This is a genomic window from Psychroserpens sp. (assembly GCF_045105015.1).
Taxonomy (GTDB): Bacteria; Bacteroidota; Bacteroidia; order Flavobacteriales; family Flavobacteriaceae; genus Psychroserpens.
Genome location: NZ_JBGCCX010000053.1, coordinates 1 through 57,671 on the forward strand (window position 1 = coordinate 1; position 57,671 = coordinate 57,671).

The window sequence follows — 57,671 nt, forward strand, 5'->3', positions numbered from 1 at the left end:
AAACTTGAAAATGTAATTCTAACAAGGTTGATTTTTTTTCAAAAGTCAACTCTGTTTTTACATCAACATCATTAAAATCATCATACTCAAAATGCTCAAAGAACGTTTTATCAATCTGATAATCAAAATGGTGCTTTCCAATTTTCAGACCAACATAAGGTATGGTATAGTCTTTTAGAGGCTTCATCATCGCATTCATTTTGAGCCTGCAAATATATACATTTTTATTAAATTCAGACGTGTTATAAACAAAAAATGTTTATATCTTTTTTGGTCTCGATTTTAAAGGGTTTTCAGATATCTTTTGAAATTCGTTTCTATTCTTAAAAATTTGAATTGCAGTAAACACCGCTTCTTTAAATGAACCGTTGTCTGCCTCGCCTTTTCCTGCTATTTCGAAAGCCGTTCCGTGATCAGGAGACGTTCGGACTCTATTGAGTCCAGCGGTATAATTAACCCCGTTTCCAAAAGCAATCGTTTTAAAAGGAATTAGGCCTTGATCATGGTATGCTGCAATAATAGCATCAAAATTTTTGTAATTTCCTGAACCAAAAAAACTGTCGGCAGAATATGGACCGTAGACAAGTTTCTTATTGTTTCTAATTTTTTCGAGGGTAGGCTTTAATACATTCTCGTCTTCATTGCCAATTACACCATTGTCTCCAGCGTGAGGATTAATCCCTAATACAGCAATTTTAGGTTTATTAATTCTAAAATCTTTAACTAAAGACATGTACACGGTTTCTACTTTTTCTTGAATACGTTCAGCAGTAATATGGTCAGGAACATCTTTTACTGGAACATGATCAGTTAACAGTCCTACTTTAAGATTTTCAGTAACCATAAACATCAAGCTTTTACCTCCTAATTTTTCAGCAAGATAATTAGTGTGACCAGGGAATTTAAAACTATCTGATTGGATATTATGTTTATGAATTGGTGCCGTAACCAACACATCAATGGCTTCGCTTTTTAGAGCTGCTGTTGCTTTTTCAAGAGACTTAACTGAATACTCACCTATAGCAACACTCTCTTCTCCAAAATTAATTGTTACATTTTCTTTCCAAACATTAAGAACATTAACTTTTCCATCAACGATTTGGTCTGTATGATTAATTCCGTGAAAATTAATGCCGCTTTTAAAATGTTTTTTGAAAAAAGACATCGTTTTTATTGAAGCAAAAATAACTGGAGTACAAAACTCTAGAATTCTATTGTCTTCAAAGGTTTTTATAATGATTTCTGAACCTATACCGTTCAGGTCTCCTATTGAAATTCCTACTTTTATTTTACTTTCTTTTTTCATATATATGTTCACTTAATTTAGCAAATTATCTTAACTAAATTTTATATGACGTTTTAATTAAATACTATCTTTTGTGCGTATTTTTGTAAATACAAATTTAACCATTTAATTGAGATTATGTTTACAGGTATTATTGAAGATTTAGGGACAGTTATTAAATTAGAGCACGAGCAAGAAAACCTTCATTTAACCATGCGTTCTGAAATTACTAATGAATTAAAAATCGATCAAAGTGTTTCTCATAATGGTATCTGCTTAACTGTTGTTGATCTTAAAGACAACACCTATACTGTAACTGCAATTAAAGAAACTTTAGATAAAACAAACCTTGGTAATTTAAAAATTGGAGAGCGTGTAAATATTGAACGTGCAATGAAATTAGGAGATCGACTTGATGGACATATTGTTCAGGGGCATGTTGATCAAACAGCTATTTGTAAATCTGTTGAAGATATTAATGGTAGTTGGGTATTTACATTTGAATACGATACATCATTAAACAATATTACAATTGAAAAAGGATCGATTACTGTAAATGGTGTGAGTTTGACCGTTGTGAATTCTAGAACAAATGAATTTAGTGTTGCAATAATACCTTACACTTACGAACACACAAATTTTAATAGATTTTCAAAAGGAACTATCGTAAACTTGGAGTTTGATGTTGTTGGAAAGTATATAAAAAGACTATACAATATTAGTAATGCTTCTTAGCGTCTTGAAAATTTAAATCGCTTTACTACACCATAAATAATTGCAATCACGAATAAGACAGGTAAAAAATCATCAATAGGTAAACCTGGTGGTGGTGGTGGTACAGGTGGTGGTGGAGTCCCATCAGTCTGGCCATTAGACACAAAACTTATTAATACAAATAAGATTGAGGCAATATATTTCCTGTTTTGTATTTTCATTAGGCGGTAAAAGTATAAAAAAAACTGTGTTGACAAAATAAAATTTGCAAACTCCTCTCTAAAAAACAGAAAACACCGATAAAATGTAATTTTGTTTCTTAAAACCGTTAAAATTTTCTTAATGTCAAATATATGGTTTTTTGACAAAATTAAAAGTAATTCAACATGTTTTTAGTATTAATAGCTTGTTTTATTAGGTTTTACAGTCGATAAATATAAGATATTATTCGTTATTTGGTTTTTTAAAATTTGATTTAGTCATTTATTAAAGTAAGAAAATCCTTTCTATTTATGCATTTGGTCTAGCACTTCAATAACTTCTGATTTTTTTCTCACTGATACCGGAACGCTTTTCCCGTTTTTAAGCATTAAATAACCTCCATCAGTTTTAATAAATGCGCTTATGTATTGCAAATTAACCAAGTGACTTTGGTGAACTCTAAGAAATCCGTAGGGTTTTAATAAATCTGCAAAATATTTTAAAGTTTTAGTCACAAATACTTTTTTATCATTTTTAAGATGAAACATGGTGTTATTGCTATCTGATTCACAACGAATAATATCATCTAAATTGACAATAATAATTTTATCAAGTGTGTGAAGCGATATTTTATCTGGTTTTTTTTCAGGGGAATTTAAAGTCTGTTTTAGTATGTCTAGTCGTTCTTTACTAGGTTGTATGTGTTGTTTGGCTCTTTCAATTGCTTTAGATAGTTCTTCGGCCGTATAGGGTTTTAAAACGTAATCTATTGCTGCAAACTTAAATGCTTTAATTGCATACTCATCACTGGCTGTAACAAATATAATTTTCGATTTTAGGTTTGGAAAAATCTCAAGGATATCAAATCCAGTACCATCTCCCAGCATAATATCCAAAAACAAAATATCTGGTTCATTGTTGCGAAGCGTTTTCGCTGCATCAACAACGCTTTTTGCTGTATCTAAAATTTTTATTTCGGGATGTTGTCTTTCAATGTCGCTTTTTAAAAGCTCCATTGCATCTTTTAAATCTTCTACTATAATTGCTGTTAACATACTTAATAATCTGTTTCAAGAGGAATAATAAAAATAATTGTTGTGCCTTCAATGGTTCCGTCTTTTTGTTTAATTTCTCTAACTTCTAAAGCGCCTTTTCCTGATATGGACTCTAAACGTTCTCGCGTCACTTTTAACGCCATAGATTGATGATCTGTTTTGGGTTTTTGTTGTTGAGATTTGTAAATCCCAATTCCATTATCTTCAATGGTCACTTTCAATGTGTCTTCAGTTGTATCAAACTGAATTTTAAGCTTTCCTTTTCTTGGGCCTTTTAGAATACCATGTCTAATTGCATTTTCAATAAATGGTTGAATTAGCATTGGCGGAATAAGTATTTCTTCGGTGTCTAAATCTGTATTTAACGTTATGACATATTCAAAAGGTTCTTCAGCCATTAAACGTTCAACTTCTATATAATGTTTTATGGTTTTAATTTCTTGGTCTAAACTTATTTTATCTTTTCTGGAGTTTACTAATGTTTCTCTCAAAAGTATTGCGAAACTATTTACAGTATCATTCATTTTCTCTGGCTTTTTTGGAGCCATTGCTTTGATTCCATTAAGGACATTAAAAATAAAATGTGGATTCATTTGCAAACGCAAAGCTTTTTGTTCTAGAGTAAGCAAATGGTTTTCTAGCTGTAAGCGTTCTTTTTCTATGATGCTTTTATGTTTCAATCGTTTTATATATTGAACAATTATTAATAAAACGATTAAAGTAACAATTCCTATTAATAACCATTGAAACCAAACTTTTTTTAATAACGGTTTTTCAATATAAAATGAAAATTTCAAAGGCTCACTATTTACCCATCTGTAGTTTCTAGATTGCGCAACAAATTGGTGAGAACCATAATTGAGTTCTGAAAAATCTTGAGAACTGTTAGTTGTCCATGGGCTCCAATCACTTTCGTTTAACTTATAGCGATATTCAATTCCGTTTGGGTGATCTACATCAACGCTTTTAAAAGCGAAGCTAACTTGTCTTTGAGTTGGATTTAACTTCAACACTTTGTTGGAATTACTCCAAACCGATAAATTAATTGTGTCTATACTTTTGTATGCTACTTTTACGTCTTCAAAAAAGAGTTTTGGTTTTTTTAAGTTAGTGTTTAAATCTGTTGGTTGATACTCTGTTAAACCATTTATAGCACCAAACCACAAATGTCCATTAGGATCTTTATCAACTGCATTTAAGCATGTTTCAATGCCTAAAAAACCATCGTTTCTTCCAAAGAAAAAGACATCGTTCATATCTATATCTTTGGTTAATTCTACTTTATCGACCCCTTTTTCAGAACCAACCCAAAGATAGCCTTGGTTGTCAAAAATAAGCTGATAGACATTCTCAGAAGTCAAAGCTTTTGTGCCTTTTAGTTTTTTAAACACAGAGTGATTTTTATCTTTAGACCACCAAACACCATTACCAGCAGTTCCTAAAAAAATAGTGTTGTTTTGAATTAATACTGAATTTATAGAGATGTGTTGGTCTAATACCAATCCTAAATGTGTGATTTGATCTCCTTTCAAATACCCTAAATGGCCATTTTTAGTGACATACCAGATACGGTTTTGGTTATCCTTTACCATATCTTTTATAAAGATATCTTCTATACCATTAAGTCTAGAATATGTTTTATAAATAATCAATTTATCTTCAATTAGGTTGTAGTTAAATTTTACAATTCCACTAGAATAAGTTGCTGCCCATACAGTATCATTTTCAGCGTGTAACGATCTAATCCAATCAAAGGGAAAACCGTTGTTAGTACTAAATGTTTTAGTAATTATTCGCTCTACAGGAATCTTACGTTTTAGGTTTTTTAAAGTATCAATAACTATAGAATCAGATATGACTTTGCCTTTAAATAGCAGACCTTTTCCATCAGATCCTGCCCAAATATTTCCGTTTTCATCACTTGTAATCGTTTTTATTTTAACGTTTGAAAACGTTTCTGGCAATTCTACATCTTGAATTCCTAACGGATCAATTCGCATTAAACCAGCTTCAGCATTTGAAAACCATAATTCATTTTTGGTATGATGAACAGCATAAATACGGTTTCCATTCAAACCTGTTTCGGTATTATAATGCTTAAAGTTATTCTGAAAATATTTATAGAGTCCACCACCTGAAGTTCCTATCCAAATATTGCCTTGCTGATCTGAGAGAACATCCCTCACATCTGAAGTTGAAAGTCCGTTAGTGCTTTTAATTTTAAACAATAATTCGTGGTTATCTGTATCAATAACAGAAACGCCTTCATTATCTGTTGCCACCCAAAGTTGATTGCTGTTTTGAATAGAAATATTATTTATTCTTAAAGGTTCTCTAATTAAATCAGCGTCTTCGAAATTTTGATTTTTAATTACTAAAACACCATTGTTGAAGGTTGCAGCGAAAATCTTAGATCCTAAAATTGTTAAGCCAATGTATTCGCTATAATCAAGCTGTTGTGGTGTTTCTGCTTTTGCGTCAAGTGAACTTAATTTCCAAAGTCCGTTATTTGTGGCCAACCAAAAATGTGTTCCATCATAAACCAAATCATTGATCTTGCTACTATCTATTTTTGTTTGGAATTGTATTTTTTCGACAGAAACTTCGTCCTTCAGCTTATAAAGTCCAGCATTCGTTAATAAATAAATCGTTTGATTAAATTTTAATATCTCATTGACTTGGGGAATATCTATGTTATAAAAATCATCTTTTATTTTAATTGAAACCCCTTTTTTAGTCCCTAAATATAGTTTTTCGTTAGAAGCTTTTATGGCTTGTATGTAATTAGATGCTAATCCATTTGTTTTATTGAATACCTTAAAATCATTTCCATCAAAACGTGCCAAACCACCACCTTGAGTCCCTAACCATAAATAGCCTTTAGTATCTAATGTCATTGCATATACTTGAGATTGTGGTAAGCCGTCTTCTAAGGTATATGCTCTGAGCTGTTTGTTTTGAGACAACAAATTACTACTAAACAGTAAACAACAAATTATGAGATGATATGATAAAAAGTCTTTCAATATAGTATTAGTATCTATGTGCAACTTACAATTTTGAACGCATTTTAACGTCTTGAAGTATATACATTTTTAATATGAATAAAAAAGCGCTACGCTCAATAAAGATACGTAGCGCTAAAAACATCAACTACAACATTAATTAATTATCTTCTTCGTTGCATAAAACATAGGATAGGCCTGAGTATATTGGTTTCGAACTTGTATCAGCAACCAAAGTGTTTGTTTTTTGAAGTTCATTATTTTTAAAAACTATGTAAGATGAGTTATCAATGGCATCACCTAGTGTAATCACATCTCTATTAAATTTGCTCTCTTTTTGGTTCATTAACGAAATCTCTTCATGATTTAATCGTTCAGACTTAAATACAAGTTTATCAATTTGTTTTCCATTTTTAATTGCTCTGACTTGAAATTGCTTGTTGCCTTTAAAATCAAATCCTGCTTCACCAAATACAAATTTTATTTCTGGATTTGTTTGGCTTATCATGGTCTTTTGAGAAATCATTCCGCCGAAAATCCATCCAACTTGTGGACCCATTTTTATTTTATACCATCTACTTGTTACACCGTTAATTGTTTGTGGTGTACTGCTTTTTGCTAACAATCTTACATTGGTTCCAATATTGATTGTGGTTAGCTGTTCGCAATGCACAGAAGCACAATCTCTTAACGCAACATCATCTCCTAGTAAATATTTTGAGGCTTTAGTTGCTGAATTTGTATAGACTTCAAATTCTACTTCTTTAGTTTGTGAAAATACATCTGATGCAATTAATAATACTGCAGCAATTAACAGGCTTTGTACTATTCTTTTTGATGTAGATAATGTTTTTTGTTCTTGGTTGTTCTTTAAAGTTTTCATAATGATTTGTTTTATGGGTTTATACTTGTTTGATTCAAATATATACTGACTTTAAAGTGAATTTGTGGTGCCTCTAGAATTCGTAGAAGATGGTTTAGAATTCGTAGAGATTTAAGTTTAGAAATAAAAAAGCCTCACATCTCTGTAAGGCTTCTATCTTATTAAGTGGTCCCACTTGGGCTCGAACCAAGGACCACCTGATTATGAGTCAGGTGCTCTAACCAACTGAGCTATGGGACCAATAAGGCTGCAATATTACTACATATTTTCAAAGACTGCAAGAAATTTATTCCTTAATATCTTGACACAATTCAATGAGGACGCCATTTGTAGCTTTAGGATGTAAAAAAGCAATCAACTTATTGTCTGCGCCTTTCTTGGGTTTTTCATGAATCATTTTAAAACCCTCTCCTTTTAAACGTTCTATTTCTGCAAGAATATCTTTAACCGCAAAGGCGATATGATGAATTCCCTCTCCTTTTTTTTCTATAAACTTTGCAATTGGACTATTATCATCTGTGGCTTGTAACAATTCGATTTTATTTGGACCTACTTTAAAAAAAGACGTCAAAACACCTTCGCTTTCAACACGTTCTGTCTTATAGTGTTTTTTATCAAATAGCTTTCCAAATAAATCATTAGAATTTTCAATGTCTTTTACTGCAATTCCTATATGCTCAATTTTTTTCATTTTAAGTATTTAAGTTTTCTTTTGTACCGAATTCTAATTCTAAGGTATGAATTTTGCTATCAAAAATAAGATAATACTTAAATATCCTCTACTTTTGCAGAGGACTACGTATAATAGTAACTATGGAGGAATTAACTCAAAGACAAAAAAAAATTGGAGGGCTTTTACAAAAAGACCTTGCTGATATATTACAAAAAGCAGCTACAGATGGAGGATTACGAGGTGTAATCATATCTGTAAGCAAAGTAAATGTTACTACAGATTTATCTGTAGCTAAAGTATACCTTAGTGTTTTTCCTAATAATAAAGGTAAAGAGCTTATTGAAGGTATTCGTTCAAACACACCTTTAATTCGTCATGAAATGGCACAGCGTACCAAAAACCAATTACGACGCATGCCTAATCTTGAGTTTTTTATTGATGACTCTCTTGAATACATTGATGGAATAGAAAAATCTCTCAAAGGCGAAAATGATCCAATAAAAGATGAAGACCTTTTAGGAAGACGAAAAAAATCTTAATTATGAATTTTCTCGTATAGAAATGAATGTCTCATTATACATCGCTAAACGTTACTTGTTTTCAAAAAGCAGTAATAATGCTATAAATATAATGACCATTATTGCCGCTTCAGGAACCATAATTGCATCTGCAGCTTTATTTATTGTACTTTCTGGCTTTGCCGGATTGAAAGATTTTAGTCTTAAATTTTCTTCTTTCGTTGATCCAGACCTAAAAGTGCTTCCTGTTCAAGGGAAAACATTTCTATTAAGTAAAGAACAATTAGAGGCATTTAATACCATAGATGGCATAGCGTCTTACTCAAAAGTTATAGAAGAACGCGCTATTGTTCAATTTGATCAAAAACAACAAATTATTACTCTAAAAGGTGTTGATGCTAATTACAAAAAAGTAACATCTATCGATTCATTGATTATTTATGGTCGTTGGCTTGAGGATGGAACTTCCCAAATTGTTTCAGGTGGAGGTGTATCAAACGCATTGTCTTTTGGTGTTTTAGACATTACAAAAAGTCTAACCATCTCTGTTCCTAAACCTGGTAAAGGACAAATAACCTCTGTTAAAAGTGCATTCAATACCATAAAAGTATCTAATATTGGTGTGTTTAATATCAACGAAACATTAAACTACGAATACATTTATGCAGATATAGAGATTGTAAAACAACTCTTAAATTACAACAATAACCAATTATCTGCTTTAGAATTTAAGCTAAAACCAAATGCAGACGAAAATGACGTAAAGCAGAGTCTTCAAAATATCTTAGGAAATAGCATACAAATTAAAAACAAAACACAACTTAATGATGCGCTTTATAAGATGCTAAATACCGAAAACGTGGCTGTGTATCTCATATTCACTTTAGTTATCATTATCGCTTTATTTAATGTAATTGGCGCCTTAATTATGATGATATTAGACAAGAAAGAATCGTTACATACCTTGTTTAACTTAGGCGCTACTACAAAAGAAATCAGACAGATTTTCTTTCTTCAGGGAAGTTTAATGACCATTCTTGGTGGAATTATCGGGCTCACTTTAGGATTTATTATTGTGTTTTTACAACAGCAATTTTCGTTAGTAATGATTATCCCTTCAGAGCCATATCCTGTGGTAATTCAAGCCATAAACTTTATAATAGTACTTGTCACAATCACTGTTCTCGGACTTATAGCCGCTAAATTAGCGTCTCAACGCATCACTAAAAACTTGGTGAAATCAAATTAGAATTACTTGGGCAAGTTGCTCGCGCAAACAGGCTTTCGCAACTCGCTTCCCGAATTTCTTCGGGAGAGCTCAAACACATTGCTCTATCCTTCTTGCAATGTGATTAAAGTGTAAATTGATGTCCAGAAAACCTATCTAACACCTCATCAAAAGCGGCAAAGACATCTTTTGAATCATCACTCGTTACCATTTTCATTCGATATTCTTTGAAATTTGGGATACCTTTAAAGTAGTTAGTATAATGTCGCCTAGTTTCAAAAACACCTAGCTTTTCGCCTTTCCAATCTATTGACATTTGTAAATGACGTCTAGCAGCTTCAACGCGTTCTTCTAATGAAATAGGCGCTAAATGTTCACCTGTATTAAAAAAGTGTTTTACTTGCTTAAAAAACCATGGATTACCAATAGAAGCACGACCAATCATACAGCCATCTAATCCATATTTGTCTCGCATTTCTGCTGCACGTTCAGGCGTGTTTACATCACCATTTCCAAAGACAGGTATATGCATTCTCCGATTATTTTTCACTGCAGCGATTGGTTTCCACTCAGCATCTCCTTTATACATTTGAGCACGTGTTCTTCCGTGTATTGCAATTGATTTTATACCTACATCTTGAAGTCTCTCAGCAACCTCAACAATTTTAATAGAGTCATGATCCCAACCCAAACGGGTTTTAACAGTTACTGGTAAGTTCGTGCGTTTCACCATTTCAGCCGTTAGCTTTTCCATCAAACAAACATCTTTCAGGATTCCAGCTCCTGCGCCTTTACTCACCACTTTTTTTACTGGGCAACCAAAATTAATATCAATAATATCTGGCTTAGATCGCTCAACAATATCTATGGTTTGTAACATGCTGTCCATATTAGCACCAAAAATTTGAATGCCAACAGGACGTTCTTTTTCATAAATATCAAGCTTCATAACACTTTTAGCCGCGTTACGAATCAAACCTTCACTAGAAACAAATTCTGTATACACAACATCTGCTCCTTGCTCTTTGCACAAAGCGCGAAACGGCGGATCACTTACGTCTTCCATTGGAGCTAAAAGCAGTGGAAAATCTGATAATTCTATGTCTCCTATTTTAACCAAACCTGTTTTATTTGGCACAAAATTACAGTTTTTTGGGTAATTGTGTATCTTCAACATCGTTTAACTAAATGTAATCTATAATTGAACATTCCTTTTGAACCAGAACTTTTTGGTATTACTCTTAATATTCATTTAATATTAGAGTATGCTGCATTCTTTATTGCATTTAGATATTATATAATCTTAAGGCGCAAAACAAAAGATCATATCTCCTCAAATAACCGACTATCGATTATTTTAGGCGCTACTCTTGGAGCTTTAATTGGTTCAAGATTAATTGGGATTCTTGAAAACCCAATGGTAGATTTTTCTAATGAAAATATCATTCAGTTATTGAACATTAAAACCATTATGGGCGGATTGTTTGGCGGACTTTTAGGTGTCGAATTAGCGAAAAAAATGATTGGTGAAACGTCGTCTTCTGGAGATTTATTTGTGTTTCCAATCATACTCGGCATTTTTATTGGTCGCATTGGTTGTTTTCTTTCCGGTGTTAAAGAATTCACTTATGGAAAAGAAACGTCTTCTTTTTTAGGAATAGATTTAGGAGATGGATTGCTTCGACATCCTACATCATTTTACGAGTTGCTTTTTTTAATAATTCTATTCTTTCTGTTAAAATACATTCAGAATAATAAGATTTTTAAAAATGGGGAACTCTTCAAATTATTCATGATAAGTTACTTCGGGTTTCGCTTCTTTATAGAGTTCCTAAAACCAAACATCTTTTATGTTTTTGGGTTAAGTACAATCCAACTATTATGTGTAATTTGTTGGTTGTATTATTCCAAATTCATCATTCAGAAATTAAAATATGCCAGTTAGAAAATATACGTATTACGATTTCACCTTAAGCCTTTGTCCAGAATGTTTAAGACGTGTAGATGCAAAAATTGTTTTTGAAAATGATAATGTATATATGCTAAAACGCTGTAAAGATCATGGTAGTAGTAAAGTCTTAATTGCTGATGACATTGAATATTATAAAAACATTAGAAACTATAATAAACCAAGTGAAACACCTTATACATTTAACACCAAAACACATTATGGTTGTCCGTATGATTGTGGTTTGTGTCCTGATCATGAGCAACATTCTTGTTTAACTGTTGTTGAGGTTACAGATCGCTGTAACTTAACATGTCCGACATGTTATGCTGGCTCTTCTCCTACCTACGGAAGGCATCGCAGTCTCGAAGAGGTTAAAGCCATGTTAGATACGATTGTCAAGAATGAAAAAGAACCAGATGTGGTTCAAATTTCAGGTGGAGAACCAACCATTCATCCTGAGTTTTGGGACATCTTAGACTATGCTAAATCTTTACCGATTCGGCATTTAATGTTAAACACTAATGGAATCAAGATTGCTAAGGACTTTGCTTTCGCAGAGCGTTTAAAAACTTACGCTCCAGATTTTGAAATTTATCTTCAGTTCGATTCCTTTGAAAATACAGTTTTACAAGAATTACGTGGTGCTGATTTGAATGACATTCGTAAACAAGCTTTAGATCATTTGAACACATTAAACTTATCTACAACCTTGGTAGTGACGCTTCAAAAAGGATTGAATGATGGTGAAATAGGAAAAATTATAGACTATGCTTTGCAACAAAAATGTGTTAGAGGTGTGACGTTTCAGCCAACGCAAATTGCTGGTCGACTTGAAAATTTTAATCCAGAAACAGATCGTATGACCATTACAGAAGTCCGCAGAAAAATCATGGAACAAACCGATATTTTTAATTCAGACGACTTGTTACCTGTGCCTTGTAATCCTGATGCTTTGGTTATGGGTTATGCTTTAAAATTAGATGGAGAAATATTTCCGTTGACACGATATATCAATCCGAATGATTTACTAGATAATAGTAAGAACACCATTATTTATGAGCAAGATGAGCAGTTGCACGGAAAGATGATTGAACTGTTTAGTACAGGAAATTCCGTCGAAAAGGCTGAAGAAAATTTAAAGTCAATCATGTGTTGCTTGCCAAATATTGATGCTCCAGAATTGGGATATGATAATTTATTCCGTATTATTATAATGCAATTCATTGATGCTTATAACTTTGATGTAAGAGCAATAAAAAAATCGTGTGTTCATATTGTTGATAAGGACAATAAAATTATTCCTTTTGAAACCATGAACTTATTTTATCGCGATGATAAAAAAGAACGATTAGAAGAACTTAGAAACGAAATATTATGATGCTACTAAGTCCAAACATGAATTTTGATGGATTAATACTCTTAATTTTACTAGTAATGTTTGGTCCAGCGATTCTACTTGCCATCATTGGCGCATTTGCTTTTAAGAAACACAAAAAAGCTGCAAAAGTATTATTTATAATCGCTGTGGTTTATGTCATTATTAGCTTAGGAATCTGTGGAGCACTTATGGCTGGTTTTTAAATCTACTGTACACCCAAACTCCATAACATCCTAGAAATAGTTCAGCAAACATTCCGAAGATATAACCAGATGTCGGCGCTCCATCTAATAAGAAACTTAAGATTCTTCCAAAACCTAAGCCCAACATGAAAATGATATTAGTAATAATTGCTACTTTTAAGTAATTCGATTTAAAAACACCTAAAACCCAAAGTGTAGAAAAACCCAAATACAGCCCCATTATGGCTTTGTAAAAATTATGTTCATCATTTGTTTTTGGAAATAAATCAAATTGGAAATCTGGATAAAACGCGTAAACAAAAGCAACAGGAACAACAATAATCACTGAAATAATCAGATGAATTTTTTGAATGAAATCTGTCTTTGTTTTCAATGAAAATTGAGTCTAAAATTCTATCTCTGCTTCTACTTCGTCTTCGCCTCGTTTTACAGTAACCTTTGTCTTGTCACCATTGTCAAAAGTAGACAGAGCTCTCATGTAACTCATCATATCTGACACTAAACTGTCGCCCAATTTAATAACAATGTCACCTTTTTCAAGTCCTGCTTTTTGGGCTGGCTTATCTTCACTAATACCATCAATTCGCATGCCTTTACCATCGTATAAATAATCAGGAATTACACCTAAACCAACTTTAAATCGTGGAACATCTTCACTTTCGTTTTTCGTTTTTCTGAATGGTAATTTTCCATTATCATCCAGATCGGAAATGATATCAAAAATATAAGTTGAAATGGTTTCCATGCCTTCATAATTCAACTTCTCGGTGTCATCTCCAGGTTTATGGTAATCTTCATGTTGTCCTGTAAAAAAATGTAGCACAGGAATATCACTATTATAAAAGGATGTATGATCACTTGGGCCAACACCAGATTCATTTTCAATGATTTTAAACTTTGAATTATTTGCTTTTACGACTTGCTTTAAAATTGGAGAAGTTCCGACGCCATAAACCGCTAAGGTACTGTCTTGTTTTAAACGACCAACCATATCCATGTTCAACATGTAATTGGCTTTCGTTAAATCTATTGTCGCATTTTTTGTGAAATAATTAGACCCAAGTAATCCCATTTCTTCTCCAGAAAATGCCATAAACAAATAATTGTTTCCCGTGTTTTTTTCTTTCAATTTCATGGCTAAGCTCAATAATACTGCAACGCCACTGGCATTATCATCTGCGCCATTATGAATTTCTTGAGATTCGCCTCTAAATAAAGAACCTTCTGCGCCATAACCTAAATGATCATAATGAGCCCCAATGATGATTGTGTTTTCTGCTTTATTATCTAAAAAACCAATCACGTTTGTTCCTGTGATAGTACTGTCTCCATTTTTAACTGTGTAATTGACTTCTTGGTGTGGATCTGTTTTAGGTTTGAAAGAAAATGTTTGAAAAAACCCTTGTGCACCTTTAGCTTCAAGTCCAAGGTTTTCAAAACGTGATGCAATATAATCAGCGGCAGCTTTTTCACCTTCAGTACCTGTTTGCCTACCTTCAAGTTTATCATCTGCCAAGAAAACGACATCATCTTTAATTGTTACTAATTCAACTTTCGTTTCAGTCTTACATCCAACTAATACAATCAAAAAAAGGATAAATAATATGTTTTTCATCTTATGAAGTCTTAATTTTGTGCAAATTTAGTTAATAAACAAATGAAATGAACTTAAAATAATTTCATTATTAATATTCTTATTAGAAAATGATGAAATTTTTAAAGTGAATTCCTGAATGTGAAGGAATTTTCAGTTTATTCATTTTCAGAAAACTATAAAATTTTAAACAGATGAAATACGCATACTTTGTCATTTTGATATTCGCTTTTTTAGGTTGCAAAAACGACACTAAAACAAATTCTAAAACAGAAGACGCTGAAATCGAAATCGTCGAAACTTCAAAAGACACTTTAATTTATCCAGGTGAAAAACATTTTAAATCTATTCGCCAAGTCACTTTTGGTGGTGACAATGCTGAAGCTTATTGGAGCTTTGATGATAAGCAATTAGTGTTTCAGTCTAACAATAAAGGGTGGAATGTAGGTTGCGATCAAATGTTTTTAATGAATGCAAATGAAACATTTACGGATAGTATTGCGCCTCCAATGTTAAGTACTGGAAAAGGACGTACGACTTGTGCTTATTTTCTTCCAGATAACAAGCATATTATTTATGCCTCTACGCATTTAAAACAAAATGAATGTCCTGAAACACCATTGCGAAAAAATGGAAAATACATCTGGCCAATCTATGATAGCTATGATATTTTTGTGGCAGATTTAGAAGGAAATATTGTGAAGCAATTAACAAACGAAGTTGGTTATGATGCAGAGCCAACCGTATCACCTAAAGGTGATAGAATTGTATTCACCTCTACAAGGAGTGGTGATTTAGAGTTGTACACTATGAATATTGATGGTAGTGGTGTCAAACAAATAACAAACGAATTGGGTTACGATGGAGGTGCTTTCTTTTCTCCTGACGGAACAAAACTAATTTTCCGTTCCTCTAGACCTAAAACAGAACAAGAGATAAAAGAATACAAAGATTTACTTGCTGAAGGCTTAGTAGAGCCAACTGAAATGGAATTGTACATTTGTAACGCAGATGGAAGTGACTTGCGTCAGCTAACCGATTTAGGTAACGCAAATTGGAGTCCGTTTTTTCATCCTTCAGGTAACAAAGTGTTATTCTCTTCAAACTTTGAAGCCGAACGTGGATTTCCTTTTAATTTGTATTTAATTGATCTTGACGGAAAGAATTTAGAGCGTGTGACACATGGCGAAACATTTGATGCATTTCCTGTATTTTCAAACGACGGAAAATACTTAGCGTTTTCTTCAAATAGAAATAATGGTGGTGGACGTGATACAAATTTGTTTATTGCAGAATGGCGCGATTAGCGTTGTTCTGAAATAATTAATTACAGATACGAATTTATTTATTTTAGAATGGAAAGACTGAGATTCTTCGTTTCACTCTGAATGACAATGTCTTTTCGAGCTTGCCGAGAAATCTCAAAACATTTTACTAAAACTCTTTCATTTTAGTCGAAATAACATATGGATGTGTTTTATTTCTCTTTCTTTTCTAAACGATCACGTTCTTCAGAATCTATAGCGCGAGCATTACTGTTTAGTTTAGTATTTCCGAATTTATAACGGAAACCTAGTCTCACATAACGATTATCGATATCTACTGACTGTGTACTGAATTGATTTTGGTATCTAACGTTAGAATCAATGTCTTGCATGTTAAACAAATCACTAACAGAAAGCGAAACCACTCCTTTTTTATTAAAAACTGTTTTTGATATTGCTAAATCTGAAAACAATCGATCTTCAACAATTTGAAAGCCTTGTAAATTTTTACCAACCCAAGTCAGCGCAAAACTTATATTCAAGCTATTGTCTTTTAATAGTGTAAAATCGTTTTGTAATTCAGAATAATTAGACCATTGATCTTGTTTCACAAAACCTTGTCCGAAATTAGTTTCTTCTTCAAAATTATAAAAAGATGTTACTGCATAAATAGACCAACGGTCTGTGACATCAAAATTAGTGATGAAGTCAAAACCAAATTCAACTGTTTTATCAAAATTAACAGAAATATATTCAATGACATTGGTGTTATTATCTTGTCTTGGAATTTCAGAAATAGCACCATCGTAATTTTTGTAATATGCTTCAAAGGTGAAATAATCTGTAATATTAGCTCCAACAACAAAATGGTCTGTAAAAGTTGGTATTAAAAACGGGTTTCCAGATACTACATAATTATCATTCAAGAAAAAACGAAATGGATTTAAAGACGCGTAGCTCGGTCTTCCAATACTGCGTTTATAATTTGAATACACATTATAGTCGTCTGATATATTGTGCTGCAAACTTGCGTTAGGGAACCACTCTAAATAGTCTTGTGTGTTTTCAATATTTGTTAATGGAGATCGTCCTTCAATATTAGTTTGTTCCATTCGTAGACCAACATTTAAACTCCATTTTTCACTGCTTAAATCGTAATTAGCATAAGCAGCATAAATTTGTTCATCATAATTAAATGCATCAGAATTTTGTGCATCAATCGTTTCATTTCCGGTATTAACATCTGCGTCAAACTGTGTGATATCGCTTTCAGTGTTCGTGCTAGAAAATTTAATTCCTGTTTCAAAATTTGACGAATCATTTAATGGCAAACTATAATCAATTTTTCCAGCAAAAATATTAGTGTCTTGATTATTATTCGTATTAAAAGCTGTTGCATTTGTAAACGTATCGTTCATGTCAAAAAAATCACTCTTGACGCCTTGAGCTCTATCGTAATTATAAGTTGTGTAATGTCCGTTTACAGCTAAGTTTCCTTTGTTGAAATTGTGTGTAAAATCTATATCAAACGCAAGGTTGTGCTTTGTGTCACGTGATAGATTATCTGCTGTAAAACGAGAAGAGAAATCTCCATTTACATCACGAATGACTGTATTGTTATCAATACTATATTTAAAATATGGCAAATACAACACATTAGAGGAGAGACTAAGAGTGCTTTTATCATCAATAAAGTAATCAAAGTTTGTATTAAGGTTGTGCGTTTCAGACCATGTGTTTCTATTGATCATTGAGTGCCAACTTTGGTCAATTACATTATTGTTGGCTGTATTCAAGAAATTAACGGTATCATCATTATCTCGATTAATTTTGTCTTTAGAGTAACTATAATTAACGTTTAAGCTAATATTTTCGTTTTTAAAAAAATGACTTGTTCCTGCAGTATATCTTGGAAAAACAGCTTGAGTATAATTGGTAAAAACACTACCTCTATAGCCCGTAACGAGATTTTTACTCATCACAATATTGATTACTACACCACTTTCAGCATCATATCTAGCTGAAGGATTTGTAATCACCTCAACAGATTTTATAGCGTTTGCGGAAGAACCCGTTAGCAACTGATTTAAATCTTCAGATGACAAATTAACTTTTCTATTGTTGATATAAATTGTTGGATTAGAATTTTTAACAGTAATATCATCTCCAATAACCAAAACACCTGGTGTACTCTTTAATACTTGGAGCATGTTACCTTCTACTAAAGCAGTTTTTTCAATATTAAAAACCAATCGGTCAGCTTCACGTTTAATAGTTGGCTTTTTAGCTATAATACTAATCTCGTCTAATTGCTCAGAATCTTCTTCAAGTAAAATAGTTTGTAAATCTAATGTTCCTGTTAATACGATTTTTTGTGTGAACTCTGTATACCCTATGTAACTCACTTTTATGACGTAGGTTCTAGCTTGTAAATTATTTAAAACAAAGACACCTGTGTCGTTGGTTGATGTTCCTTTTAAAATCTCAGATTCATCTTCATTTAATAAAATTACATTCGCAAATTCTATTGGATTATTTTCGGTATCAATTATAGTTCCAGAAACAAAAAAATCCTGACCATAACTCAATAAAGAGCACAGCAAAAAAAACATAAAAATACGAGGGGATTTCAATTTAATTAGGGTTTTAAAATGCAATATAGCATTTGTTTTTAAATCCTATTTACGGATTTTCCACACTTCTTAGGGTTTTTGTAAACATTTATCCCGTTTTATGCGTAATAAATCAATTATATTTGCAGCATCTTTTAAAGGAGATTTGATTTATGAAGCACATTAGAAACTTTTGCATTATTGCACATATTGATCACGGAAAAAGTACGTTAGCAGATCGTTTGCTTGATTATACAGGTGCCGTAACTGCTCGTGAAAAGCAAGACCAACTTTTGGACAGTATGGATTTGGAACGCGAACGTGGTATTACAATCAAATCGCATGCAATTCAAATGGAATACACTTTTGAAGGTCAAGAATACGTGCTTAATTTAATAGACACTCCTGGTCATGTTGATTTCTCTTATGAAGTATCGCGATCAATCGCAGCTTGTGAAGGTGCTTTGTTAATTGTAGATGCGGCTCAAAGCATCCAAGCGCAAACCATTTCTAATTTATATCTCGCTTTAGAAAATGATTTAGAAATTATACCTGTGCTAAATAAAATAGATTTACCTAGTGCTAATCCAGAAGAAGTTACCGATGATATAGTTGATCTATTGGGTTGTGATCCAGAAGAAGTGATTCACGCAAGTGGAAAAACTGGTTTTGGTGTTGACAATATTTTACAAGCAATTATTGAACGTGTTCCTGCACCAAAAGGTGATCCTGAAGCACCATTACAGGCCTTGATTTTTGATTCAGTTTACAACACATTTCGAGGAATTGAAACCTATTTTAGAGTTTTTAATGGTGAAATTAAAAAAGGGCAAAAAATTAAATTTGTTGCTACAGGTAAAGAATATTTTGCTGATGAGGTTGGCACACTTAAATTGAATCAAGTTGCAAAGAAAAGTGTAAAAGCTGGTGACGTAGGTTATTTAATAACAGGAATTAAAACCGCTAAAGAGGTTAAGGTTGGAGATACAATTACAGATTTTGCTAATCCAACAACCAATATTGTTGAAGGTTTCGAAGATGTAAAACCGATGGTATTTGCCGGTATTTATCCTGTTGACACTGAAGATTATGAAGAACTCCGTAACTCTATGGAAAAGCTTCAACTTAACGATGCGTCTTTAGTATTTCAGCCTGAAAGTTCAGCCGCATTAGGTTTTGGATTCCGTTGTGGTTTCTTAGGAATGCTACATATGGAAATCATACAAGAGCGTCTAGAACGTGAGTTTGATATGACTGTTATCACAACGGTTCCGAATGTATCTTATCACGCTTACACTAATAAAAACCCTGATGAGGCATTTATTATAAATAACCCTTCAGATTTACCTGAACCAACAACAGTCAATCGTGTTGAGGAGCCTTTTATTAAAGCAACCATAATTACCAAAGCAGATTTTGTAGGTAATGTTATGTCACTTTGTATAGAGAAACGAGGCATGATTATGAATCAAACTTATTTAACACCAGAGCGTGTTGAATTAACTTTTGAAATGCCACTTGCAGAAATTGTATTTGATTTTTACGATCGTTTAAAGACAGTTTCGAAAGGTTACGCTTCTTTTGATTACTCGCCAATCGGAATGAAAACCTCAAAACTTGTTCGATTAGATATTTTATTGAACGCACAAACCGTAGATGCACTTTCGGCTTTGATTCACGCAGATAACGCACATAATATTGGTAAGAAAATGTGTGAAAAGCTTAAAGAACTCATCCCTAGACAGCAATTTGATATTCCAATTCAAGCTGCAATTGGAGCAAAAATAATTTCACGCGAGACTGTTAAAGCACTTCGTAAAGATGTGACGGCAAAATGTTATGGTGGTGATATTTCACGTAAACGTAAACTTCTTGAAAAGCAGAAAAAGGGTAAAAAACGTATGCGTCAAGTAGGAAATGTAGAAATTCCTCAACAAGCGTTTATGGCTGTTTTAAAATTGAATGATTAATTTTTATTGTTCTATTTCTACTTCTTCAATGTCAAAAGGTTTGCCTAGATAAACTAATTTAAAGTTTTCTCCTATATTATCAATTTTGGTATTATATGACGAAATAATATGAAGTTCAGACTCATTATCTTTCAGAAACAAAGGAATCATATCCATGTCGCTGTTTGTAATTTGAATTAAATTATCATAATGTTTTTTGTCATGGATTTCAATTTCTTGAACAGATGGAAATTTACGCGTCACTTCGGCTAAGCGACTATAATCATCTGTATGTGAAAATAGCCCTTCCTTTGGATTGTTTTCTGGATTATTCATTTCATCAGTTGTTACCAATCTAAATGAGCCATTCTCGCCAAACTGTTTGCTAAATTTGTTAATAGCATATTTATTAATATCAGAATTTCCCGTCATTGCCATTAAATATCCGACGTCATTCAACTCGATATTATCACTCAATGTTTCTGAGTAAATATTAGTGCTTAATGCTTCAAGTCCTAGTTCTTTAGCTTTATCTATATTACTTTGATTGCTATCTATAAGTACCACATGCCTTCCGTTAGACTCTAAATAGTGACCTAATAAACGAGACACTTTTGATGCTCCAACAATTAAAATACCATCTGACTTTGTTAGAAAAACACCTATAAGTTTTGCAAATAAACGTGCTGTAGTCGCATTTAATAATACAGTTCCCAGAACAATCATAAAAACCAAAGGCGTAATATATTCAGCACCTTCAACTCCATTCTTAATAAGCTTGCTTCCAAATAATGATGCGATACCAGCAGCAACGATACCACGAGGACCAACCCAACTTATAAATAGCTTTTCATTGAGTTTTAATTTTGACCCTGATGTACTTAAGAAAACGGCTAAAGGTCGAATAACAAAAACAACAATAGCAAAAAGAGCAGCTGTTTTCCATGTATATAAAAGTTCTAAATCTTCAATATTAATATTTGCAGCTAGCAAAATAAAAAGGATGGAAATCAATAACACACTAAGTGATTCTTTGAAATATAAAAGTTCTTTAAGGTTTTGAAGTTTACCATTTCCAAGCACCATTCCCATAACAACAACAGCTAAAAGACCTGATTCATGAGCGAATACCTCAGATTCTACAAACACAAGTAAAACCGTAGATAAGGATACAACGTTTAACAAGTAATGTGGAATAAGTTTTTTATTGATTGCAAACGCCAAGGCATGAGCAAATGTGAAACCAAATGTGGTTCCGAAGAGAATAATCTTCCCGAATTCCATCAAAGCAGTTTTTGTAAATCCACTATCACCTTCGACGCTTATAAATTCAAACACTAAAACTGCAACTAAAGCTCCAATAGGATCAATTAAAATACCTTCCCATTTTAAAACTGCTGAAACATCTTTTTTTAATGGAATATTCCTCAAAATAGGTGTAATTACAGTTGGTCCAGTAACAATGATTAATCCTGCAAATAGGAACGATAAATCCCAGCCTAAATTAAAAATAAAATGTGCGACAATTCCAGCACCAAAAAAGGTTACAGCAGAACCCAAGGTAATGAGCTTTGAAATGACTGGCCCTACATTTTTTATTTCAGAACGCTTAAGAGTAAGTCCTCCTTCAAAAAGGATAATACTAATTGCTAACGACACAAAATAATATAATCCGTCTCCAGGAAACAAGCCTATTTTTTTCTCATCATTCCAAATCGGCTCAATCCATTTCGTACCATCTTCAGATAAAAACTCTGCTGCAATAGGACCCACTAAAAGGCCAATTAAAATCAACGGAAGAATTGCTGGTATTTTAAACTTCCAGGCTACCCATTGTGCTAATATTCCTAAGATAATAATTCCAGCTAACTCTATCATATAATACAATTTTAAAAGCTAAAGATAAATCAATTTTAAGAACTTAAAAAACAACAAAAACGCACTAAGACATTTAATACTTTAGTAAGGGTGAAAAAAATACTAACTTACCCTCGAAATAGATTTAAACAACACTTGACAAAAATAAATTTTCATACTATTGGTGTTGGAGCTGCATTTTCTCCAAACCTAAAAACAAATATTTACGAAGCTTCGAGGTTGGTGTTATTATTCAAATCTAAACACATATAGTTAAATAAATGGAAATTATACCAAAAAAAGGTTTTAAGGGTTTAATTGAAAATTGGCAAAGTGATTTAATTGCAGCTGTGAGTGTTTCACTTATTGCTTTGCCTCTTTCATTAGGAATTGCTTTAGCAGCTGGTGCGCCAGCTATGTCGGGTATTATTTCAGCAATTGTTGGTGGTGTTGTAACAACTATTTATCGAGGTGGTCATATATCAGTCAACGGACCTGCTAAAGGGGTTATTGCGGTTATACTTTTAGGTATTGCATTGATGGATGATGGTTCGGGGCAAGCTTTTAATTATGTATTGGCAGCAGTGGTTGTTTCTGGTGCAATTCAAGTGCTATTAGGATTATTGAAATTAGGTCGATTAGCGGATATATTCCATTCTTCTGTGATTCATGGTATTTTGGCAGCTATAGGAATTATTATCTTTGCAAAACAAATCCATGTCGCCTTAGGCACGCATTCAGATAGTCCCAGCATTATACAAAACCTTATTGATGCGATATTACATTTACCTCAAGCCAACCCATTTGTAGTGATTATTGCTGTAGTAGGCCTGCTTTTATTATTGTTTCATTCTAAAATTAGTAGCCGGTTTTTCCATATTTTACCCACACCAATGTGGGTTATTGCGCTTTCTATTCCGTTTGTTTATGCATTCAATTTCTTTGACCAACATACGCTTTCATTCTTTGGAAAAGCATACGAGGTAGGGCCTCATCTTCTATTGGATATTCCAGATAATATTATGGATTCAATAATGCATCCAAATTTTGGTAAAATTAATACCATTGAATTCTGGACAACCGTTATATCCATTTTAATCATTACAAGTATTGAATCATTAGCCATCGCGAAAGCTGTTGACAAAATTGACCCTTATAAACGAAAGACAGATTTGAATAAAGACTTAACGGGAATTGGATTGAGTACGATTGCCGCTGGTATGATTGGAGGTTTACCTATTATTGCAGTAATTATACGAAGTACAGTCAATATTCATAATGGTGCTAAGACAAAGTGGTCCAATTTGTATCAAGGACTTTTATTGTTAATTTTCATTGTAGTTTTGAGTCCAATAATGCGACAAGTGCCACTTTGTGCTTTTGCAATTTTGTTGGTATATACTGGGTTTAAATTAGCTTCACCTGCAGTCTTTAAACAAATTTATAATCAAGGAATTGAGCAATTAATATTTTTTATAGTCACCATGGTTTTAACACTTTACACTAACTTATTAATTGGATTAATTGGTGGTTTATTCTTGGCCATGATTAGTCATATGCTATTAGCAAAAGTGTCTGTGTCTCAATTTTTTAAAATGATTTACCGTTCAGGTTCAAATTTAGTTGAAAAACCTGATGGTAGTTACGACTTAAAAATTAAAGGAATTGCCAACTTTTTAGGCATCTTAAAAATCGATAAAATGGTGGCACAGATTCCTTCTGGTGTAAATGTTAATATTGATTTATCTGAAACTAGATTGGTAGGTATTACTTACATGGATTATATAGTAGATTATCTAAAGATGCAAAAAAACACAGGAGGTGAAGTCATAATTAAAGGACTGGAATCCCATGTTTCGTCATCTACCTACAATAGAGCTTTAAAAATTGCTTTAAATAATCAAGTTGTTAAATTATCATCCAGACAAATTCGATTACAAAATTTAGCCAATGAAAATGATTATCAATACTCGAATCAAGTTGATTGGAACACTATATATCTGAAGAAATTTAACTTTTTTGAAATAAGGCCTATCGAGCGTAAATCAAATTGTCTCAAAGGAACATTTAAAGGTTTAGATATGCCTTGGGAAATCACAGATGTAACGTTTAGTGAAGGCGCAGCTTTTACAGCCGAGACGTTTAACATGACTTTAATGGTCTTAAAATTGAATAAAAAAATACCTGTATTCACAATGGAAAAAGAAGGTGTGTTTGAAAAAATTTTTGACCGAGTGATGTCCCATACAGGCTATAAAGATATTGATTTTGAAAAGTATCCAGATTTTTCCAAAAAATTTCTGATTATGGGAAATAATGAAACCAAAATTAGATCATTTTTTACAAATGAAATTATTAGCTTTTTCGAAAGTCATCAAATTTATCATCTAGAAAGTAACGGTGAGGCACTAGTTGTTTTTGATAAAATCAAATTAGCGAGGACAGATGAAACGATAGCATTTATAGATTATTGTAAAGAATTAGCCGCGATCATAGATACAATAGATTAGGAATATAGAAATGAAATACAAAATTAAAAAACCATGCCTAACCACGTGTATAATTAATTTTCTGTTAAAGTGAATAAGTAGGCAAACCTAATAAATTCCGTGTTTTTATCAAACAACGCTTAACTAGTACAAAAGAAATTAAAGCGCTTTTAGATTTTGGTAAGCGATTAAAACAAGTGATATCTTAATAAACTGCTAAAACATATCGCGTTCAAACACATATTTATTAATTTGCAATTATGAAATTATATCCTGTAAACGCTGGAAATTTTAAACTTGATGGAGGCGCTATGTTTGGTGTTGTTCCAAAATCGCTATGGACAAGAACCAATCCTGCTGATGCTAATAATATGATTGATATCGCAGCACGTTGCTTGTTAATTGAAGATGGTGATCGGTTAATTCTAGTTGATACTGGGATGGGAAGCAAACAAAGTGATAAGTTTTTTGGCTACTACTATCTCTGGGGAAATGATACTATTGATAATTCGCTTAGAACTCACGGATTTCATCGTGACGATATTACAGATGTATTCATGACGCATCTACATTTTGATCATTGTGGCGGAAGCATTCAATGGAATAAAGACCGAACTGGTTATGAAACTGCTTTTAAAAATGCAAAATTCTGGAGTAATGAAAATCACTGGAAATGGGCTACTCATCCAAATAATCGAGAGAAAGCATCTTTCTTAAAAGAGAACATTATTCCAATTGAAGAAAGTGGACAACTAAAGTTCACTTCACTCCCAAAAAGTGATTTATTGAAAAACTCTGAATTGGGTTTCGATATCTTTTTTGCAAATGGTCATACCGAAAAACAAATGATACCAATGATTCAATATAAGGGAAACACCATCTGTTTTATGGCAGATTTACTTCCAACCGCTGGTCATTTACCCTTACCTTTTGTTATGGGTTACGACACCAGACCCTTATTGACGTTGAATGAAAAAGAAAAGTTTCTCAATATGGCGGCAGACCATAATTATTACCTCTTTTTAGAACATGATGCCCATAATGAAATCATTACGGTTCAACATACCGAAAAAGGAGTTAGGCTAAAAGATGTATATACCACAAACGCAATTTTTAATTAAAATGAATAATTCTATAAAAATCTTCTCTGTTATATTTTGTGTTTCAATACTCCTATTTACTTGTGGTAGTTCAACCGCTATTATCTCTACTCCTGTTGAAAACATAGACAGTTCTCCTTTAAAAGAATCTATTTTAACAGAAAATGAATTAAATACATGGTCTCATTTAGATTTAGTAAGAGACACCATACCAGGGATGAGTGTTGAAAAAGCATATTCAGAAATTATTAAAACAAAAAAAGGAAAAACAGTTATCGTTGCAGTCATTGACTCGGCTACCGATATAGATCATGAAGATTTAGATGATGTATTATGGGTTAATACTGACGAAATTCCAAATAATGGAAAAGACGATGATAATAATGGCTATATAGATGATATTCATGGTTGGAATTTTATTGGCGATACTTATTATGAACAACTTGAATACGTAAGGCTATTAGCTTCTGGTGATAAAAATAATCCTAGATATGCGGAAGCCGAAGAAACTTACAATACTCAACGTCAAAAATTCACACAGCTAAAAACACGATCTTCTCAACTATTACAGGATGTTATTAATGCAGACAATACTATTTCTAAGCATTTAAAAAAGAAAGAATACAGTCAAAAAGAAGTTTTAGCAATTAAAACTGAGGATAAAACGCTACAAGATTCTGCAGCCTTGATTGGATATATATTAGGATTAGATTACGAAACTGTAGACGCTTTTAAAAAAGCAGTTGAAGGTGATTTGGTAACTATTAATACAAGATTAAATTACCACCTAAATAAAAATTTTAATGGTAGAAAAGTTAATGATAATCCTAGCGACTTATCAGATGTAGGATATGGTAACAATAATCCAAGACCAACCACTAAAACTGAAAGCCATGGTACACATGTAAGTGGTATTATTTTGGCAGAGCGCAACAACAATAAAGGCGTAAAAGGTGTCGCAAATAATGCAAGGTTAATGGCGATTCGCTCTACACCAAACGGAGACGAGCGTGATAAAGATGTTGCTTTGGCTATTCGATATGCTGCCGACAATGGTGCTAAAATAATAAACATGAGTTTCGGAAAATCATTTTCATCCAATAGTGATTGGGTCAGAGATGCAATTAAGTATGCTGCTACTAAAGATGTACTTATTGTTCATGGCTCAGGAAATGATGCACACAATATTGATATTCATATAAATTATCCTAACGATGCAGAAGGAAATGGACCCGAAGTAGCTAATAATTTCATATCAGTTGGTGCGCTTACGCCAAGATATGGTTCTGGAATGGTTGCAGACTATTCTAACTTCGGAAAAAATAATGTAGATGTATTTGCTCCTGGCTCTGAAATCTATTCTTCAATACCTGAAAATGAATACAAAAGACAAAACGGAACATCAATGTCTGCTCCTAATGTAAGTGGTGTTGCAGCTCTAATTCGTTCTCAATATCCAAATCTAACAGCATCACAAGTGAAACAAATTATCATGGATTCTGGGTTGCCGATAAACACAAAAGTAGTCGTTGGTGAGTCTAGAGAAATTGAGAATCTAACAGACATTTCAAAATCTGGAAAAATTGTCAACGCATACAATGCTTTAATTATGGCGTCTCAATTGACAAATCAATAATTATATGATTAAAATCCTACTAATGAAGTTTTCTGTTTTAATATCCATCATACTTTTTCTTTTTTCATCTAAAAGCGTTGCTCAATCATCAAAAATGGTGTACAAAACTGATAGCTATTGGCAACAGCAAGCAAATTATGAAATGGAAATTGATGTGGATGTAAACACCTATCAATTTAAAGGAACACAAACCATATCATACACTAATAACTCACCAGATGTTCTAAATAAAGTCTTTTATCATTTATACTTTAATGCATTCCAACCAGGAAGTGAAATGGACATCAGATCGCAAAATATTCCAGATCCTAGCAGACGAATTATAGAAAATATTGGCACAAGAGAAGATCCTATTTACGAAAGCAGGATTGCAAAATTAAAGCCAAATGAAATTGGCTACATTAAGGTCATTTCGCTACTTCAAAATGAGGAAAAACTAAATTATACCGTTGAAGGAACTGTCTTAGAGGTACAATTAAGCCAACCTATTCAACCCGGAGAGCAAGTGAAATTTCATATGGTTTTTAACGGACAAGTGCCTGTTCAAATTCGTCGCTCTGGAAGAAATAATAAAGAAGGTGTTGCTTTATCTATGTCGCAATGGTATCCAAAACTTGCAGAATACGATGACGAAGGTTGGCACGCTTACCCTTATATAGGACGGGAATTTTATGGGGTTTGGGGAAATTATGACGTCAAAATTACCATCGATAAAGATTATGTTATTGGGGGTACTGGATATCTACAAAACCCAAATGAAATTGGTCATGGTTATGCTCAAAAAACAATTTCAACTCAAGGAGATAAATTGACTTGGCATTTTATAGCTCCAGAAGTTCATGATTTTTCTTGGGCCGCAGATCCAGATTATAATCACGATACCTTAAAAGTTGAAAATGGACCAATGCTACATTTCTTTTATAAGAATACGATGACTCCAGAACAAATAGAAAACTGGAAACAAATGCAACCTAAAACAGCAAAACTAATGACTTATTTTAGTGATGTAATTGGTACATATCCTTATAAGCAATACTCTATAATACAAGGAGGTGATGGAGGTATGGAATATGCAATGTGTACATTTATGAAAGGTGAAAAAAAGCTTGAAAGTATGTTTAGAACTACTTTGTCTCACGAAATGGCACATATCTGGTTTCAGTTTTTATTAGCATCAAATGAAGCTAAACACGAATGGATGGATGAAGGTTTTGCGACATATATTGAATACAAATCCATGGATAAGTTTTACAATGAGAATAAACTAAATCCTTGGGAGAAATCGTATAAACGTTATATAGAACTTGCTAATTCTGGTCTAGAACAAGCTCAAACTAATTATGCTGATAAATATAAATTAAACAAAACATATAGCACAGCATCTTATCATAAAGGCTGTGTGTTTTTAGCTCAATTAGGTTATGTGATTGGTGAGCAAAATTTAAATAAAACAATTAAAAAATATTTTAGTGATTTTGCATTTAAACACCCAAAGCCTTTAGACATCATTCGTACAGCAGAAAAAATTTCAGACTTAGAACTCGATTGGTATTTAGTTGATTTTACGCAAACCACTAATACAATTGATTATGCAGTAAAAAACATTGAAAAGAAAACGGTAACATTAGAACGAATTGGAGAAATGCCAATGCCTTTAGATTTGACTGTTACTTATAAAGATGGAACTACTGAAGATTTCAATATTCCATTACGTCAAATGCGTGGTGAAAAACTAAGCTCTGCTACCCTTCTTAAAGATTGGGCTTGGGCATATCCAACCTATCGTTTTGAAACCTCTAAAAAGATTCAATCTGTACAAATTGATTCATCTGGTTTAATGGCAGATGTAAACAGTGAAAATAATTTTTTATCAACCAAGAAATAAAACTATTTTAAATTATAAACATTCTAACAAATGTTTGGTTTTAAAGTGCTTTTAGTATCTTGGCATTTCCATATAAAATATAAGATTCAACTCTTTTTGTGATGCTTCATATAGATGAAAAAATAACAGCAATTATCGATCGCTTTCGCCTTAATAACTATGCGTTTTCAAAACGTATTGGAGTTACAGGAACAACTATAGATAGTATCGTTAATGGTCGTCCGCAAATGGATGGTTCTCGAAAAAAAACCAAACCTGGTTACGATGTGCTTTTAGCTATCATAGATGTATTTGATATCAATCCAGACTATCTCTTCGGAAAAAGTGATGTCATGTTAACTTCTGAAATTAAAACTGTTCCAACATATTCTGGAATACCTCAAGTAATTTCAACAACAACAGAAGGAGAAGAAAATGTGGTATTGGTATCTACAAAAGCAAGAGCAGGTTATCTAAATGGTTATGGAGATTCTGAATTTATAAAATCGCTTCCGTCATTTAAAATGCCTCAATTAACAAACGGAACATTTCGTTGTTTTGAGGTTCAAGGAAACTCTATGGTACAGACTTTTTTTGATAGTGATTTCGTCTACGGAAAATATATAGAAAGCGTTTCAGATATTAAAATTAATGAAGTATATGTCATTGTAAGTAAAGATGATGGAGTGGTTTTAAAACGCGTGATTAAAGCTTCTGAAAACCAAGAACAACTCATTTTAAAAAGTGATAATAAAGATGGTAATTTTCCAGATTACAGGATTTCTTTTGAAGATATTATGGAGGTCTGGCAAGTGATAATGTATGCTTCAAAACAAATCCCGAAGCCTATTACTATTTATGATAAATTAAACGAATTGGAAGGAAAAATTATGAACCTAGAACGAAAAATTCAATAAGACTAGATGTCGTTTAAATTTCCAAAAAAAGAAAAACTAAAGAGTCAGAAATTGATAGAACAACTATTTTCTGAAGGCAAATCTGTCACTGCTTTTCCACTTCGAATGGTGTATTTAAAAATAACTTCTAATGATGATATTCAATTTAAAACAGGTGTATCTGTAAGTAAACGAAGTTTTAAAAATGCAGTAGATCGAAATCGCATTAAACGCTTGCTTAGAGAAGCTTACAGGTTAAACAAAAGTACATATTTTAACAACATTTCTGGGTCTTATGCGTTAATGATTTTGTACATTAGTAAAGATGGAACAGATTTTGATTCCGTTGAAACGAAAATGAAACTACTTTTAGATGCTTTCTCAAAAAAAGTGTCCCAAAACTAAATGATGAAACTGATGAAAAGACGATTACATAAACGACTTCTAATTCCGTTATTTGCGATTGCTATATTTTTTGGAGGAACTGCCTTTAAAAGCGATTTTTTTGAAATTGCAAAACAGATTGAAATCTTTACGACCGTGTTTAAAGAACTCAACATGAATTATGTTGATGATACTAATCCTGGAGATTTGATGGACACAGCAATCAAAAGTATGCTAGCCGACTTAGATCCATACACAAATTACTATAATGAACAAGATGTTGAAGCTTCAAGAATTAATAATTCAGGTGATTATACTGGAATTGGAGCGAATGTATTAACACTTAAAGATAAATTAGTAATCGTTGAGCCTTACAAAGATTATGCAGCCGATAAAGCCGGACTTAAAGCTGGTGATGAAATTATTAAAGTGGACAATGTAATTGTTGCAGATTTTAAAGATGATGCTGGAAATTTACTTCAAGGTGCTGCTGGTTCTGAAGTTTCTGTAACCTATATACGTCAAGGAAAAACTGCAACCGCAACCATTAAACGCGAAGCAGTTGATATTCATGCAGTACCACATTATTCTATGATTGATGACGAGACAGGTTATATTGTGCTTCGAAAGTTTACTAGAAAAGCGTCTTCGGAAACCAAAAGCGCTGTAAGGGCTTTAAAAAACCAAGGAGCAAAACAACTTATTCTAGATCTTAGAGGAAATCCTGGTGGTTTATTAACAGAAGCTGTAAACATTACTAATATTTTTGTTCCAAAAGATCAGTTGGTTGTCACAACCAAGTCTAAAGTAAAAAAATACAATAAAACATATTATACTCAAAAAGAGCCTGTTGATACTGAAATTCCTTTAGTGGTCCTTATTGACGGAAGTAGTGCTTCTGCTAGTGAAATCGTTTCTGGTGCACTTCAAGATTTAGATCGTGCTGTGGTCATTGGAGCAAGGAGCTTTGGAAAAGGTTTAGTTCAACGCCCGAAACCATTAATATATGGTACCCAAATAAAGGTGACTATTTCTCGTTACTACACACCTTCTGGAAGATGTATTCAAGCCTTAGATTATTGGAATCGTGATGAAAATGGAAAAGCAACTCGTGTAAAAAGAGAAAACTATAATGCCTTTAAAACAAAAAAAGGAAGAACGGTTTATGATGGTGGAGGAATTCAACCAGATTTAGAATTAGAAGCGACCAAACGAAGTCCTATTACAAATGCTATATTAGCTGAAAACTTAATTTTTAAGTACGCAACAGACTACTATTACAACCATCCGAAACCTGATGATGTTACTAAGTTTGAATTAACAGATACTGAGTTTAATGGTTTTAAAAATTTCTTAAGAACTAATAATTTTAATTTTGAAACTAAAGCAGAAAAAGCTTTTGCAGAAGCATTTTTAGTGGCTAAAGAAGAAAAAATAGGCACCGCAATTGATACGGATTATAATGATTTATTAAATACGCTAAATAACTACAAAACACAAGCTATAGATGCTAATAAATCAGAATTATTAGCGTTATTATCAGACGAGATTGTTAAACGTTATTTCTATAGAGAAGGTCTCTACACATATTATAAAGCCACAAATCCTGAAATTCAAAAAGGCAAAGAAATACTCAATTCTAACTCTAATTATAAAGGGTATTTAGATTAATAATTTTGAAAAAAAAATTAAAATAGACTATATTAGATAAGTTGTATGAAAAACACATTATGAAAAATATACCTTTCGTTATATTATTTTTTAGCACGTTTTTGTTTTCTCAAACAGAAATAAAGACACATGAGGTGTATTTTGAAACTGATCAATTTGAAATTCCTCCAACAGAACATTACAGACTGCTTCTTTTTTTATCTGAAATAGAAACACTTGACGTTAAAAAAGTGTCTATTTATGGATTTACAGATGATAGAGGAAGTGATTCTTATAACTTAGTGTTGTCTCAAAATAGAGCAAATGCTATCAAAACTATTTTTTCTAATAATGAGTTTGATGAGTCTATTATTACTAATGTAGATGGTAAAGGAGAAGTACTTTTGAGACTTGTAAAAGAAGAAGATATTCATAAAATTAGAGGACTTAATCGAAAGGTTGAAATCATTGTAGAGCCTTATAATCCAGCACGTACAAAAAAAGTTGTTGCTAAAAAACCTAAGAATGTTGAAGATATTATTAAAGGAGAATTAAAAGCTGGTGACAAATTTACTTTAGAGAATATATTATTTAAAACAGGTTATAGCACTCTATTACCAGAATCTAAACCAACTCTTGAAAGTTTAGCTAATGCTTTATTAGAACGAAAAGATATTTATTTTACCATTCAAGGCCATGTGTGTTGTACTCAAAATAGTAGAGATGCTATTGACCGACAGACAAAAAAACGAAACCTTTCTGTTGCTAGAGCTAAGTTTATTTATGATTTTTTAGCAAAAAAAGGGGTTGATAAACGACGTATGAAGTATGTTGGTATGCGCCGTAAATTCCCTTTAGGTGGTGAGCCAAAATTTGATAGACGCGTTGAGGTTTTAGTGACTTATGTTGGTGAAGTTAGTCGAAGACGTAATTAATCTCTAATCATTCCTATGTGTGGAATACCATCTTCTAGATACTCCTCTCCTACTTCATAAAATTCTAAATTGTTATAAAAACGTTTTAAGTATGTTTGTGCTGATATTTTTATAGTGTTCACCTTATAGTTGTATTTAATTGCTTCAATTGAAGCTTTCATAATATCATATCCATATTGATGTTCTCGTTCAGTAACTTTAACCACTACTCTACCAATACTAGCTTCTTCAAAATAATAACCTGGTTTAAAAATTCTAGTATACGCAACTAAAACATTGTTTTTATAACCTAAAACATGTAAAGCATTTTGATCTTTTCCATCGACATCTTGATAGACACAATCTTGTTCTACAACAAATACTTCACTTCTAAGTTGAAGTATATCGTATAATTCTTGTGTGCTTAATTCTTGAAAGGTTTTTGTTTTTATACTTAACATGAAATAGGAATCTTATCGATACGTTTTTGATGGCGACCACCTTCGAATTCAGTATTTAAAAAAGTCTCTACAATTTGAATCGCTTGTTGAACTGCTGTAAAACGAGCTGGTATACAACAAATATTAGCATTATTATGCTGTCTTGTAAGTTCAGTTATTTCCTTAGTCCAACAAATACCAGCTCTAATTTTTTGATGTTTATTAGCTGTCATCGCAACACCATTTGCACTTCCACAAATTAAGATCCCAAAGTTTGCTTTAGCTTCGGTAACATCAGTAGCAACAGGATGAACAAAATCTGGGTAATCAACACTATCATTAGTATTTGTACCGTAGTTATTAACTGTAAATCCTTTCGTTTTTAAATACGCTTGAATCGCTTGTTTATACTCAGTTCCTGCGTGATCGTTACCTATTGAAATAGTCATAGTTATGAGGTGTTGTTTAAAAGTATAAAGTTAATAATTGCTTATAAATTATGGTATTGAAAACAACTTTACTTATTCATAATATTTAATTTTAAAATTATCAGTTAAATAAGCATTGTTAACTTCTTAGCACTTTACTTTTCATTACTTGTTAATATCTTATCCTAAGTATTTAAAACTTTTATTAGGAATATCTGGTTATTTTTTCAAACGAAAACTAAATCGAAACAACCTAAAAAGTTAATTGTTTTTTGTGGCTGAGTTATTAGCATCAAAATACTAAGATACCAACAGTATAATTTACAATACTTATTAAATTTTAGTTGTCAACATAGCTTATCAACAGGTGTTGATAGTTTTGTAAATTGAATTTAAAATGAATGAGTTAACTAAATAATTAATGTTCATTACTTATTAATCGAATTCTATAAGTCACATATCAAAACAAAGTTAAAAAAAGTTATTGTCACTATTAACAGACTATAATAACCATCATTTATTTTTTAAATTTTTAAAAGAAAAAAGATAATAATGTAATATATGTTGATAAGTGTTATTTTTTGTGTTGAGGTAGGTAAATTTTAATTACATCTGTTTAATTATAAACCAACCATTATGAAAAAAATTACTTTACCATTCTTATGTCTTTCCTTTATTTCATTAGCACAAGTTCAAATAGGTCAAAATATTAATGGAGATTCTGAAACAGACAGATTTGGTGTAAGTGTGTCTATTTCTTCAGATGGAACAATTATCGCGATTGGTTCTGATTTTGATGACGGAAATGGGTTTAATTCAGGCTCTGTTAGTATGTATCAAAATGTTAATGATATTTGGGTACAACAAGGAACTAAAATTGATGGTGAAGCAGAATTTGATGCTTCTGGAATTGTAACTACATTATCTTCAGATGGAACAAAAGTCGCTATTAGTGCCTTTGGAAATGATGGTAATGGAGATAGATCTGGTCATGTACGTGTATTTGAATTTCAAAATAATACCTGGACGCAATTAGGAGCTGATTTAGATGGCGAAAATGAATTAGATTTCTTCGGAAGAAGTACAGCTTTATCCTCAGATGGAAGCATATTAGCAATCGGTTCTACAGATAATGACGCTAATGGACAAAATGCTGGTCATGTTAAAATATATCAGTATCAAGGTACGAGTTGGACACAAATTGGAAATACTATAAATGGATCTGAAGCTTTTGAAAGATTTGGAAACAGTGTATCCTTGTCTTCAGATGGTACTATTTTAGCCGTTGGTGCTACAGGTACTTTTGCTAAAACAAGAATTTATGAACTTCAAGGCACTAACTGGGTACAATTAGGTAGTAATATTGATAACGAAGCACTTAATGACCAGTCTGGTCAAAGTGTATCTTTATCTTCAGATGGAAGTAGAGTAGCAATTGGCGCACCTCTTAATGATGGCAATGGAGATGCTTCTGGTCATGTACGTGTATTTGAATTTCAAAATAATATTTGGACTCAATTAGGAACTGATATTGATGGAGAAGCTGCAGATGATCGCTCAGGGTTTTCAGTGTCTTTATCTGCAGATGGAACTATTGTAGCTATTGGTGCACGTTTTAATGATGGAAATGCTTCTGATGCAGGTCATGCACGTGTTTATACATTAGAAAATAATACATGGACTCAATTAGGAACTGATATTGATGGTAACGTACTAGAAGATAATTTTGGTACTAATTTAGCTTTATCTGGAGATGGTACCACTGTAGTAATTGGTGCATTAAATAATGATGCTAATGGAATAAATTCAGGTCAAGTTCAAGTATTTGATTTAACTGATCCATTGTCAGTTGATGAATTCCAAAATACATCATTTCAACTTTACCCAAACCCAACAAAAAACCAATTCACAATTCAGTTAAAAGACACTTCAAAACTCGAAACAGTAACGATTTACAACACCTTAGGTCAAGTTGTTTTAACTTCAGAAGAATTGATTGTAAACACGTCTGCATTAGCTTCAGGAACGTATATTGTTGAGATTCAAACTACTCAAGGAAAAGCCTCTAAAAAGTTGATTATTGAGTAGTTTATTTACAGTTTAATTCCATTAATTTAACACTAGCAAAACACGATTAAATAATTAAACCGTAGATTTGTAATAACTTAATAGATTTACTTCACCTGCTATTGAGTTAAAAATTTAATTGTCATTGCGAGCAAAGCGAGGCAATCTCTTCAGAAGATAAGATTCATCGTTTCACTCTGAATGACAAATACAATGATTAAAAATTTATAATGACAAAACGAAAAAAAAAGAAATCCAATAAAGGAATTTCAAACCTTACCAATACAATTCTTAGTATTTTAAAAAAAGAAAGAAACAAAACATTTAACTACAAACAAATTGCTGCTATACTTGGTGTTAATGACGCTAGTAGTAGAAACCAAATCATAAAAACACTCGCTAAACTTACTTCAAGACAAGAGATTGAACAAGTTGATCGTGGTAAATTTAAAGCCATCGTAAATACCGAATACCACACAGGTATTGTTGATATGGCATCACGTGGTTCTGGTTACATTGTTACAGATGATTTTGAAGATGATGTTTACATCGCTTCAAATAATATGAATAAAGCCTTACATGGCGACGAAGTAGAATTTTACGCCTACAAGCGCAGAAAACGTGGTAAAGTTGAAGGCGAAATTACAAGCATTATCAAACGTGCTAAAAGTGAATATGTTGGTACAATTCAAATTCATGATAAGAAAAACTTTGCATTTGTAGTTCCTGATGGAAACAAAATGTATAAAGATATTTTTGTACCAATCAATAAAATTAATAAAGCTGAAGATGGTGACAAGGTATTAGTATCACTTGATGATTGGCCAGAAAAAGCAGATTCACCAAACGGACGCGTACTAAAAGTTCTTGGTAAACCAGGAGATCATAATACCGAAATACATGCTATTCTTGCTGAATACGGATTACCTCTAGAATTTCCCTACGAAGTAGAAGAGTACGCTAATACCTTAGACACGTCTATCACTAAAGAAGAAATCGCCAAACGTCGCGATATGCGTAAAGATTTAACCTTTACCATCGATCCTAAAGACGCTAAAGATTTTGACGATGCCTTATCGTTTAAAGTCCTAGATAATGGACTTTTCGAAATCGGAATTCATATCGCAGATGTATCTCACTATTTACAAGAAGATACAGTTCTTGATGATGAAGCTTACGAACGCGCAACTTCTGTTTATTTAGTAGATAGAGTAGTACCAATGCTTCCAGAAATATTATCTAATGGAGCGTGTTCATTGAGACCACATGAAGAGAAATACACATTCTCTGCAGTCTTTAAAATGAATGATAAAGCAGAAATAAAAGACCAATGGTTTGGAAGAACTGTGACCTATTCAGATGCACGCTTTGCTTATGAAGAAGCACAAGCTATTATAGACAACAATCCAAAATTTCAATTGTCAGCTCAAGCTGAGTCGAGAGATCTTATCAATACTGAAATTCCAAAAGACGTATCACTAACAGGAAAAACCTATAAAACTTCATCAGATATAGCTTATGCTACTTTAATGTTAGATAGACTCGCTAAAATTATGCGACGCAAACGTATGAGTTCTGGAGCGATTTCTTTTGATAAAGTCGAAGTAAAATTCAATTTAGACAAAGAAGCAAATCCAGTTGGTGTCTACTTTAAAACAAGTAAGGAAGCTAATAAATTGATTGAAGAATTTATGTTGTTGGCGAACAGGAAAGTCGGAGAATTTATTGGTAAACAAAAGAAAACATTTGTATATCGAATACACGATGAACCAGACGACAGTAAACTAGCATCTCTACAAAATGTGGTTGGTCGTTTCGGATACAAATTAAATTTTAAAGATCGTAAAAGTGTTGCGAGTTCATTAAACAACTTACTTAAAGAAGTGGTTGGTAAAAAAGAACAAAATTTAGTAGATACTTTAACAATCCGCACCATGAGTAAGGCCGAATATTCTACTCATAATATTGGTCATTACGGATTAGCATTCGATTATTATTCTCATTTTACCTCGCCTATCCGTCGTTATCCAGATGTGATGGCACATCGACTATTACAACACTATCTCGATGGTGGTAAATCTGCTAATGAAGATGATTACGAAGAGAAATGTAACCACTCAAGCACAATGGAATATCTTGCCACTAAAGCCGAGCGTGATTCTATTAAATACATGCAAATTCGTTTTATGGAAGATCATAAAGACGAAAACTTTGTTGGTGTGATTTCTGGTGTTACAGATTGGGGAATTTATGTTGAAATTATTGAAAATAAATGCGAAGGCATGGTGAGTGTGAGAGATATGAAAGATGATCATTATCAATTTGATGAAGATCATTACGCATTAATCGGTAAGAATTCAAAAACCATGTATCAACTAGGAGATGAGGTGGTTGTAAAAGTTAAAAATACCGACTTGGTTAAAAAGCATTTAGATTTTACGCTTATAGGTAAGCATATAGAAGATTAGTTTTATGGCGTTACCTAAAGGTCAGGCTCTCGGTAGTCGCTTTTTTATTATCATTCTGAGTTTGTCGAAGAATCTCAACAATAGTAAAAAGAGCTCCAACAATACCTCCATCCTTAACGCGAAAAAAAAGTAATTCTCATGCTGAAATAAATTCTGTATCTCATTATTTTTGATTACAGTATGTAAAATCATAAAATTAAAACAAATAATATGGTACTAACGACAACAAATTCAATTGAAGGTTTTAAAATTTCTGATTATAAAGGCATCGTTACTGGAATAGCTATTTTTGAAGGAAAAATAAATATGGGTTTTAGTATGTCTAAATATTATAAGTCTGTTCAAGAGAGTATAGATACAACAAAAGAAGTCGCATTTCAACGATTAAAAGAAAATGCAAAACGTCTTGATGCTAATGCTGTTGTCGGGATTAAAGTTGAAATAGAATTAACTACAAGTAATTACGCTATGGTTTCTGTTACCGGAACAGCAGTTTCAGTTGCTTAGTTCAAATAATTTTTATCGAAACTGTAACATTCTTGTTTTTGTTAACTCTTTAGTAGCAGAAACAATCAAGAAACAACATAAAGTTATAATCAAATGAAAACTATTTTAACCATTGCATTATTAATCGTAACCTCATTATCTATTGCACAAAACCCAAAAGAAAGAGGAGTTGGTGATTTTAATGAAGTCAAAGTGTATGATCTAATCGAAGTTAATTTAATTAAATCAGATGTTGATAAAGTCGAAATTACTGGAGACGATATCGAAGATGTTGAAGTCATTAACAAAGACGGTAAGCTTAAAATTAGAATGAAATTAGACAAAACCTTTAATGGCGAACGAACGTTCGTAGCTGTCTACTACACGAAACTAAAGATCATTGATGGTAATGAAGGTGCGTTTATTTCATCTAATGAATTAATTACTCAAAATCATATAGAACTCAGAGCCCAAGAAGGAGCGCGTTTAAAAATTGGTTTGGATGTGAGTAAAGTTGAAATAAGAGCTGTTACAGGTGGAATAATTGAAACCAGAGGAAAAGCGATTTCTCAAGACATTACCTTAAATACAGGAGGAATTTACGAAGGACAATCCTTCGAAACTCAAAATACCACTGTGAATATAAAAGCAGCTGGTGAAGCTGATATTCATGCATCTAGAACAGTAGATGCAAAAGTGCTTGCAGGTGGTGATGTATATATTTATGGGAATCCAAAAAATGTAAAAGAAAAGACCACATTCGGAGGTCGCGTGAAACGCATGAACTAATCAGCAAACTATCAATGTAGTAAGCGTCTTTTTTATTAATTTTGTAAGAAAGCGATGTACTTTATATGTTTGATGATATTTTAGCAGCTATTCCTTTTGGAATCATCCTTGCCTTCACTATTGGTCCAGTATTTTTTGTACTGCTCGAAACTAGTGCTACCAAAGGATTCAAAAGCGCTTTAATTTTTGACTTAGGCGTTATTCTAGCTGATGTAGTATTTATTTTTGTTGCCTTTTACAGTACCAATAAACTTATAGACAAAATAAAAGACGATCCAAATTTCTTAATTTTTGGAGGTGTATTACTTGTGGTTTATGGTATCATTTCTTTTGCAAAGACTTCTAAGTCATTTCGTTCTATAGTTAAAGAATACCATAGAGTTGAAATGCCTAAAAATGATTTTGGAAGACTATTTATTAAAGGGTTTTTACTCAATTTTATCAATATTGGCGTGCTTTTAGGTTGGTTAGGCTTCATTGTGGTTGGAAGTTCTATAACAGAATCAGAAAATGGCGTTACAGTTTTTATTGTTACAATGCTTACGGTTTATTTCTTAACCGATTTAGTTAAAATAGCCGTAGCGAAACGCTTAAAAAGCAAGCTTACTCCTCGGCTTATCTATAAAACAAAAAAAATTATTGCTTTAGTGATTCTTGGATTTGGTGTTTTATTGTTATCGCAAGGTTTGTTTCCAAAAGGAAAAGAAAAAATTCAAGAACAAATCGAAAACCGCTTGTAACACATTGGCTAAAACAGAGTATCGCATTTACGTTGTAGAATTATCTAAAAGAGTGTTTACTGAAAACAGAAAATTCAGAGAGGCTAATCCACAATTTAATGGTGTTCTAGAATGTCTTTATGTTGGTATGACAAGCAAAACTCCAAAAGAACGATTTCATCAACATAAGACAGGTTATAGAAATAAAAAAGGCTATAAATTATCTTCTAATATTGTTGAGAAATATGGGTCTTATTTACGACCTAGTTTATATAATCATATTCCGCCTTTAAAAACGAGAGCAGAAGCCTTAAAAATGGAAGAAACGCTTGCTTTAGAGTTAAGAAGACAACGTTATGCAGTTTGGTTTAACTAATTTTTAAGAATTAAAATAAAAAAAGAGACACTGTTAAGTATCTCTTTTTTGTTGTGTCTTCTCACAGATTCGAAGCGCTGTTTACGTTTTTATCTATTTTTTAAAAAAATTAAAAGAAAAAGAGATACTGTTGAGTATCTCTTCTCTTTTGAGGCGTCTAGCGGATTCGAACCGCTGTACAAGGTTTTGCAGACCTCTGCCTAGCCACTCGGCCAAGACGCCAATTTAATTTGAAAGTGACAATTTTATGGATTGTAACAAACAAGGAAGGCAAATGTAAAAAAAAATACCATTTTACACTATTAACCCTTACTTTTTTCGTCTTTCAGTCATTTTTATCGTTACCATTTCTACATCACCACCAATTGGAGGATTAATTTTACTCACACTAATGCTTGCTTTTCTTACTAAAGCATCTTCATTAAATATACGATCTAAAATGCGTTTTGCAACAGTTTCTAATAGTTTTGAAGGGTGTTGCATTTCTTCTTTTACAATCTTATTCAAAAGCACATAGTCAACAGTGTCAACTAATTCATCGGTTTTAGCAGAAGTCTTTAAATTAGCTTTAACCTCTAAATCTACACGATAATTACTACCAATGATAGTTTCTTCTTTCAAACAACCATGATGCGCATAAACTCTAATATTTTCTACTTTAATAATTCCCATAATTAATTTGTAAAGACATCAAATATTTTTGAAAGCGTTCCACCAGTTGCTCTCATTTGTCCTATTTTATATGTTCTGTTGTCACATTTCGGACATTTATAGTTGGTATGTTCCATGGTTTTAATTTTCTATAAAATTAATCAAACTAGAACAGATTTATATCCAATACAATGTATAATTACTTAATTTTGTGTAATAATTTTACTGAGATGTCTGAAGAATCAAAATCGCTTAATTTTATTGAGCACATTATAGAAGAAGATTTATCAAATGGTTTATCAAAAGATAAACTTCGTTTTCGTTTTCCTCCCGAGCCAAATGGTTATTTGCATATTGGCCACACTAAAGCCATAGGGATTAGTTTTGGTTTAGGTGAAAAGTATAATGCACCTGTAAATCTCCGTTTTGATGATACAAACCCAGCAAAAGAAGAACAGGAGTATGTAGATGCTATTAAACGCGACATACAATGGCTGGGTTATGAATGGGCTAACGAATTATATTCTTCAGATTATTTTGACACCCTCTATAAATGGGCCGTTCAATTAATCAAAGATGGTAAAGCTTATATAGATTCTCAATCTAGCGAAGCCATGGCAGAGCAGAAGGGAACACCAACACAACCTGGTGTTGATGGTCCATATCGCAATAGAACTGTTGAAGAAAACCTAGATTTATTCGAGCGTATGAAACAAGGCGAATTCGATGAAGGTTCACATATTCTTCGTGCTAAAATTGATATGCAACACCCAAATATGTTGATGCGTGATCCAATTATGTATCGCATTCTAAAAAAAGATCACCATAGAACAGGTGATGAGTGGTGTATTTATCCAATGTATGATTGGACACATGGTGAAAGTGATTATATCGAACAAATTTCGCACTCACTATGCTCACTTGAATTTAAACCTCATAGAGAACTTTATGATTGGTTTAAGGAACATGTTTATGGATATGCTTCAGAAAGGCTTCCTATGCGTCCTAAACAACGAGAATTTGCGCGATTGAATCTAAGTTATACTATCATGAGTAAGCGTAAGTTACTCAAATTGGTAGACGATGGCCATGTGTCTGGTTGGGATGATCCTAGAATGCCAACTATTTCAGGTTTACGTCGTCGTGGTTACACACCAAACTCAATACGTAATTTTATTGAAAAAGTTGGTGTAGCTAAACGCGAAAACATAATTGATGTCTCACTTTTAGAGTTTTGTGTTCGTGAAGATTTAAATCATACTGCACCTAGAGTGATGGCTGTTTTAGATCCTGTCAAGTTAGTAATTACGAATTATCCTGATGAAAAAGAGGAGTGGTTTGAGGCAGAAAATAACCCAGAAGATGAAAGTGCTGGCTCAAGAAAAGTACCGTTTTCAAGAGAACTGTATATTGAAAAATCTGACTTCAAAGAAGAGGCGAGTAGTAAGTTTTTCAGATTAAAACTAGGTAGTGAAGTACGTCTAAAAAATGCATACATTATAAAAGGAGAAAGTGTTGTCAAAGACGATGCTGGTAACATTAAAGAAATCCATTGTACGTATTCAACAGACACCGAAAAGAAAGTGAAAGGCACATTGCATTGGGTGTCAATAAAACACGCTATTAAAGCAGAAGTTAGAGAGTACGATAGATTGTTTATTGATGAAGCACCAGATGGTCATCAAGACAAAGATTTTATGGAATTTATTAATCCAAATTCTTTAAAAACAATTGAAGCATTTGTTGAACCTAGTTTGGCTGATGTCAAAACGGGAGATTCTTTTCAATTTCAACGTATAGGTTATTTTAATGTGGATGAAGATTCAACCTCGGAGCACCTAGTTTTTAATAAAACAGTTGGTTTAAGAGACTCTTGGGCCAAACAAAAACCTAAACCACAACAACACCAAAACCAACCAAAGCAACCTCAAAAAAAACGCCCAGCAATTGAGGTAATAAAGCAGCTTGGAAAAAAGTATACTAATTTACCAGAGGTTAAACGTGAAAAGTCAAAAGCGGAAATTTTAAAACTAGCCAATGAGGTGAGTTATGAAGAATTACAGCCCTTATTTAATACAGCAGTAAAAAAGGCAGGCACACGAATAGCTGTTATGTTAGCACTTGGTGTTTTACTTAAAAACGGACAAAAGCGTAATGAAGATATAAATGCTTTTATTGTTAGAGCCTTAGAAGATAAAAACGAAATTTTAGTAGAAGAAGCTAGGGCAATTATATAAAAATTTAAACCTTACTTTTTTATCAAACGTTAAAAAATGATCTAAACAATTGATTTTAACTATATTTATAACACTAACTATAATCAATTTACATCATGGAATTTAATTATTTAGCAATTCTAGTTGCAGCAATCGTCCCTGTACTTTTGGGTTTTTTTTGGTATAACCCCAAAACATTTGGAACCAGTTGGGCTCGAGAAGCGGAAATGACAGAAGAGAAAATGAAAAAAGGCAGTGTACCAGTTATTTTTTTAGTGTCATTAGTATTATCATTTCTTCTAGCCTTTTTTACACAAACACTTACAATTCATCAATTCGGTGCTCTAGGTATGATAGGTGGTGATCCATCTATAGCTGAGCCGACGTACGATGCTTTTATGGCAGATTACGGAAATGCTTTTAGAACCTATAAGCATGGTGCATTACATGGTTTACTTTCTGGGCTATTCCTGTTTGTGCCTGTGATAGCAATTAACGGAATGTTTGAGCGCAAAAGCTGGAAATACATCCTAATTAATGGAATGTATTGGACAGTAGCCTTAACAATAATGGGAGCCATCGTTTGTGGTTGGGTTTAATTTTGTAACATAAAAGAACTATAAAAGACTGATGACATAGGTTTTCAGTCTTTTTATTTTTATCATATTGACACATTTTAAATTATATCATTCTACATCTGACTTACCCGATTCTTGGGATGCGCTTACTACTCATGATGTGTTTTTAAAATCACCTTTTCTTAAAGCTTTAGAAGCGTCTTCTCCCAACAACATCTCAACGTTCTATTTAGGAGTTTTTAAATCTGAAATTTTAGTCGGAATAGCAATTATTCAGCGAGTGGAAATGTATTTAGATGATGTGTTTAGAAAAACATCAAATAAGTTTTTTAAAAAATGCGGAAAGTATCTAATTTCAAAGATTGTTAAGGGCAATGCTTTAATCATTGGGAATCTTATGCACACAGGTCAGCATGGTATGTATTTTAATTCTGAAGCGATTACTCAAGATGATTTTTTAAATCAATTATCTCAAGGTTTAAAGGCGCTAACACAAACAGTTAAAAAACAATTTCAAAAGAAAATACGCATCATTGCTTTTAAAGATTATTTTGAAGATGATTGGTTTCATTTAAATGAAAGCTTTTTTAAAAACCATAAATTATTCAAGGCACAAGCCCAACCCAATATGGTTTTTGATATTAAAAATGATTGGCAAACACCTCAAGACTATATTACTGCGTTTAATAAAAAGTACAGAAGGCGATATAAGACAGCTCGAAAAAAAAGTCAAAATATTGTTTGTAGAGAGCTAAGTTTAGAAGATGTAAATAATTCATCACAAGAAATTTATAAGCTTTACGAAAATGTATCAGATAATGCTGGAGTAAATTCCTTCAAACTACATAAAGCACATTTTTACCACCTTAAAAAGGAGCTTAACAATGGTTTTAAGATATTTGGTTACTATTTAAATGAAGAATTAGTTGGTTTTTATTCATTAATTAAAAATTACAACAAGTTAGAAACTTATTTTTTAGGTTATAAACAAGAGTCACAGCATGAATATCAGATGTATTTAAATATGTTATTTGATATGGCATCATTTGGTATTGAAAACAAGTATAATCAAGTGATTTTTGCGAGAACAGCGATGGAAATTAAAAGTTCTATTGGCGCTAAACCGAAGCAAATGCAAATCTATTTAAAGCACACAAATAATATGTTTGCTAATACGATTATGAAACTAGTAGTAAAGTATGCAAACCCAGTTAGAGATTGGGACGAGAGACATCCATTCTCATAAAAAAACCTCGAAAATAGTTTTCGAGGTTTTGTTTTTTATGCACAACTCAATATTACTCTTCTTTTTTCTTTCTTGAATTTTTCATGGCTTCACCAATTTGATTACTTGCAGTAAAACTGGCCACCATGTCATTCAACATCTGACTTCCTGCTTGAGGTGAATTTGGTAACAATATTAAGTTGCTATTAGTTTCTTGACCTATTGATTGTAGCGTGTCATAATGTTGGGTTACAACAATAAGAGCCGATGCTTCTTGAGAGTTGATTCCAACTTTATTTAATACCTCAACAGATTCTTCTAAACCTCGAGCAATTTCACGACGTTGATCAGCAATACCTTGTCCTTGTAAACGTTTACTTTCTGCTTCAGCTTTTGCTTTTTCTACAATTAAAATACGAGCTGCATCACCCTCAAACTGTGCGGCAATTTTTTCACGCTCTGAAGCATTAATCCTATTCATAGCCTCTTTTACTTGTGCATCAGGATCAATATCTGTAACTAAAGTTTTAATTATATCGTAACCATAAGTTATCATTGCATCATTTAATTCTGATTTTACAGCTATAGCTATATCATCTTTTCTAACGAATACATCGTCTAACTTCATTTTTGGAACTTCGGCACGAACCACATCAAATACATATGATGTAATTTGATCGTGAGGATAATCTAATTTATAAAACGCTTCGTATACTTTATCTCTTATCACTTTGTATTGAACAGATACTTTTAGACGTACAAATACATCATCTAGAGTTTTGGTTTCGATAATAACATCTAACTGTTGGATTTTTAAACTTACCTTTCCTGCGATCCTATCTACTAAAGGTATTTTAAGCTGAAGACCAGAGTGTCTTATGCTTTGGTATTTACCAAATCTTTCAATAATGGCAGCTGTTTGCTGTTTAACAATAAAGAAAGCAGAAATCAATACAATTAAGCTAAAAAAGATAATAGGTATGAAAATAAATTGGCCCATAACAAGTTTTTTAAGTGGTTAGATGAAATAATCAGTTACTAAATTAAGTTATATTTGCTTAAATCACACATTTTAAAGATGCAAAAAAAGCAGTTTATAGTATTAGTAGTGTTTTGTATAGCTTTTGTTACAATTTCAAATGCTCAACACAAAAGATATAAAATAAAAAATGGTATTGGTCTTATTGGAGGATTAACTCAATATGATATTACAACAGATAATTTTAAGACCACAAGTGGATCTGGTTTCATGGGAGGAATGATTGCTACTGTTGATATTCCTCATAAATGGTTTACGGTAAGTTATGGTCTGCAATTGTCTCAAAATTCTATAGAAATAGAAGGCCGTTCTCTAGCAACACCACTTCAAACTGAAATGATTGAATATGATATAATGGCTGTGCAATTAGCATTTATGCTTCACGTAAAATTATTAAGTGATAATATCACACTTGATATTGGTCCACAATTGCAGTACAACGGAAATCTTGAACTAAAAGATAGTAATCAAGAAGATTTTTTAATTGATAATTATCTAAGCAACGGATTTGATGCTGTAGTAGCTGGCTACGATAATTTAACAGCCAAGGACATAAGTAATGTATCACCATTTAATGTCAATGGTGTTGTTGGTGCATCCGCAGGTATAGGTAATTTTAAAATTAGAGCCACTTACAGTTACGGGTTTACAAATATTTTAAACAAACTTAATGACGAAGACCTCAATTTACCACCTTCTTCAGAAAAATTTGAAGGAAATCAAACTATGTTAGCGTTCTCGCTAATGATTACATTTTAAATTGATGCAATCATAGTATCTATTCGTTTTAACGTTTCAGCTTTTCCAATCATATAGATAATATCAAATACATCTGGACCTTGAAGCGCACCAACAAGTGCCAATCGTAATGGCATCATGACTTTTCCGAAGCCAATGTCGTTAGAAGTAATCCAACTTTTAACGCTAGTTTGTAGGTTTTCTACCGTAAAATCTTCAACCGAATCAACGAGTTGCTTTACGGTTGTTAAAATTTCAGAAGTTCCTTCTTTTAGAGCTTTTTTTGATGCTTTTTCATCATAAGATGAAGGAGCGATAAAGAAGAAGTGACTTAATTCCCAAAAATCAGAAACAAATGTAGAGCGCTCTTTTACCAAAGCTATTACCATCTCTATAAATTGCGTGTCAATTTCTGCTAATTCAGATCTTGAATTTTGAAATGCTATAGCTAAATCTTTGTTGTTCTGATTTTGCATATAGTGGTGATTAAACCACTTGATTTTATCCGGATCAAAACGTGCTCCAGCTTTATTGACGCGTTCTAAATCAAAAGCATTTATAAGCTCTTCAAGATTAAAGAGTTCTTGTTCAGTGCCAGGATTCCAACCTAAAAACGCTAAGAAATTAATTACAGCTTCAGAAAAATAACCTTCTTCTTTGTAGCCTTTAGACACATCATCAGATTTAGAATCTTTCCATTCAAGAGGAAACACAGGAAAGCCTAATTTATCTCCATCACGCTTGCTTAGCTTACCTTTTCCAGTGGGCTTTAAGATTAATGGTAAATGTGCAAATTGAGGAGCTTCCCAACCAAAAGCGTTGTATAATTGATAGTGCAAAGCTAATGACGGCAACCATTCTTCGCCACGAATCACATGAGAGATTTCCATTAAATGATCGTCAACAATATTTGCTAAATGATATGTTGGCATACCGTCGCTTTTGAATAGGACTTTATCATCTAAAACATTAGTATCAATTTTAATATCACCTCGAATTATATCTTTTAGATGTAAGGTATTATCCTGCGGTGATTTAAATCGTATGACATAGTCTTCCCCAGCTTCTAATTTTGCCATAACATCCTCATTTGAAAGTGATAAAGAATTACTTAGTTTCAAACGGTTATGCCAATTATAAATAAAGGTCTTTCCGTTAGCTTCATGATCTTTCCTGTGAAAATCTAATGTTTCAGGAGTGTCGAAAGCATAGTAAGCATGACCTTTTTCAATAAGTTCATCTGCATATTTTTTATACAAATGTTTGCGCTCACTTTGCCTGTAAGGTGCAAATTTTTCATTTGTATTCGGCCCTTCATCAAAGGGAATACCACACCAATTTAGAGACTTTACTATATAATCCTCAGCGCCTTTAATATAGCGGTTTTGGTCAGTATCTTCAATTCTAAGTACAAAAGTTCCATTGTGTTTTTTTGCGAATAAATAGTTGAAAAGTGCGGTTCTAACACCTCCAATATGTAAAGGTCCTGTTGGGCTTGGTGCGAAACGCACACGAACGTCTTTAGTCATGATTTTGTTTTAAGTCCGCAAAGGTATTAAAAATACGCTCTTTGACGTATGTTTTCATGTTTGTTGATGCTTTAGATTTGTTTTTATATTAATTAACATCTTAAATACCATGAAACAAATACTACTTTTATTTTTATTAGCCCCATTCATGTTACAAGCACAATGGGTTCAAGTCGGAGTCGACATTGATGGTGAAGTTGTAAATGATACTTCAGGATTCGAAATTAGTCTTAACAATGAAGGAAATATAGTTGCAATAGGTTCATATAGAAACGACGATGGAGGAAGCGATGCTGGACAAGTTAGAGTATATCAAAATAATTCTGGAAGTTGGATACAATTAGGAAACGATATAGAGGGTCAGTCTGATAATGATAATATGGGCTTTTCTGTAAGTCTAAACGGAACAGGAAGTATTGTTGCGGTTTCATCACCCGGCAACTCTGATGGTGCTCCATTTGCTGGACAAGTAAAAGTATTACAGTATGATGGTACAGATTGGGTTCAATTGGGTAACAATATTAATGGCAGTGGAAATGTAAACAACTTTGGGTCATCAGTAAGTTTAAACGATGATGGGACTATTCTGGCTATTGGAGAAATAGGTAATGATACAAATGGAAACAATTCAGGATCAGCAAGTATTTTTAGTTTTAATGGCACAGATTGGATTCAGTTAGGACAAAACATTATTGGAGAAGCTTCTGGAGACCAGTTTGGTAGAACCACAAGCATAAGTTCTGATGGATCAATAGTTGCTGTTGGTGCAATTGAGAACGATGGATTGATAAGTGGTGGAGGTCACGCAAGAGTTTTTCAAAATATAGCCGGAACTTGGACGCAAATAGGAGGAGATATTGATGGTGATGTAAATAACGGCTATTTAGGATACTCTTTAAGTTTAAGCTCTAATGGGCAAACTATAGCTGTTGGTACTATTAATGACAATGATGGAGGGTCGTCCTCTGGAAGTGTAACTGTCTATGAATTTAATGGTATCGATTGGGTAGTCAAAGGCGCAAAAATTTTAGGGGACGCTACAACTATTTTTTCAGGCTATTCGACAAGTTTAAATGGAAACGGGACAATTGTTGCTGTTGGAGACATAGGTACTAATGGTTTTGCAGGTCGAGGACGAGTTTTTCAGTTTGATGGTTCAGATTGGAATCAAATTGGTTCAGATCTAATAGGTGAAGCAACTAATGATCAATCAGGTTATTCTATTTGTTTAAATGATAGTGGTTCTAGAGTTGCCATTGGTGCAATTAACAATGATGGAAATGGTTCTAATTCTGGACATGTTAGAGTATTTAACGAGCCGTCGTTAACTATAAAGGATTTTATTTTTGAAGATTTTAGGTTATATCCAAACCCAAGTAGTGATTATGTTAATATTGAATTTAATGAATTATTTGAAAGCATATCGGTTCAAGTTTTTGATGTTTTAGGGAAAAAAGTAATTCAACAAGAGAAAAGAGGGTTAAGTACTATTAAATTAAATGTTAGTCATTTGAAATCCGGAATATATCTTGTAAATATTGATATAGGATTAGTTAATAAAACTGTAAAACTAATTATTGAATAAAAACATTATTTAATTAGAACCATTTCCTTAGGAACACGCTTATTCATAATACGAAACCATAAAGGTGGAAGCATTGCCAATACCATTGATGTTGGATAACCAAATGGCATTTGCGGACTTTCATCATGACAATCTAAAATTTGATATTTCTTTGAAGATTTAAAATGATGATCGCTATGTCTTGTCAATTCATAGAGCACAATTCTTCCTACAATATGATTAGAATTCCAAGAATGCATTTCTTTAACTCGCTCATAACGACCAGATTTGGTTTTAAGACGCAATAAGCCGTAATGCTCTATGTAATTTACGGTCTCAAGAAGTAAAAAACCAATAATTCCAGACGTGAGCGCAAAAAGAAATCCAATATTACCGAAGACAAACAATATAATTAACAGATAACTAATTTGAAATAAAACATACCAAAGCATGTCGTTTTTAAAAGAAAAGAAACCTTTATTGTTGTTTTTTAAAAGCTTATTTTGAATTTTCCATGCACTCGAATACTGTCGGAATACCGATGTAAACCAGAACGAATACACACTTTGATTATACCTAGCGGTTGCTGGATCTTCTGGAGTCGCAGCGTGTAAATGATGACCAAAATTGTGTTCTACATAAAAATGCATATACTGAGATGGAAGAAGTAAAGCTTTACCAATAAAGCGTTCTTTTGTGTTTTGTCTATGACCCAATTCATGAGCCACATTAATTCCATTTACACCCAAAACAATACCTATAGAAATAATCATTCCTATAAGTTCGTAAGTTTCAATAGTTGAGTTGGTTGCTTCGAATATCCCAAAGAATAACAATCCGTAAACCACAGGTAAATTTAGGTATAATAACCAATCAAAGATTTTTCGTTTTAATTTATTTTCAACTGCTCCAGAAGACAAGTTATGAGTGTCAATAGGGAATACTAATTCAAGTAATGGTATGATGATAAATGCAAAGACTGGTGTCAAAAACACAAGATTTCCTTTAAAAAACAATCCAATCCATGCAGCAACAGGAATCGAAAACGCAGCAAGATATTTTAAGTCTTTCATCAAAATATAGTTTTGAGTTGGTCTTTATTTTAACACAACTTCTCGAAATTAACAGAATCTTACCAAATTTAGGTATTTGCAGGTTAAAATAAAATTGTAGTTTAGTGAGTTAAATAATTAATGTTGAATAATTTCAAAAGCATACAAACTAAATTAGAGCAATTTATTAGAAGATACTATACTAATGAATTGGTGAAAGGCGCTATTTTGTTTTTTGCAATTGGCTTATTGTATTTGATTGTAACCTTGTTAATTGAATATTTTTTGTGGCTTAATCCCACAGCAAGAACCATTCTGTTTTGGGTATTTATTACTGTAGAGCTTGCGTTGTTTGCTAAGTTTATTGTTTTTCCATTAGCTAAGTTATTCAAGCTACAAAAGGGAATTAATTACGAAGATGCCTCAGAAATTATTGGAAATCATTTCCCAGAAGTTAATGATAAGTTGCTTAATGTACTTCAGTTAAATAACAATAACTCTCAATCTGAACTTCTTGAAGCTAGTATCGAACAAAAATCATCTGAGCTAAGTCCGATACCTTTTAAACTAGCCATTAATTTTACAAAAAACACGAAGTATTTAAAATATGCAGCAATACCAATTGTAATTTTGTTAGTATCATACTTTTCGGGTAAAATAGACTGGTTTAGTGATAGTTATGAGCGTGTTGTGAATTACCAAACGGCTTATGAGCCACCTGCACCTTTTCAGTTTTTTGTTACCAATGACAGCATGAATGCTATTGAAAATAAAGAATTTAAAATCCAAGTAAATACAGCAGGTGATGTGGTTCCTGAAAATGCTCAAATTCATTACAATGGACAGTCGTATTTTTTACAGCAAACCGCACCAGGACAATTTGAATACTTGTTTCCCCAACTTAAAGACGCACTGAGTTTTAATTTATCTGCTAATGATGTACGTTCAAAAGATTACGATATAAAGGTCACTAAAGTGCCAACTTTAGTGAATTTTGAAATGGTATTAGATTATCCCGCTTACACGCTGAAGAAAGATGAGGTTTTAAAAAGTACAGGTAGTTCAACTATTCCTGAGGGTACCAATGTAACTTGGAAAGTATCCACAAGGTCTACCGATGAAGTTGCTTTATATGCTAAAGACACTCTTAGTTTTATAAACTTAAATGAAGGTCAATTTGAAGCTTCAAAGCGAATTTTTAATAACACAGATTACAGTATTAGTACTAGTAATGTTAATTTGAAAGATTATGAAAATTTAGCATTTTCATTAAGCGTTATAAAAGATAGTTATCCTGAACTTAATTTAAAGATGGAAAAGGATTCGTTAGACAATCAAACCTTCTATTTTTTCGGACAAGTTAGTGATGACTATGGGTTAAGTAAGTTGCAAATGGTTTATTACCCTTCTGCAAATCCTACTGAAAAATCTTATGAAAACATATCGATTTCAAAATCTAATTTTGATGAGTTTGTTAGTGCATTTCCAAATCAGTTAAATTTAACTAATGGTGTTGATTATGAGTTTTACTTTCAAGTGTTTGATAATGACGCTATACATAACTATAAAAGCACAAAAAGTACGGTTTACAATTACAGAAAACTTACTAAAGACGAAGAAGAAGAAAAACAGCTTAAAGAACAAAATGAAACCATAAAAGATATTGGTAAAACTTTTGAAAAACTCAAAGAACAAGACAAACAATTAGAAGAGTTTTCTAAAACTAAAAAAGAGAAAAAAGAGCTTAACTTTAATGATAAAAAGAAATTTGAAAATTTCTTGAAGCGTCAGAAAGAACAAGAACAACTGATGAAAAACTTTAACAAGAAGCTTAAAGAGAATTTAGAAGAGTTTCAGAATGAAAGTGAGGAAAAAGATCAGTTTAAAGAAGATTTAAAGAAACGTCTTGAAGAGAATGAAGAACAGCTTAAGAAAGATGAAAAGTTATTAGAAGAACTTGAAAAGCTTCAAGAGAAAATTCAAAAGGAAGAGCTTACACAAAAGCTTGAAGAATTGGCTAAACAAAATAAAAATAAAGAACGAAGCCTAAAGCAACTTTTAGAATTAACCAAGCGTTATTATGTTGCTAAAAAGGCAGAAAAATTACAACAAGAATTAGAGCGGTTAGCTGAAGAGCAAGAGAAACTTTCAGAGGAAAGCAAAGAAAATAATACTAAAGAAGAGCAAGAGAAACTAAATAAAAAGTTTGAAGACTTCCAAAAGGAAATGGAAGCTCTTCAGAACGAAAATAAAGAGCTCAAAAAACCAATGGAATTGCCTCAGGACAAACCTACTGAGGAATCTATAAAGCAAGATCAAAAAGAAGCCACTGAGGCTCTAGAGCAAAAAGAAAAAGAGGCTAAAGAGAAGCAAGACACTGGAGAGCAAGGAGAGCCTCAAGAACAACAGGAAAAGAAAGATAGTGAGAAACAGGATAGTAAGCCACAAGATGCACAGCAAAAAGCTAAAAAGAAGCAAAAGCAAGCTGCAAAGAAAATGAAAGAAATGAGTGCTCAGATGATGCAAATGATGCAGATGAGTGGTGGTGATCAAACACAAGAAGATGCCACAATGCTTAGACAGATTTTAGATAATTTGGTCTTGTTCTCTTTTGATCAAGAAAACCTTATGGATCAGTTTAAAAGCATTGAAATTAACCATAATGAATACGGTAAGTTTTTAAGAAAGCAAAGTAATTTAAAAGAACATTTCGAGCATGTTGATGACAGTTTGTTTTCCCTTTCGTTGCGTCAACCCTCGATATCAGAACAAGTCAATAAACAGATTACAGAAGTGTTTTTTAATATTGACAAGTCACTTGGTCAATTATCTGAAAACCGTTTATATCAAGGTGTAGCAGCACAACAATATACAATTACAGCTACCAATGAGTTGGCGAGTTTCCTTAGCGACATTCTTGACAATATGAATGAGCAAATGAACCCTTCAATGGGTCAAGGAGAAGGAGATATGCAGTTGCCAGATATTATTATGAGCCAAGAACAACTCAATGAACAAATGAAAGAAGGCATGAAAAAAAGCCAACAAGGAAAACCGAAAGAAGGCGAAGGAGAAAAAGAGGGCGAGGGTAAGAAAGAAGGTGACAAGGAAGGCGATGGAAAAAAATCTAAAAAAGGAGATAAAGGAAAACCTGGTGAACAAGGTGAAGGTGGAGAAAATGGAAATTCTCAAGATGAAGGTGAAGGAAGTAACGAAGATTTAAACGGTGAATTATATCGTATTTATCAACAACAACAGCAATTGCGTCAGGCTCTAGAAAACAAATTAGGAGAACTAGGGAATCAAGGTGACGCAAAAAAGTTGTTAAAAGACATGGAAGAAGTAGAGTTGGATCTAATTAACAAGGGTTTTACAAATCAAACGCTTCAAAAAATGATGGATTTACAACATCAATTGTTAAAGATGGAAAATGCAACTTTCATGCAAGGTGAAGATAATAAGCGCAAATCTGAAACAGATAATAATACACTCAAAAACACAACGAATAATAAGCTACCAACTGCAAAAGAATATTTTAATACTACTGAAATTTTGAACAGACAAGCGCTACCTTTGCAAGACGTTTATAAAAAGAAAGTGCAAGAGTATTTTAAGAAAACAAATGATCAGCTTTAACTACGAAACAGATTTTAAGATCTCTAATGAGCAAAATTTTGCTGTATGGATTTCTGAAGTAATCGCTTCAGAAGATTGTCGTTTAGGAGAAATTAATTACATCTTTTGTAATGATAACTATTTGCATGACATCAACCTTAAATATTTAAATCATGATACCCTAACCGATATTATTAGTTTTGATTATTCTGTAGGAAAGGAGCTACATGGAGATATCTACATTTCAGTTGATAGAGTCAAAGAAAACGCAAAATACTTTAATGTAGAATTCAAAGAAGAATTGAAGCGTGTTATGGTGCATGGTGTGCTTCATTATTGTGGTTATAAGGATAAATCTGAAGAGGATAAATCTATAATGCGCTTAAAGGAAGATTTCTACATCAAGCAACTGTCTTAATTTATCTTAGTATTTAGACGTATATTTGCAAACCTAAAAAGTTAAAAACCTAATGTTCCACGTGGAACAATAATATAAATTATGTTTAACGACGTATATGATGTCATAGTAGTTGGTGCTGGTCATGCTGGTAGTGAAGCAGCAGCAGCAGCAGCTAATATGGGAAGTAAGACACTACTCATTACAATGAATTTGCAAAACATAGCGCAGATGTCTTGTAATCCAGCTATGGGTGGAATCGCTAAAGGTCAAATTGTTCGTGAGATTGATGCTTTAGGTGGTTACAGTGGAATTGTAAGTGATACATCAGCAATTCAATTTAAAATGTTGAATAAATCTAAAGGACCTGCTATGTGGAGTCCAAGAGTTCAAAGTGATCGAATGCGTTTTGCTGAAGACTGGAGGTTGCTATTAGAGAAAACACATAATCTTGATTTCTATCAAGAAATGGTTTCTGGGTTAATTGTTGAAGAAGATAAAATTGTAGGAGTTAAAACATCTCTTGGTTTACAAGTAAAAGCAAAAACAGTAGTTCTTACAAATGGAACTTTCCTTAATGGATTAATTCATATAGGAGATAAAAACTTTGGTGGTGGACGTGCAGGCGAAAGAGCTGCAACAGGAATAACAGAAGAACTCATTGGTTTTGGTTTTGAATCCGGACGTATGAAAACCGGAACACCTCCAAGAGTTGATGGTCGTTCTTTAGATTATTCTAAAATGAGTGAACAACCAGGTGATGCACAGCCAGAGAAGTTTTCCTATCTAGAACACATTAAGCCATTAAAAGAACAACGCTCATGTCATATGACGTACACGAGTCCTGAGGTTCATGATTTGTTGCGAGAAGGGTTTGAGCGCTCACCAATGTTTAACGGTAGAATAAAAAGTACAGGACCAAGATATTGTCCGTCAATTGAAGATAAAATTAATCGTTTTGCTGATAAAGATCGTCATCAATTATTTGTTGAGCCAGAAGGATGGAATACTGTTGAGGTTTATGTAAACGGTTTTTCAACATCTTTGCCTGAAGACGTTCAATTTAAAGCTTTAAAATCTGTAGCTGGTTTTGAAAATGTAAAGTTCTTTAGACCTGGCTATGCTATTGAATACGATTACTTTCCACCAACTCAATTAAAACACACATTAGAAACTAAGATAATTGATGGTTTGTTTTTTGCAGGACAAATTAATGGTACAACAGGATATGAGGAAGCTGCCTCTCAAGGCTTAATGGCTGGTATTAATGCAGCTTTAAAGGTTCAAGAAAAAGATGAGTTTATATTAAAACGCAATGAGGCTTATATTGGCGTTTTAGTTGATGATTTAATTACCAAGGGCACTGAAGAGCCTTATCGTATGTTCACCTCTAGAGCTGAATACAGAACATTATTGCGTCAAGACAATGCAGATTTTAGGCTAACTCCAAAAGGATTTGATTTAGGTTTAGCTAGTGAAACTCGTTTACGTCGAATGGAGGAGAAGCAAAAACATTCTGAAAATTTTGTTGATTTTTTTAGACAGACCAGTATTAAACCAGAAGAAGCTAATCCCGTTTTAGAAGCAAAGAAATCTTCTTTAGTAAAACAATCTGATAAGATGTTTAAGCTTTTTGCTCGTCCGAGTATTACCATAGAAGACATGCGTCAATTTAAAACAGTTGAAGAATATATTCAGGAGAATGAACTAGATCGAGAAGTGATTGAGCAAACAGAAATTCAAGTAAAATATTCTGGCTATATTGAAAAAGAACGAAACAATGCAGATAAATTGAATCGTCTTGAGAATGTGAAAATACCCAGAAATTTCGATTATGAAAAGCTAAAATCGATGAGCACTGAGGCTAAACAAAAACTAACCAAAATTCAACCAGTAACAATCTCTCAAGCTTCCAGAATATCTGGAGTTTCTCCAGCAGATGTATCTGTATTATTAGTTTATCTTGGGAGATAATAATAAGATGTTTCAC

47 protein-coding genes, 2 tRNA genes and 2 pseudogenes are annotated in these 57,671 nt (G+C 32.7%); 30 read left to right on the top strand and 21 right to left on the bottom strand.

The window, feature by feature from the left end; genetic code table 11:
• Both AB8B90_RS04195 and pdxA read right to left on the bottom strand, forming a co-directional pair.
• Positions 1-187 (bottom strand): annotated as a pseudogene (locus AB8B90_RS04195) (DUF177 domain-containing protein); the annotation flags it as partial.
• A 72-nt stretch (positions 188-259) separates the two neighbouring features.
• A complete protein-coding gene (gene pdxA / locus AB8B90_RS04200; protein ID WP_405333958.1) occupies positions 260-1,306 on the bottom strand; it encodes a 4-hydroxythreonine-4-phosphate dehydrogenase PdxA in 1,047 nt (348 codons plus the stop codon).
• A 117-nt stretch (positions 1,307-1,423) separates the two neighbouring features.
• Here pdxA and AB8B90_RS04205 point away from each other — a divergent pair, with 117 nt between their 5' ends.
• Positions 1,424-2,020, top strand: coding sequence for a riboflavin synthase (locus AB8B90_RS04205; protein WP_405333961.1), 597 nt, complete (start codon positions 1,424-1,426; stop codon positions 2,018-2,020).
• Here AB8B90_RS04205 and AB8B90_RS04210 read toward each other — a convergent pair.
• The 6 genes from AB8B90_RS04210 to mce form a co-directional block, all read right to left on the bottom strand.
• Positions 2,017-2,220 (bottom strand): hypothetical protein, encoded by a 204-nt coding sequence (locus AB8B90_RS04210; RefSeq protein WP_405333964.1) that lies wholly within the window; start codon positions 2,218-2,220, stop codon positions 2,017-2,019. The genes AB8B90_RS04205 and AB8B90_RS04210 overlap by 4 nt on opposite strands.
• 285 nt (positions 2,221-2,505) lie before the next feature.
• On the bottom strand, positions 2,506-3,255 hold the full coding sequence (locus AB8B90_RS04215) for a LytR/AlgR family response regulator transcription factor (RefSeq protein ID WP_405333967.1): 750 nt from the start codon (positions 3,253-3,255) through the stop codon (positions 2,506-2,508).
• 2 nt (positions 3,256-3,257) lie between these two features.
• Positions 3,258-6,221, bottom strand: a complete 2,964-nt coding sequence (locus AB8B90_RS04220) for a two-component regulator propeller domain-containing protein (protein ID WP_405333970.1) — start codon at positions 6,219-6,221, stop codon at positions 3,258-3,260.
• A 199-nt stretch (positions 6,222-6,420) separates the two neighbouring features.
• Positions 6,421-7,143: a hypothetical protein gene (locus AB8B90_RS04225; RefSeq protein WP_405333971.1), complete on the bottom strand. Its 723-nt coding sequence runs from the start codon at positions 7,141-7,143 to the stop codon at positions 6,421-6,423.
• A gap of 166 nt (positions 7,144-7,309) precedes the next feature.
• Positions 7,310-7,383 (bottom strand) — tRNA-Ile (locus tag AB8B90_RS04230).
• A 46-nt stretch (positions 7,384-7,429) separates the two neighbouring features.
• The gene (gene mce / locus AB8B90_RS04235) at positions 7,430-7,834 is read right to left on the bottom strand and encodes a methylmalonyl-CoA epimerase (protein WP_405333973.1); all 405 of its coding nucleotides are present in this window, start codon (positions 7,832-7,834) and stop codon (positions 7,430-7,432) included.
• Positions 7,835-7,956: 122 nt separating this feature from the next.
• Here mce and rbfA point away from each other — a divergent pair, with 122 nt between their 5' ends.
• Together rbfA and AB8B90_RS04245 are read left to right on the top strand one after the other, a co-directional pair.
• A complete protein-coding gene (gene rbfA, locus AB8B90_RS04240) occupies positions 7,957-8,355 on the top strand; it encodes a 30S ribosome-binding factor RbfA (RefSeq protein ID WP_405333975.1) in 399 nt (132 codons plus the stop codon).
• Between the two features lie 22 nt (positions 8,356-8,377).
• Positions 8,378-9,583: an ABC transporter permease gene (locus tag AB8B90_RS04245; RefSeq protein ID WP_405333977.1), complete on the top strand. Its 1,206-nt coding sequence runs from the start codon at positions 8,378-8,380 to the stop codon at positions 9,581-9,583.
• Between the two features lie 103 nt (positions 9,584-9,686).
• On the opposite strand, the gene dusB is transcribed toward AB8B90_RS04245, so the two are convergent.
• Positions 9,687-10,682: a tRNA dihydrouridine synthase DusB gene (dusB, locus tag AB8B90_RS04250; protein WP_405334080.1), complete on the bottom strand. Its 996-nt coding sequence runs from the start codon at positions 10,680-10,682 to the stop codon at positions 9,687-9,689.
• A gap of 81 nt (positions 10,683-10,763) precedes the next feature.
• On the opposite strand from dusB, the gene AB8B90_RS04255 reads away from it, so the two are divergent.
• Genes AB8B90_RS04255 through AB8B90_RS04265 form a run of 3 tightly spaced genes read left to right on the top strand, consistent with a single transcriptional unit; the run spans position 10,764 to position 13,094 of the window.
• A complete protein-coding gene (locus tag AB8B90_RS04255; protein ID WP_405333979.1) occupies positions 10,764-11,507 on the top strand; it encodes a prolipoprotein diacylglyceryl transferase in 744 nt (247 codons plus the stop codon).
• Entirely contained in the window at positions 11,497-12,891 is a 1,395-nt protein-coding gene (locus AB8B90_RS04260) for a radical SAM protein (protein ID WP_405333982.1), read from the top strand. Before AB8B90_RS04255 ends, AB8B90_RS04260 begins: the two co-directional genes overlap by 11 nt.
• The gene (locus tag AB8B90_RS04265; RefSeq protein ID WP_405333984.1) at positions 12,888-13,094 is read left to right on the top strand and encodes a hypothetical protein; all 207 of its coding nucleotides are present in this window, start codon (positions 12,888-12,890) and stop codon (positions 13,092-13,094) included. Before AB8B90_RS04260 ends, AB8B90_RS04265 begins: the two co-directional genes overlap by 4 nt.
• On the opposite strand, the gene AB8B90_RS04270 is transcribed toward AB8B90_RS04265, so the two are convergent.
• Positions 13,078-13,467: a DUF4345 domain-containing protein gene (locus tag AB8B90_RS04270; RefSeq protein WP_405333987.1), complete on the bottom strand. Its 390-nt coding sequence runs from the start codon at positions 13,465-13,467 to the stop codon at positions 13,078-13,080. The genes AB8B90_RS04265 and AB8B90_RS04270 overlap by 17 nt on opposite strands.
• Before the next feature lie 12 nt (positions 13,468-13,479).
• Positions 13,480-14,709: a M28 family peptidase gene (locus AB8B90_RS04275; protein ID WP_405333989.1), complete on the bottom strand. Its 1,230-nt coding sequence runs from the start codon at positions 14,707-14,709 to the stop codon at positions 13,480-13,482.
• Between the two features lie 173 nt (positions 14,710-14,882).
• On the opposite strand from AB8B90_RS04275, the gene AB8B90_RS04280 reads away from it, so the two are divergent.
• A complete protein-coding gene (locus tag AB8B90_RS04280; RefSeq protein ID WP_405333991.1) occupies positions 14,883-15,995 on the top strand; it encodes a TolB family protein in 1,113 nt (370 codons plus the stop codon).
• 170 nt (positions 15,996-16,165) lie between these two features.
• Here AB8B90_RS04280 and AB8B90_RS04285 read toward each other — a convergent pair whose 3' ends face one another.
• Positions 16,166-18,586 (bottom strand): TonB-dependent receptor domain-containing protein, encoded by a 2,421-nt coding sequence (locus tag AB8B90_RS04285; RefSeq protein ID WP_405333993.1) that lies wholly within the window; start codon positions 18,584-18,586, stop codon positions 16,166-16,168.
• Positions 18,587-18,738: 152 nt separating this feature from the next.
• On the opposite strand from AB8B90_RS04285, the gene lepA reads away from it, so the two are divergent.
• Positions 18,739-20,535: a translation elongation factor 4 gene (gene lepA, locus AB8B90_RS04290; protein ID WP_405333995.1), complete on the top strand. Its 1,797-nt coding sequence runs from the start codon at positions 18,739-18,741 to the stop codon at positions 20,533-20,535.
• Positions 20,536-20,538: 3 nt separating this feature from the next.
• Here lepA and AB8B90_RS04295 read toward each other — a convergent pair whose 3' ends face one another.
• Complete coding sequence (locus tag AB8B90_RS04295) at positions 20,539-22,392, bottom strand: cation:proton antiporter (protein WP_405333997.1); 1,854 nt, start codon at positions 22,390-22,392, stop codon at positions 20,539-20,541.
• Between the two features lie 260 nt (positions 22,393-22,652).
• On the opposite strand from AB8B90_RS04295, the gene AB8B90_RS04300 reads away from it, so the two are divergent.
• From AB8B90_RS04300 to AB8B90_RS04335, 8 genes are all read left to right on the top strand, one after another.
• Positions 22,653-24,881, top strand: coding sequence for a SulP family inorganic anion transporter (locus AB8B90_RS04300; protein WP_405333999.1), 2,229 nt, complete (start codon positions 22,653-22,655; stop codon positions 24,879-24,881).
• Between the two features lie 239 nt (positions 24,882-25,120).
• On the top strand, positions 25,121-25,981 hold the full coding sequence (locus AB8B90_RS04305; RefSeq protein ID WP_405334002.1) for an MBL fold metallo-hydrolase: 861 nt from the start codon (positions 25,121-25,123) through the stop codon (positions 25,979-25,981).
• A 1-nt stretch (position 25,982) separates the two neighbouring features.
• Positions 25,983-27,596: a S8 family peptidase gene (locus AB8B90_RS04310; RefSeq protein WP_405334004.1), complete on the top strand. Its 1,614-nt coding sequence runs from the start codon at positions 25,983-25,985 to the stop codon at positions 27,594-27,596.
• A gap of 4 nt (positions 27,597-27,600) precedes the next feature.
• A complete protein-coding gene (locus AB8B90_RS04315) occupies positions 27,601-29,481 on the top strand; it encodes a M1 family metallopeptidase (RefSeq protein ID WP_405334006.1) in 1,881 nt (626 codons plus the stop codon).
• A 101-nt stretch (positions 29,482-29,582) separates the two neighbouring features.
• The gene (locus AB8B90_RS04320; protein WP_405334009.1) at positions 29,583-30,377 is read left to right on the top strand and encodes an XRE family transcriptional regulator; all 795 of its coding nucleotides are present in this window, start codon (positions 29,583-29,585) and stop codon (positions 30,375-30,377) included.
• 6 nt (positions 30,378-30,383) lie between these two features.
• A complete protein-coding gene (rnpA, locus tag AB8B90_RS04325; RefSeq protein WP_405334011.1) occupies positions 30,384-30,761 on the top strand; it encodes a ribonuclease P protein component in 378 nt (125 codons plus the stop codon).
• A gap of 12 nt (positions 30,762-30,773) precedes the next feature.
• Positions 30,774-32,411 carry a S41 family peptidase gene (locus AB8B90_RS04330; RefSeq protein WP_405334013.1) on the top strand — a complete coding sequence of 546 codons (1,638 nt, stop codon included), beginning with the start codon at positions 30,774-30,776 and terminating at the stop codon, positions 32,409-32,411.
• A 59-nt stretch (positions 32,412-32,470) separates the two neighbouring features.
• Positions 32,471-33,325, top strand: coding sequence for an OmpA family protein (locus tag AB8B90_RS04335; RefSeq protein WP_405334015.1), 855 nt, complete (start codon positions 32,471-32,473; stop codon positions 33,323-33,325).
• Here AB8B90_RS04335 and AB8B90_RS04340 read toward each other — a convergent pair.
• Positions 33,322-33,765, bottom strand: a complete 444-nt coding sequence (locus AB8B90_RS04340) for a GNAT family N-acetyltransferase (protein WP_405334017.1) — start codon at positions 33,763-33,765, stop codon at positions 33,322-33,324. The genes AB8B90_RS04335 and AB8B90_RS04340 overlap by 4 nt on opposite strands.
• Positions 33,759-34,193 carry a ribose 5-phosphate isomerase B gene (gene rpiB / locus AB8B90_RS04345; RefSeq protein ID WP_405334020.1) on the bottom strand — a complete coding sequence of 145 codons (435 nt, stop codon included), beginning with the start codon at positions 34,191-34,193 and terminating at the stop codon, positions 33,759-33,761. The genes AB8B90_RS04340 and rpiB overlap by 7 nt, the downstream gene beginning before the upstream one ends.
• A gap of 615 nt (positions 34,194-34,808) precedes the next feature.
• Between rpiB and AB8B90_RS04350 the strand changes: the two genes are divergently transcribed.
• From AB8B90_RS04350 to AB8B90_RS04375, 6 genes are all read left to right on the top strand, one after another.
• Entirely contained in the window at positions 34,809-36,260 is a 1,452-nt protein-coding gene (locus tag AB8B90_RS04350; RefSeq protein WP_405334022.1) for a T9SS type A sorting domain-containing protein, read from the top strand.
• Positions 36,261-36,469: 209 nt separating this feature from the next.
• Positions 36,470-38,707, top strand: a complete 2,238-nt coding sequence (gene rnr, locus AB8B90_RS04355; RefSeq protein ID WP_405334024.1) for a ribonuclease R — start codon at positions 36,470-36,472, stop codon at positions 38,705-38,707.
• A 210-nt stretch (positions 38,708-38,917) separates the two neighbouring features.
• Positions 38,918-39,214, top strand: a complete 297-nt coding sequence (locus AB8B90_RS04360) for a YbjQ family protein (RefSeq protein ID WP_405334026.1) — start codon at positions 38,918-38,920, stop codon at positions 39,212-39,214.
• 93 nt (positions 39,215-39,307) lie between these two features.
• On the top strand, positions 39,308-39,982 hold the full coding sequence (locus AB8B90_RS04365) for a head GIN domain-containing protein (protein WP_405334028.1): 675 nt from the start codon (positions 39,308-39,310) through the stop codon (positions 39,980-39,982).
• Between the two features lie 65 nt (positions 39,983-40,047).
• A complete protein-coding gene (locus AB8B90_RS04370; protein ID WP_405334030.1) occupies positions 40,048-40,722 on the top strand; it encodes a LysE family translocator in 675 nt (224 codons plus the stop codon).
• Positions 40,723-40,726: 4 nt separating this feature from the next.
• Positions 40,727-41,077 carry a ribose-5-phosphate isomerase gene (locus tag AB8B90_RS04375; RefSeq protein ID WP_405334032.1) on the top strand — a complete coding sequence of 117 codons (351 nt, stop codon included), beginning with the start codon at positions 40,727-40,729 and terminating at the stop codon, positions 41,075-41,077.
• 151 nt (positions 41,078-41,228) lie between these two features.
• On the opposite strand, the gene AB8B90_RS04380 is transcribed toward AB8B90_RS04375, so the two are convergent.
• The 3 genes and pseudogenes from AB8B90_RS04380 to AB8B90_RS04390 form a co-directional block, all read right to left on the bottom strand.
• Positions 41,229-41,299: transfer RNA gene (locus tag AB8B90_RS04380), tRNA-Cys, on the bottom strand.
• Positions 41,300-41,386: 87 nt separating this feature from the next.
• Positions 41,387-41,749, bottom strand: coding sequence for a dihydroneopterin aldolase (gene folB / locus AB8B90_RS04385; protein ID WP_405334034.1), 363 nt, complete (start codon positions 41,747-41,749; stop codon positions 41,387-41,389).
• Between the two features lie 14 nt (positions 41,750-41,763).
• A pseudogene (locus tag AB8B90_RS04390) lies at positions 41,764-41,865 on the bottom strand (zinc ribbon domain-containing protein); the annotation flags it as partial.
• Positions 41,866-41,958: 93 nt separating this feature from the next.
• Between AB8B90_RS04390 and AB8B90_RS04395 the strand changes: the two are divergent.
• The 3 genes from AB8B90_RS04395 to AB8B90_RS04405 all read left to right on the top strand — a co-directional run bounded on the left by AB8B90_RS04395 (position 41,959) and on the right by AB8B90_RS04405 (position 45,768).
• Entirely contained in the window at positions 41,959-43,965 is a 2,007-nt protein-coding gene (locus tag AB8B90_RS04395) for a glutamine--tRNA ligase/YqeY domain fusion protein (RefSeq protein WP_405334037.1), read from the top strand.
• Positions 43,966-44,060: 95 nt separating this feature from the next.
• Positions 44,061-44,543: a DUF1761 domain-containing protein gene (locus AB8B90_RS04400; protein ID WP_405334039.1), complete on the top strand. Its 483-nt coding sequence runs from the start codon at positions 44,061-44,063 to the stop codon at positions 44,541-44,543.
• 67 nt (positions 44,544-44,610) lie between these two features.
• Positions 44,611-45,768, top strand: coding sequence for a GNAT family N-acetyltransferase (locus AB8B90_RS04405; protein ID WP_405334041.1), 1,158 nt, complete (start codon positions 44,611-44,613; stop codon positions 45,766-45,768).
• Between the two features lie 52 nt (positions 45,769-45,820).
• Here AB8B90_RS04405 and AB8B90_RS04410 read toward each other — a convergent pair whose 3' ends face one another.
• Complete coding sequence (locus AB8B90_RS04410) at positions 45,821-46,747, bottom strand: SPFH domain-containing protein (RefSeq protein WP_405334043.1); 927 nt, start codon at positions 46,745-46,747, stop codon at positions 45,821-45,823.
• 78 nt (positions 46,748-46,825) lie between these two features.
• Here AB8B90_RS04410 and AB8B90_RS04415 point away from each other — a divergent pair, with 78 nt between their 5' ends.
• On the top strand, positions 46,826-47,545 hold the full coding sequence (locus tag AB8B90_RS04415; protein ID WP_405334046.1) for a hypothetical protein: 720 nt from the start codon (positions 46,826-46,828) through the stop codon (positions 47,543-47,545).
• On the opposite strand, the gene gltX is transcribed toward AB8B90_RS04415, so the two are convergent.
• Complete coding sequence (gene gltX, locus AB8B90_RS04420; RefSeq protein ID WP_405334048.1) at positions 47,542-49,053, bottom strand: glutamate--tRNA ligase; 1,512 nt, start codon at positions 49,051-49,053, stop codon at positions 47,542-47,544. The two genes, AB8B90_RS04415 and gltX, sit on opposite strands and share 4 nt — an antisense overlap.
• A 109-nt stretch (positions 49,054-49,162) precedes the next feature.
• Between gltX and AB8B90_RS04425 the strand changes: the two genes are divergently transcribed.
• Complete coding sequence (locus AB8B90_RS04425) at positions 49,163-50,638, top strand: T9SS type A sorting domain-containing protein (RefSeq protein ID WP_405334050.1); 1,476 nt, start codon at positions 49,163-49,165, stop codon at positions 50,636-50,638.
• Positions 50,639-50,643: 5 nt separating this feature from the next.
• On the opposite strand, the gene AB8B90_RS04430 is transcribed toward AB8B90_RS04425, so the two are convergent.
• Positions 50,644-51,690, bottom strand: a complete 1,047-nt coding sequence (locus AB8B90_RS04430) for an alkane 1-monooxygenase (RefSeq protein WP_405334052.1) — start codon at positions 51,688-51,690, stop codon at positions 50,644-50,646.
• Between the two features lie 120 nt (positions 51,691-51,810).
• Here AB8B90_RS04430 and AB8B90_RS04435 point away from each other — a divergent pair, with 120 nt between their 5' ends.
• From AB8B90_RS04435 to mnmG, 3 genes are all read left to right on the top strand, one after another.
• A complete protein-coding gene (locus AB8B90_RS04435) occupies positions 51,811-55,305 on the top strand; it encodes a hypothetical protein (RefSeq protein ID WP_405334054.1) in 3,495 nt (1,164 codons plus the stop codon).
• A complete protein-coding gene (gene ybeY, locus AB8B90_RS04440) occupies positions 55,292-55,702 on the top strand; it encodes an rRNA maturation RNase YbeY (RefSeq protein ID WP_405334056.1) in 411 nt (136 codons plus the stop codon). The genes AB8B90_RS04435 and ybeY overlap by 14 nt, the downstream gene beginning before the upstream one ends.
• Before the next feature lie 81 nt (positions 55,703-55,783).
• The gene (mnmG, locus tag AB8B90_RS04445; RefSeq protein WP_405334058.1) at positions 55,784-57,655 is read left to right on the top strand and encodes a tRNA uridine-5-carboxymethylaminomethyl(34) synthesis enzyme MnmG; all 1,872 of its coding nucleotides are present in this window, start codon (positions 55,784-55,786) and stop codon (positions 57,653-57,655) included.
• The last annotated feature ends 16 nt before the right edge of the window (positions 57,656-57,671 follow it).

Bases quoted from the DNA above. Each gene is read 5' to 3' on its own strand.
- rnpA (WP_405334011.1), top strand. From the start codon at position 30,384: ATGTCGTTTAAATTTCCAAAAAAAGAAAAACTAAAGAGTCAGAAATTG.
- AB8B90_RS04320 (WP_405334009.1), top strand. From the start codon at position 29,583: ATGCTTCATATAGATGAAAAAATAACAGCAATTATCGATCGCTTTCGC.
- AB8B90_RS04280 (WP_405333991.1), top strand. From the start codon at position 14,883: ATGAAATACGCATACTTTGTCATTTTGATATTCGCTTTTTTAGGTTGC.
- AB8B90_RS04395 (WP_405334037.1), top strand. From the start codon at position 41,959: ATGTCTGAAGAATCAAAATCGCTTAATTTTATTGAGCACATTATAGAA.
- AB8B90_RS04430 (WP_405334052.1), bottom strand. From the start codon at position 51,690: ATGAAAGACTTAAAATATCTTGCTGCGTTTTCGATTCCTGTTGCTGCA.
- rpiB (WP_405334020.1), bottom strand. From the start codon at position 34,193: ATGACTATTTCAATAGGTAACGATCACGCAGGAACTGAGTATAAACAA.
- AB8B90_RS04315 (WP_405334006.1), top strand. From the start codon at position 27,601: ATGATTAAAATCCTACTAATGAAGTTTTCTGTTTTAATATCCATCATA.
- AB8B90_RS04210 (WP_405333964.1), bottom strand. From the start codon at position 2,220: ATGAAAATACAAAACAGGAAATATATTGCCTCAATCTTATTTGTATTA.
- AB8B90_RS04225 (WP_405333971.1), bottom strand. From the start codon at position 7,143: ATGAAAACTTTAAAGAACAACCAAGAACAAAAAACATTATCTACATCA.
- AB8B90_RS04305 (WP_405334002.1), top strand. From the start codon at position 25,121: ATGAAATTATATCCTGTAAACGCTGGAAATTTTAAACTTGATGGAGGC.
- AB8B90_RS04260 (WP_405333982.1), top strand. From the start codon at position 11,497: ATGCCAGTTAGAAAATATACGTATTACGATTTCACCTTAAGCCTTTGT.
- AB8B90_RS04410 (WP_405334043.1), bottom strand. From the start codon at position 46,747: ATGGGCCAATTTATTTTCATACCTATTATCTTTTTTAGCTTAATTGTA.
- ybeY (WP_405334056.1), top strand. From the start codon at position 55,292: ATGATCAGCTTTAACTACGAAACAGATTTTAAGATCTCTAATGAGCAA.
- AB8B90_RS04425 (WP_405334050.1), top strand. From the start codon at position 49,163: ATGAAACAAATACTACTTTTATTTTTATTAGCCCCATTCATGTTACAA.
- AB8B90_RS04350 (WP_405334022.1), top strand. From the start codon at position 34,809: ATGAAAAAAATTACTTTACCATTCTTATGTCTTTCCTTTATTTCATTA.
- gltX (WP_405334048.1), bottom strand. From the start codon at position 49,053: ATGACTAAAGACGTTCGTGTGCGTTTCGCACCAAGCCCAACAGGACCT.
- AB8B90_RS04275 (WP_405333989.1), bottom strand. From the start codon at position 14,709: ATGAAAAACATATTATTTATCCTTTTTTTGATTGTATTAGTTGGATGT.
- AB8B90_RS04295 (WP_405333997.1), bottom strand. From the start codon at position 22,392: ATGATAGAGTTAGCTGGAATTATTATCTTAGGAATATTAGCACAATGG.
- AB8B90_RS04300 (WP_405333999.1), top strand. From the start codon at position 22,653: ATGGAAATTATACCAAAAAAAGGTTTTAAGGGTTTAATTGAAAATTGG.
- AB8B90_RS04215 (WP_405333967.1), bottom strand. From the start codon at position 3,255: ATGTTAACAGCAATTATAGTAGAAGATTTAAAAGATGCAATGGAGCTT.
- AB8B90_RS04400 (WP_405334039.1), top strand. From the start codon at position 44,061: ATGGAATTTAATTATTTAGCAATTCTAGTTGCAGCAATCGTCCCTGTA.
- pdxA (WP_405333958.1), bottom strand. From the start codon at position 1,306: ATGAAAAAAGAAAGTAAAATAAAAGTAGGAATTTCAATAGGAGACCTG.
- AB8B90_RS04340 (WP_405334017.1), bottom strand. From the start codon at position 33,765: ATGTTAAGTATAAAAACAAAAACCTTTCAAGAATTAAGCACACAAGAA.
- rbfA (WP_405333975.1), top strand. From the start codon at position 7,957: ATGGAGGAATTAACTCAAAGACAAAAAAAAATTGGAGGGCTTTTACAA.
- AB8B90_RS04365 (WP_405334028.1), top strand. From the start codon at position 39,308: ATGAAAACTATTTTAACCATTGCATTATTAATCGTAACCTCATTATCT.
- AB8B90_RS04435 (WP_405334054.1), top strand. From the start codon at position 51,811: ATGTTGAATAATTTCAAAAGCATACAAACTAAATTAGAGCAATTTATT.
- AB8B90_RS04245 (WP_405333977.1), top strand. From the start codon at position 8,378: ATGAATGTCTCATTATACATCGCTAAACGTTACTTGTTTTCAAAAAGC.
- rnr (WP_405334024.1), top strand. From the start codon at position 36,470: ATGACAAAACGAAAAAAAAAGAAATCCAATAAAGGAATTTCAAACCTT.
- mnmG (WP_405334058.1), top strand. From the start codon at position 55,784: ATGTTTAACGACGTATATGATGTCATAGTAGTTGGTGCTGGTCATGCT.
- AB8B90_RS04335 (WP_405334015.1), top strand. From the start codon at position 32,471: ATGAAAAATATACCTTTCGTTATATTATTTTTTAGCACGTTTTTGTTT.
- AB8B90_RS04205 (WP_405333961.1), top strand. From the start codon at position 1,424: ATGTTTACAGGTATTATTGAAGATTTAGGGACAGTTATTAAATTAGAG.
- mce (WP_405333973.1), bottom strand. From the start codon at position 7,834: ATGAAAAAAATTGAGCATATAGGAATTGCAGTAAAAGACATTGAAAAT.
- AB8B90_RS04370 (WP_405334030.1), top strand. From the start codon at position 40,048: ATGTTTGATGATATTTTAGCAGCTATTCCTTTTGGAATCATCCTTGCC.
- AB8B90_RS04360 (WP_405334026.1), top strand. From the start codon at position 38,918: ATGGTACTAACGACAACAAATTCAATTGAAGGTTTTAAAATTTCTGAT.
- AB8B90_RS04330 (WP_405334013.1), top strand. From the start codon at position 30,774: ATGAAAAGACGATTACATAAACGACTTCTAATTCCGTTATTTGCGATT.
- AB8B90_RS04265 (WP_405333984.1), top strand. From the start codon at position 12,888: ATGATGCTACTAAGTCCAAACATGAATTTTGATGGATTAATACTCTTA.
- folB (WP_405334034.1), bottom strand. From the start codon at position 41,749: ATGGGAATTATTAAAGTAGAAAATATTAGAGTTTATGCGCATCATGGT.
- AB8B90_RS04310 (WP_405334004.1), top strand. From the start codon at position 25,983: ATGAATAATTCTATAAAAATCTTCTCTGTTATATTTTGTGTTTCAATA.
- AB8B90_RS04415 (WP_405334046.1), top strand. From the start codon at position 46,826: ATGCAAAAAAAGCAGTTTATAGTATTAGTAGTGTTTTGTATAGCTTTT.
- lepA (WP_405333995.1), top strand. From the start codon at position 18,739: ATGAAGCACATTAGAAACTTTTGCATTATTGCACATATTGATCACGGA.